Origin of the sequence: Nonomuraea sp. NPDC001636 (assembly GCF_040298265.1) — a bacterium.
GTDB lineage: Bacteria > Actinomycetota > Actinomycetes > Streptosporangiales > Streptosporangiaceae > Nonomuraea.
On sequence record NZ_JBEOZT010000044.1, the window covers coordinates 1 to 56,157 of the forward strand.

At 70.3% G+C, this 56,157-nt stretch carries 41 protein-coding genes and 2 pseudogenes; 25 read left to right on the forward strand and 18 right to left on the reverse strand.

Annotated elements, in window-relative coordinates; translation table 11 throughout:
- Positions 1-643: 643 nt before the first annotated feature.
- Entirely contained in the window at positions 644-871 is a 228-nt protein-coding gene (locus ABT158_RS46770) for a hypothetical protein (RefSeq protein WP_352365189.1), read from the reverse strand.
- Between the two features lie 488 nt (positions 872-1,359).
- On the opposite strand from ABT158_RS46770, the gene ABT158_RS46775 reads away from it, so the two are divergent.
- From ABT158_RS46775 to ABT158_RS46790, 4 genes are read left to right on the forward strand one after another with little or no spacing between them, the layout of a single operon-like run.
- Complete coding sequence (locus ABT158_RS46775; RefSeq protein WP_352365191.1) at positions 1,360-1,518, forward strand: hypothetical protein; 159 nt, start codon at positions 1,360-1,362, stop codon at positions 1,516-1,518.
- 15 nt (positions 1,519-1,533) lie between these two features.
- Positions 1,534-4,002, forward strand: coding sequence for a lantibiotic dehydratase family protein (locus tag ABT158_RS46780; protein WP_352365193.1), 2,469 nt, complete (start codon positions 1,534-1,536; stop codon positions 4,000-4,002).
- The gene (locus ABT158_RS46785) at positions 3,995-4,960 is read left to right on the forward strand and encodes a lantibiotic dehydratase C-terminal domain-containing protein (RefSeq protein ID WP_352365195.1); all 966 of its coding nucleotides are present in this window, start codon (positions 3,995-3,997) and stop codon (positions 4,958-4,960) included. Before ABT158_RS46780 ends, ABT158_RS46785 begins: the two co-directional genes overlap by 8 nt.
- Complete coding sequence (locus ABT158_RS46790) at positions 4,957-6,039, forward strand: thiopeptide maturation pyridine synthase (RefSeq protein WP_352365197.1); 1,083 nt, start codon at positions 4,957-4,959, stop codon at positions 6,037-6,039. Before ABT158_RS46785 ends, ABT158_RS46790 begins: the two co-directional genes overlap by 4 nt.
- A gap of 174 nt (positions 6,040-6,213) precedes the next feature.
- On the opposite strand, the gene ABT158_RS46795 is transcribed toward ABT158_RS46790, so the two are convergent.
- Both ABT158_RS46795 and ABT158_RS46800 read right to left on the reverse strand, forming a co-directional pair.
- Positions 6,214-8,328, reverse strand: coding sequence for a multicopper oxidase family protein (locus tag ABT158_RS46795; RefSeq protein WP_352365199.1), 2,115 nt, complete (start codon positions 8,326-8,328; stop codon positions 6,214-6,216).
- Positions 8,329-8,593: 265 nt separating this feature from the next.
- Positions 8,594-9,346: pseudogene (locus tag ABT158_RS46800) on the reverse strand (ISL3 family transposase); the annotation flags it as partial.
- 439 nt (positions 9,347-9,785) lie between these two features.
- On the opposite strand from ABT158_RS46800, the gene ABT158_RS46805 reads away from it, so the two are divergent.
- The 9 genes and pseudogenes from ABT158_RS46805 (at position 9,786) to ABT158_RS46845 (ending at position 20,705) form a co-directional block, all read left to right on the forward strand.
- Positions 9,786-11,807: a glycosyltransferase gene (locus ABT158_RS46805; protein ID WP_352365201.1), complete on the forward strand. Its 2,022-nt coding sequence runs from the start codon at positions 9,786-9,788 to the stop codon at positions 11,805-11,807.
- Between the two features lie 347 nt (positions 11,808-12,154).
- Entirely contained in the window at positions 12,155-12,322 is a 168-nt protein-coding gene (locus tag ABT158_RS46810; RefSeq protein WP_352365203.1) for a hypothetical protein, read from the forward strand.
- A gap of 195 nt (positions 12,323-12,517) precedes the next feature.
- Positions 12,518-13,366: an MbnB/TglH/ChrH family RiPP precursor modification enzyme gene (locus ABT158_RS46815; protein WP_352365205.1), complete on the forward strand. Its 849-nt coding sequence runs from the start codon at positions 12,518-12,520 to the stop codon at positions 13,364-13,366.
- Positions 13,367-13,377: 11 nt separating this feature from the next.
- Entirely contained in the window at positions 13,378-14,289 is a 912-nt protein-coding gene (locus ABT158_RS46820; RefSeq protein WP_352365207.1) for a hypothetical protein, read from the forward strand.
- 1 nt (position 14,290) lies between these two features.
- Positions 14,291-16,078 (forward strand): asparagine synthase (glutamine-hydrolyzing), encoded by a 1,788-nt coding sequence (asnB, locus tag ABT158_RS46825; RefSeq protein WP_352365209.1) that lies wholly within the window; start codon positions 14,291-14,293, stop codon positions 16,076-16,078.
- Positions 16,068-17,804, forward strand: a complete 1,737-nt coding sequence (locus tag ABT158_RS46830) for an ABC transporter ATP-binding protein (protein WP_352365211.1) — start codon at positions 16,068-16,070, stop codon at positions 17,802-17,804. Before asnB ends, ABT158_RS46830 begins: the two co-directional genes overlap by 11 nt.
- The gene (locus ABT158_RS46835; protein WP_352365213.1) at positions 17,801-19,555 is read left to right on the forward strand and encodes an ABC transporter ATP-binding protein; all 1,755 of its coding nucleotides are present in this window, start codon (positions 17,801-17,803) and stop codon (positions 19,553-19,555) included. Before ABT158_RS46830 ends, ABT158_RS46835 begins: the two co-directional genes overlap by 4 nt.
- Positions 19,556-19,884: 329 nt before the next feature.
- Positions 19,885-20,115: pseudogene (locus tag ABT158_RS46840) on the forward strand (IS3 family transposase); the annotation flags it as partial.
- Entirely contained in the window at positions 20,064-20,705 is a 642-nt protein-coding gene (locus ABT158_RS46845; RefSeq protein ID WP_352365269.1) for an IS3 family transposase, read from the forward strand. The pseudogene ABT158_RS46840 and the gene ABT158_RS46845, both read left to right, overlap by 52 nt.
- Before the next feature lie 417 nt (positions 20,706-21,122).
- On the opposite strand, the gene ABT158_RS46850 is transcribed toward ABT158_RS46845, so the two are convergent.
- Positions 21,123-21,455 carry a site-specific integrase gene (locus tag ABT158_RS46850; protein ID WP_352365215.1) on the reverse strand — a complete coding sequence of 111 codons (333 nt, stop codon included), beginning with the start codon at positions 21,453-21,455 and terminating at the stop codon, positions 21,123-21,125.
- The gene (locus ABT158_RS46855; protein WP_352365217.1) at positions 21,425-21,643 is read right to left on the reverse strand and encodes a site-specific integrase; all 219 of its coding nucleotides are present in this window, start codon (positions 21,641-21,643) and stop codon (positions 21,425-21,427) included. The genes ABT158_RS46850 and ABT158_RS46855 overlap by 31 nt, the downstream gene beginning before the upstream one ends.
- Positions 21,644-21,844: 201 nt before the next feature.
- Between ABT158_RS46855 and arfA the strand changes: the two genes are divergently transcribed.
- On the forward strand, positions 21,845-23,338 hold the full coding sequence (gene arfA, locus ABT158_RS46860; RefSeq protein ID WP_352365219.1) for an arabinosylfuranosidase ArfA: 1,494 nt from the start codon (positions 21,845-21,847) through the stop codon (positions 23,336-23,338).
- A 145-nt stretch (positions 23,339-23,483) separates the two neighbouring features.
- On the opposite strand, the gene ABT158_RS46865 is transcribed toward arfA, so the two are convergent.
- Positions 23,484-24,191: a poly-gamma-glutamate hydrolase family protein gene (locus tag ABT158_RS46865; RefSeq protein ID WP_352365221.1), complete on the reverse strand. Its 708-nt coding sequence runs from the start codon at positions 24,189-24,191 to the stop codon at positions 23,484-23,486.
- 220 nt (positions 24,192-24,411) lie between these two features.
- Here ABT158_RS46865 and ABT158_RS46870 point away from each other — a divergent pair, with 220 nt between their 5' ends.
- Both ABT158_RS46870 and ABT158_RS46875 read left to right on the forward strand, forming a co-directional pair.
- Positions 24,412-25,365 (forward strand): hypothetical protein, encoded by a 954-nt coding sequence (locus ABT158_RS46870; RefSeq protein WP_352365223.1) that lies wholly within the window; start codon positions 24,412-24,414, stop codon positions 25,363-25,365.
- A 117-nt stretch (positions 25,366-25,482) separates the two neighbouring features.
- Positions 25,483-26,550, forward strand: coding sequence for a hypothetical protein (locus ABT158_RS46875; RefSeq protein ID WP_352365225.1), 1,068 nt, complete (start codon positions 25,483-25,485; stop codon positions 26,548-26,550).
- Between the two features lie 81 nt (positions 26,551-26,631).
- Here the strand turns inward: ABT158_RS46875 and ABT158_RS46880 are convergent, their stop codons facing one another.
- Complete coding sequence (locus tag ABT158_RS46880; protein WP_352365227.1) at positions 26,632-28,386, reverse strand: SGNH/GDSL hydrolase family protein; 1,755 nt, start codon at positions 28,384-28,386, stop codon at positions 26,632-26,634.
- 513 nt (positions 28,387-28,899) lie between these two features.
- Entirely contained in the window at positions 28,900-29,571 is a 672-nt protein-coding gene (locus ABT158_RS46885; protein ID WP_352365229.1) for an SAVMC3_10250 family protein, read from the reverse strand.
- A gap of 307 nt (positions 29,572-29,878) precedes the next feature.
- On the opposite strand from ABT158_RS46885, the gene ABT158_RS46890 reads away from it, so the two are divergent.
- Together ABT158_RS46890 and ABT158_RS46895 are read left to right on the forward strand one after the other, a co-directional pair.
- Positions 29,879-30,673 carry a neutral zinc metallopeptidase gene (locus tag ABT158_RS46890; protein ID WP_352365231.1) on the forward strand — a complete coding sequence of 265 codons (795 nt, stop codon included), beginning with the start codon at positions 29,879-29,881 and terminating at the stop codon, positions 30,671-30,673.
- A 189-nt stretch (positions 30,674-30,862) separates the two neighbouring features.
- The gene (locus tag ABT158_RS46895; protein ID WP_352365233.1) at positions 30,863-31,258 is read left to right on the forward strand and encodes a hypothetical protein; all 396 of its coding nucleotides are present in this window, start codon (positions 30,863-30,865) and stop codon (positions 31,256-31,258) included.
- 270 nt (positions 31,259-31,528) lie between these two features.
- On the opposite strand, the gene ABT158_RS46900 is transcribed toward ABT158_RS46895, so the two are convergent.
- The 3 genes from ABT158_RS46900 to ABT158_RS46910 all read right to left on the reverse strand — a co-directional run bounded on the left by ABT158_RS46900 (position 31,529) and on the right by ABT158_RS46910 (position 39,650).
- Positions 31,529-35,467, reverse strand: a complete 3,939-nt coding sequence (locus ABT158_RS46900; protein WP_352365235.1) for a S8 family peptidase — start codon at positions 35,465-35,467, stop codon at positions 31,529-31,531.
- A 210-nt stretch (positions 35,468-35,677) separates the two neighbouring features.
- The gene (locus ABT158_RS46905) at positions 35,678-38,539 is read right to left on the reverse strand and encodes a helix-turn-helix transcriptional regulator (protein WP_352365237.1); all 2,862 of its coding nucleotides are present in this window, start codon (positions 38,537-38,539) and stop codon (positions 35,678-35,680) included.
- A gap of 520 nt (positions 38,540-39,059) precedes the next feature.
- Complete coding sequence (locus ABT158_RS46910; RefSeq protein WP_352365239.1) at positions 39,060-39,650, reverse strand: TetR/AcrR family transcriptional regulator; 591 nt, start codon at positions 39,648-39,650, stop codon at positions 39,060-39,062.
- A gap of 85 nt (positions 39,651-39,735) precedes the next feature.
- Between ABT158_RS46910 and ABT158_RS46915 the strand changes: the two genes are divergently transcribed.
- On the forward strand, positions 39,736-40,656 hold the full coding sequence (locus ABT158_RS46915; protein ID WP_352365241.1) for an NmrA/HSCARG family protein: 921 nt from the start codon (positions 39,736-39,738) through the stop codon (positions 40,654-40,656).
- Positions 40,657-40,791: 135 nt separating this feature from the next.
- Here the strand turns inward: ABT158_RS46915 and ABT158_RS46920 are convergent, their stop codons facing one another.
- Positions 40,792-41,070, reverse strand: coding sequence for a hypothetical protein (locus ABT158_RS46920; RefSeq protein WP_352365243.1), 279 nt, complete (start codon positions 41,068-41,070; stop codon positions 40,792-40,794).
- Between the two features lie 111 nt (positions 41,071-41,181).
- On the opposite strand from ABT158_RS46920, the gene ABT158_RS46925 reads away from it, so the two are divergent.
- A complete protein-coding gene (locus ABT158_RS46925) occupies positions 41,182-41,655 on the forward strand; it encodes a hypothetical protein (RefSeq protein WP_352365245.1) in 474 nt (157 codons plus the stop codon).
- Positions 41,656-41,812: 157 nt separating this feature from the next.
- Here ABT158_RS46925 and ABT158_RS46930 read toward each other — a convergent pair whose 3' ends face one another.
- The 6 genes from ABT158_RS46930 to ABT158_RS46955 form a co-directional block, all read right to left on the reverse strand.
- Entirely contained in the window at positions 41,813-43,759 is a 1,947-nt protein-coding gene (locus ABT158_RS46930) for a sensor histidine kinase (protein WP_352365247.1), read from the reverse strand.
- 349 nt (positions 43,760-44,108) lie between these two features.
- Positions 44,109-45,254: a serine hydrolase domain-containing protein gene (locus ABT158_RS46935; RefSeq protein ID WP_352365249.1), complete on the reverse strand. Its 1,146-nt coding sequence runs from the start codon at positions 45,252-45,254 to the stop codon at positions 44,109-44,111.
- A 263-nt stretch (positions 45,255-45,517) separates the two neighbouring features.
- Complete coding sequence (locus tag ABT158_RS46940; RefSeq protein ID WP_352365251.1) at positions 45,518-47,326, reverse strand: dipeptide ABC transporter ATP-binding protein; 1,809 nt, start codon at positions 47,324-47,326, stop codon at positions 45,518-45,520.
- On the reverse strand, positions 47,323-48,198 hold the full coding sequence (locus ABT158_RS46945; RefSeq protein WP_352365253.1) for an ABC transporter permease: 876 nt from the start codon (positions 48,196-48,198) through the stop codon (positions 47,323-47,325). Before ABT158_RS46945 ends, ABT158_RS46940 begins: the two co-directional genes overlap by 4 nt.
- Positions 48,195-49,142, reverse strand: a complete 948-nt coding sequence (locus ABT158_RS46950; protein WP_352365255.1) for an ABC transporter permease — start codon at positions 49,140-49,142, stop codon at positions 48,195-48,197. Before ABT158_RS46950 ends, ABT158_RS46945 begins: the two co-directional genes overlap by 4 nt.
- Positions 49,139-49,762: a TetR/AcrR family transcriptional regulator gene (locus tag ABT158_RS46955; RefSeq protein WP_352365257.1), complete on the reverse strand. Its 624-nt coding sequence runs from the start codon at positions 49,760-49,762 to the stop codon at positions 49,139-49,141. Before ABT158_RS46955 ends, ABT158_RS46950 begins: the two co-directional genes overlap by 4 nt.
- Before the next feature lie 104 nt (positions 49,763-49,866).
- Between ABT158_RS46955 and ABT158_RS46960 the strand changes: the two genes are divergently transcribed.
- The 5 genes from ABT158_RS46960 (at position 49,867) to ABT158_RS46980 (ending at position 56,072) form a co-directional block, all read left to right on the forward strand.
- Complete coding sequence (locus ABT158_RS46960) at positions 49,867-51,522, forward strand: ABC transporter substrate-binding protein (RefSeq protein WP_352365259.1); 1,656 nt, start codon at positions 49,867-49,869, stop codon at positions 51,520-51,522.
- A gap of 2 nt (positions 51,523-51,524) precedes the next feature.
- Positions 51,525-52,805, forward strand: a complete 1,281-nt coding sequence (locus tag ABT158_RS46965; RefSeq protein ID WP_352365261.1) for a M14 family zinc carboxypeptidase — start codon at positions 51,525-51,527, stop codon at positions 52,803-52,805.
- Between the two features lie 209 nt (positions 52,806-53,014).
- Positions 53,015-53,986: a LysR family transcriptional regulator gene (locus tag ABT158_RS46970; protein WP_352365263.1), complete on the forward strand. Its 972-nt coding sequence runs from the start codon at positions 53,015-53,017 to the stop codon at positions 53,984-53,986.
- A complete protein-coding gene (speB, locus tag ABT158_RS46975; protein ID WP_352365265.1) occupies positions 53,955-54,971 on the forward strand; it encodes an agmatinase in 1,017 nt (338 codons plus the stop codon). Before ABT158_RS46970 ends, speB begins: the two co-directional genes overlap by 32 nt.
- Positions 54,972-55,412: 441 nt before the next feature.
- A complete protein-coding gene (locus ABT158_RS46980) occupies positions 55,413-56,072 on the forward strand; it encodes a Hint domain-containing protein (RefSeq protein ID WP_352365267.1) in 660 nt (219 codons plus the stop codon).
- The last annotated feature ends 85 nt before the right edge of the window (positions 56,073-56,157 follow it).

A 56,157-nucleotide genomic window follows, 5' to 3' on the forward strand; every position in this document is an offset into this window, starting at 1 on the left:
AGCCCTGCCTCGTGATGGCAGCAGCCGTCGAGCGTGACGTTGATCGAGTATCGAAGCGGTCTCATCTCGTTGCTCTCCCTTGATGCGCGCAGCGCGTTTCACCGGACGTGTACTTAGACGACTGTCGGCGCCATTTCTCATCGGCGCCCGATCCCATCTGCTCAACACCGTCGTGATGCGAACCAGACCGCAGACCGAGCGCGCGACCGATTCGGGCGCTGGGGGCGTTCGGGTTCGCAACGGGTCTCGGAGCGCCCCGCGAGACCTACTGCCCCTCCACGACATCCTCGCCAAACAGCCACCGCCCGGCCACCCAGACACAAACGCCTCCCGAAGAACCCAACACGGCCGGCTTCACCGAAGGCAGGGTTCAGGCCATCGTGACCGACCTGCAGCAGGCCGGCTTTCTTACACGTGAGCGCGTTGGTCGGCGCAACCGCGATGAACTCCATCTCGACCAGCACTTTCACGAGGCCGGGCTGCCCGTCGGTCTGCTGATCGCCATCCACGCCAGGGAGGACTTGGGATCGCACTCGGACCGGTCGTCCTCAGCCGAACAGCGGCGTCGGAGTCACCAGGTGGCACATCGCTCGCATGATCAACAGCGACGGCGAGGTTCCGCAACACCCTTTGAGCTTGTTCTTTATCCTCCTGATTGTTGTAGGGCTGCGAGTGCGGGACGCAGGTTCCGAAACCCGCGCCGGCGAGCCATGCGCAGCTGGATGTGCACGATGATGAGCAGCCAGGTCCAGCGGTCGGCGGCCTGGGCGGCGCGCAGCTTGGGCCGGGGCCGGCCAAGGGTCTGTTTCCGGAAGCGGTAGGTGTGCTCCAGGTCGAATCTGCGCAGGAAGGCTTGCCAGCTGCGGTCCATGTCCACGCCGGTGGCGCCGGTCTTGGAGGACCGGAGCCAGATGGGTGGCGCGTCTCGGTCGCCGGGCAGGTGCTCGACCTTCAGCCGGATCAGGGTGCCTTGGAGTCTTGTGTCAGGGCGTGCGGATCAGGGCAGGTCGGCACGGTTCCGTGTGCCGTCGTCCTCCCCAGAGGACTGCAACCATGCGGACCGCGCATCCAGCCTCGGCCGTCCGGCTCGATCAGGTGACGGGGCATGCGTTCCACGCTGAACGCGCCGCCGGAGGCGTCGCCGCTGCTCGACTGGTCGTGCGTGTGCGTAGAACGTCGCCGATGACAGCAAGGGTGCCCCTGCTGCGTGGACGGCTGCTTGCGTCGCACCAGCGGCCCTCTCGGCACGGTACGTTCCGTCATGCCTGATATGTCATGCAGCGTGGACATGTGCCGTTTTGCGTGTTCTCTTGGCAGAAGTGTCGCGGCGCACCTGCGCCCGAACGAAACGGAGGCAGCATGGACATGCACGAAGAAGTCCTCGACCTGGACGCGCTGGACGTCGCCACCGTGGAACTCCCCGGCTCCGAGGTGCTCGTCGAGGCCGTGGCCATGGGGCTGGGCAACACCGAGATCGGCGCTTCGGGCTGTACGTCGGGCAAGAGCTGGCTCATCTAGCGCGGCGGAACCCGCATGGCGATCTGGCGCCGGCGTTCGCCCACCGTGGTGGTCAGAGTCGCCGCCCTGCCCACGGCCGTCCTGGACGATCTGCGGTGCGAACGGACCTGGCGGACCGTCCAGGAGATCCTCAAGGGGCAGGCTCGCCTGTCCGCTGAGGGGCGGGAGCTCGCGCTCGCCCTGGAGCCGTGCATCGCGGACGTCCCTCCGGGGCGGGCGAGGTCCCGCCTGGTCGCACTCCGCCGGGCGCTGTACAACGGACGCCGTCCTGCGGCGTTCGCCGGCTCGGCCGAGCTTCCGGCCGAGCTGGAGCGGCGGCTTCGGCGGTGGCTGGAGGCGTCGCGGGCGAGCGAGCGGCTGCGGGCTTCGCTGCCCGCCGTCCTGGAGGAGGAACGCCAGGACAGGCACCGCAACCTTGGTAAATGGGCTTCGGCCGATGTCTTCACCCATGGCCTGGTCCAGGCGAGCCCGTCGCTGGCCGAGGCGCTGCGGCGCTGGCTCGATGCTCCCGGCGCCGCGCCGTCCCGGCGGCTGGACCTGCGGCTGAGCCGGTATCTCGCGCGGGTGGCGGCCAAGACCAGCCCCCACTCGACATTCACCATGATGGGACTCGGGTGCTGGGCCCCCGGGCCGGAAGCGGTCACCGTGACAGGCGAGGGGAACTGGCGCAGCGCGGCCGAGCCCGACCTGTGGCTGCTGCGCAGGCTGCTCGGTGACCTGGCCGCGACCGACGACGACCTCGCGGCCCGCTTCCTGGTCAGGCCCAACGCCGGCCTGAGCGAGGACGGCGATCGCCTGTGGTGGCTCAGCCGTACCGAGGACGCCTACCGGGGCATCCCGGCCACGCCGCCACTGCGCGCGCTCCTGAGCTCCCTGGCCGGCGCCCCGACGCTCGGCGAGGCGCGGCGGCTTGTCCCGCCGGCCACGCTCGCCCGGCTGATCGAGCTGGAGGTGCTGGAGACGTTCACGCCGGTCGCCGACCAGTCCGGCTCCCATCTGGCCGATCTGGCCCGGGGGCTGGCGCCGCATCCCGCCGCCGACGCGCTCACCGCGTTCGCGCGGGCGCTGGACCGCCACTCCGGCGCGGCGGGACTGAGCGCGCAACTGGCCTTCCAGCAGGAGGTCCGCGGCGCACTGCGCCGACTGGCCCCGTCCGGCACGAAGCTCCCGGACAAGAACCTCTTCCGCGACAACGCCGTCTTCGCCTCGCCCGCCACGCGCCTGGGGGAGGAGGCCTGGCGGGCCGCCCTGGACGATCTTGACCTGCTCCGCGAGCTGTTGGGGGTCTTCCAGCGCGACAACGAGATCCGGCTACTGGCCGCCGACCTCTTCGTACGGGCGTCCGGCGCCGGGGCACAGGTCCCGTTCGTCCGGTTCCACCGTACGCTGGCCGCGCAGCTCGCCACCCCCGAGGGCCGGGCGCTGCACGGTCTGCTCCATCGCGGTGGCGCGGCGGCGGAGAGTGTGAGCACCCTGCCCGCGGCGGTCGAGTTGCGGCGGTTCCGCGACCGTACCCTGAGGATGTTGCACGAGCAGCCGGAGACGCTGGCCGACTGGCTGTCCGGGCGGCCGGGCAGCGCCCGGCCGGTGCGCTCGCTGGCGTGCTACGTGCAGGTGCTGCCGGGGGACGGGCCCGTGCGGCTGGTGCTCAACAGCGTGGCGGTCGGTCATGGCGCCGCGCGCAGCCGCGTCCACCGGCTCCTGACGGTCGCGGGTCTCACGGACGAGCCGAATCCCGCCGAACCCGAGGATGGCGGGATTCCGGTTGAGATGACCGGGTTGTTCGGTCACAACGTCAACCTCCGCTCGGCCACGACCGTCCACGAGCTGAGCTATCCGGGCGCGGTCTCCGACCGGCCGCCCGGCGCGCGCCTCACTCTGGGGGAACTGGCCGTCCGCCACGATCCCGCCGCCGGGGAGCTTGAGCTGGTACGCGCCGCCGACGGCCGCCGCGTCCTGCCCCGCCACACGGGCCTGATCGCCACGCCGTTCCTGCCGCGTACGGCCCGGCTGCTGCTGCACCTGTTCGGCGATCAGCCCAGCGTCGCGGTGCCGACCTGGGCGTTGTTCGCCGAGCCGCCACGTCAGCCGCCTGAAGCGGTCGTGAGCAGGTCCAGGGTGTGGCTGGGCCAGGTCGTCGTGGCCCGCGCCACCTGGTACGCGGCCACGACCGACGTCCCGCGACGCCGGCCCGGCGAGCCCGAGACCGAGCACCTGCTGGCGCTGGCCCGCTGGTTCGCCGCGTCCGGCATCCCGCCCCGCTGCTTCGTCTTCTCCCTGGACCCGGGCACGTGGGGACAGGACCCCATGCGTACGGCACGGCTGGCCAAACCGACCTTCCTGGACCTGGCCGACCCTTCCCTGGTCGCCGCCTTCGAGCGGCAGCTCGGCGACAGCGGCACCTGTACGGCGTTCCAGGAGGTGCTGCCCGAGCCGGGCGACGGCCACGTCACGGAGTACGTGGTGGAGGTGGGCGATGGCTGAGCCGTGGATCTCGCTGCACGCCTTCCACCACGGCGGCACCGACCGGCTGATCGTCCAGGCGGTCGGCGGGCTGGTTCGCGAGCTCGCCGCCGAAGGCCTGCTGACGGGCTGCTTCTTCCTGCGCTACTGGGAGGGCGGGCCGCATCTGCGGCTGCGGCTCCTGCCGTCCGCCCGCCCGGAGGAGGTGGCCGAGCGTGCCACGGCGGCGCTGGAACGGCACCTCGCCGCCCACCCCTCGCCGGCCTCCTGGGACCCCGGCCGGTACGCCGCCACGGCCGAACGGTACGCCAGAGCCGAGCACCTCCTCCACTACGACCGGCGGGTACGCGCCCGCGACGGCGTGGAGGCCATCGCGTACCGCCCCGAGTACGGCACGTACGGCGGGCCGGAGGCGGTCGAGGCCGCCGAGCGGCACTTCCACGACTCCAGCCGCATCGCGCTCGCCCTGCTGGAGGGCGAGCTCGGGCCTGGACGCCGGGCCGGGTTCGCCGCCGCCGCCCTGATGCTCGCCCTGGCCGCCTGGGAACCGGACCCCGCCCGCCTCGCCCGTACGCTCCCCACCACCCGCGACCGTCGCTCCGCCCCTGGAGAACCGTCCGACCAGCCAGGGCCTTCCGACGGGCAGCGGGCCGCGCTCGCCGCGCAGCTCCTGCGCAGCCACCGCATCGCCGGCGGCGAGGAACACCCCCGCGCCGGCGATCCGCTCGGCGCCTGGTGGCGCTCGATCGACACCCTTCGTCATCGCGTCCTGGACCTCCAGGCCACCGGCCGATTCAATCCGGAACCCGCACAGTCCACCTTCGTCCCCTCCGGCGTCACCCGGCCGCGCGGCGACCTGCTGGTCCTCCTCCTGCGCTGCGTCCACCTGCTGTGCAACCGGCTCGGCCTTACGAGCGGGCACGAGTCACACCTGCGTCACCTCGTCGGCACCACCTACCGCGAACTGGAGCACCGGTGAACGACCTCACGACCCCCTGGCACAGCATCCAGGTCCGCTACTACCAGACCGACCAGGACGGCCTGATCCTCGACGCCGTGCGACCGCTGCTGGAGGAACTGGGGGAGCGGGTGCGGCAACCGTACTTCGTACGCCACTGGCGGCGCGGGCCGCACCTGCGACTCAACCTCCAGGCCCCCGACGACGCCTGGGACACGGACATCCTGCCGCTGGCCACCGACCGGCTCGGCCGCTACCTGCGCGACCACCCCTCACGGGCGGTTCTGGACGAGGCCGCACTGGAGCAGGCCCACCATGCGCTCGCCGTCCGGGAGAGCGATCACGGCCCGCTGAGGCCGTGGTATCCGGACAACACGCTTCAGACCGAACCGTACGAGGACCGCCTGCACGTGCTCGGCAGCCGTACCCTGCAGGACCTGCTCGACTCCTACCACGCCGAGAGCACCCGGATGGCGTTCGGGACGCTGGCCGCCATCCGCAGGGGCGAGCTGTCGCTCTTCCAGCTCAGCCTCGACCTGATGATCGCCTTCGCGCACACCAGCGTGCCGCCGATCTCGCGCGGGTACATGTCCTTCCGCTCCCACGCCGACGCCTTCGCCTCCTACTGCGTGGACCGCGACGGCGTGCGCGCCGGCTTCGAGGCCAAGTACCGCGCGCAGGAGCGGCAGCTCCGTGCCCTGGTGCGCCGCCGGGTGGCCGAGGTGGACACGGGCCGCACCCCGCCGCACGTCCGTGAATGGCTCGACTACGTCGAGCGCAGGAAGGCGATCGCCGCACCCCTCATCCGCGACGGGAAGATCGACCTCGACGCCGCCGCGCCCGAACCCGAGATGCGCCAGCTCCACACCATCGACTTCCACGAGATCCTGCTGGCCACCGGACGGTACAAGGACGAGGTGCTCGGCTCCGACTGGTTCCTCGGTCACCGGCTGGCCATCAACATGCTCTACGGCCACCTGGCCAGACTCGGGCTCGCACCGCTCCAGCGCTACCTGTTCTGCCACCTGATCGCGGCAGCGGTCGAGGCCGAGTACGGCGTCTCACCCGTGGAGAAGGCCACGGCCTGGGCGCGAGCCTGACATGGCCGGCGGCTCAGGACGTCGCGAACGTCATCGCGGAGCGGCCGCCCCGGTTCGGGAAGGATGAGGCACAGGCGCTCACGCGGCCATCCCAGGCCCTCCGGACAGGTCGACCGGCGGTAACGCGACAACATCACGGACATTGACGCGCGAACCGCACGCTGAGATCGGCGCTCATGGGCTGATGCGGTAGGGGCGCATCATTTCGTTGTCCTCGTGTTCGAGGATGTGGCAGTGCCAGACGAACAGACCCGGCCGGTCGAAGGTGGCCTTGATCCGGGTGACCTGGCCCGGGTAGGCGATGACGGTGTCCTTGAAGCCGCGCTCCCCTGCCTCCGGTGGCCGGGCGGGGGAGTGGAACGGGCGGCGGTCGACAATCTGGAAGAGGACTTCGTGGATGTGGATCGGATGGGCGTCCATGGTGAAGTTGTGGATCTCCCATGTCTCGGTGGCACCGACGGCGGGGTTCTCGGTGATCGGGTCGGACCACATCTTCGCCGTACCGCCTCGTTCCAGGGTGCCCAGAAGAACGGCCGCCGGTCCCGCGCCCGGCACCACCCTTGAGGCCCGCTCCAGCAGCGCCACCTTGCGGGTGGTGCCGGCTGCGCCGAGCGGGGTGAAGGTGGGCAGGACGAGATCGGCCGGTGGCACACTGCGGTCGGGTTCCGTCAGCGGGCGTACCGTGAATTTCAGGACCTGCCCTGTTGTTGCCGGGTCGGCCGGAGCGGCGGCGTGGCGGCCGTGGAAGGGGCCGTCCGGGGCCTCGTTGATCAGGAACAGTTCCGTCCCCGGGCGGACGCCGGTGAAGTCGACGATCACGTCGGCGCGTTCTGCCGGGGCCAGCAGCACCTCGCCGAGCTGCACGGACGCGGGCAGGAATCCTCCGTCGGATCCGATCTGCCAGAAGGGGAGGGCGGCGGACGCGGGCCGTCGGGCCAGCGGATTCGTGACGATCTTCAGATCGAGGAAGCGACCGTTGCACCCGTTGAGGAGCCGGAACCGGTAGCGGCGCGGCTCCACCGCCAGATGCGGCCAGGTGCGGCCGTTGGCCATCATGGTGGTGCCGTAGAACTCGGGGTTCCAAATGGGCGGGATGTCGCTGCGGGGAATGTACGGTCCGGCGAACCGGTCGAACCGCCTGCGGCTCGCCGGGTAGAACAGCGAGCCGTCGGCGGCGAAAGTCCTGTCCTGGATGACGATCGGGATTTCGTGGACTCCCTGGTGTCCGGTCGCGCCGGAGGCTCCTGCAGGCCCCGGCAGGACGCCCGGCGCGAGGTCGGCGGGACCGCCGCGCAGGAGGTAGAAGCCGGAGAGTCCGGCGTAGACGTTGAGCCGGGTGATGCCGAGGGTGTGGTCGTGGAACCACATGGTCGCGGGCCGCTGGTCGTTGCCGTAGTGGAAGGTCGCCGATCCCGCGCTCCAGGCGATTCCGTGCAGGTCGGCAAAAGCGGCTGCGAAACCGGCGTACTGCGATCCCTCGGTTGCGTACCCTGGCGGGATGTCCCGTGCCGCCGGCAGGAACCACGCTTCAGGATGGCCGTCGCTGTGGTCGGAGCTGTGCCCGCCGTGCAGGTGCGTGACGATCGGGACCGGCCCGAGGTAGCGGCCGGGTGTGTTGGCGAAGGCCGGTCGCGAGTCACGTCCCGCTGGTCCCCCGGGAGGGTTGGCCCAGTGCAGTGTCGGATCCACCGCCAGCGGATGAGCAAGAGTCCTCCCGTGGCCGTCGACCAGCTCGTTCACCCACTTGACCTGTACGGGACGGCCGACTCGGGCCTCCACCGTGAAAGCCGGGCTGTTGAAGCTCCGAGGCACCCCCGCCGCCCCGTAGCCCAGTACCGTCGTGGCCGGGCTGCCAGGTGGCAGGATCTGCAGGCGGAGCCGTCGCACGCCGATCACGTACCGGTCGATCGGGCCGGTTGTCGAGGCCGGTGGCATCACGGGCGGAATCGGCAGCGGGACGACGTACTTGGCGATGGACGCGGGGTTCATCAGGCTGCCGAGGGGGGCCACGGCAAGGTCCGAGCGGGAAACCAGGAGGAAGGCGCCACCCGCTCCGGCCTTCAGGAACCCCCGTCTCGTGATCATCTCCATCTCCCATTCCCGGGCGAGGGCCAAGGACCTTCGCTTCCAGCCTCCGAAGGGCCGCTGAGCCGCTTCCGGAATGCCGACAAAGCGCCTGTTGTGGGTATGTACCCCGCCTGAGCCGTTGACGGCGGCCCTTTGCCGTGATCCAGTCGTTTCCCGACTCTGTGCAGAACCATCTGCGCGCCTGCCAGAAATTGCATCCATGCAGGTCAAGGCGCTTGTGAGTACTCATGGAGGGCGCAGCAGAGCTGCCCGCACGCGTCACACCCCTTGGCCCTCTATGGTCTGGCAGGGGGAGGCGAACGGACTTGCGCCTGGTCCTTCCACCGCAACGGTTCAGCAGGACGCCGCACTCGGGAGCGACGCCATCGCTCCTACGGGCCGGTTCAGCGGGTCCGGTGGGCGCACCCCTCAGCGGAGCGAGTTCATGGGCACCGTCGAGACCGGCGCGCCGGTCAGGACGTTCACGCGGTCCAGGTAGGGCGGGGCGGGTTGACCATGGCCCAGCAGGCGCTGTGGGAGCGAACCTCGGCGAGGGGCTTGCCGCAGAAATTCGCCCACAGATGCCACTGGTTGCCGACCTGCACCGCATCCGGCAGAGCACGTCGAATCGCCTCCCCATAGGCACCTGACCCGTCCCGGCAGACGATCTCGACTCCAGGGTGCGGTCGCAGTCATGCCTCCAGCAGATCGGCACCGCGGCCGGTGCAGGACATCGATCCGCTCGCCGGTCTCGGCGTCAGTGAGGACGGTGGCATATCGATGCCGTCGCTTGAGAGCGAAGTCATCGACACCCAGCACGCGCGGGACCTGCAGCGGTGGCAGCGGCAGCCGCATCAGCAGGCGCAGCGCTGTGGACCTGGAGATCGTGACAGCCAGGACCGCTGACAGTCGAGACCCGGCCGGCCAGCGCCTGAACCACCGCGCCCAACTGGTCGGTGAGCCCATTCGTCCGACGCTGGTCGCGCTCAAGCAGCCCGGGAACCTGCTCCCGGAACGTCTGCCGAGGACATTCCCGCGCTGGGCAGAGCAGACGCCGGACCTGCAGCGACACCATCACCGGCCGCCCGTCGACCGGGACATCCCTGACCGTCCGGCGGCTGGCCTAGCTGTGCACCCGACCGGTCGGCACCCCACATGCCGGGCACGGCATCGGTTCGGTGCGCGTTCGGGCCATCACCTGGATGTGGTTGCCCTCGTCTTCTACGCCCTCGATGACCAGGGCAGACGCGCGAACACGACATCCGTAAGATCGTCGATTTCAGCCCGGCACAGCCTGGCAGGGATCACTCAGCGCCACCACCGATTACGAGCCAGAGCCCCTGAAGTGACAACCTCTCGGCCACCACTTTCCGTCACCACCGAAGGCGGGCCAGAGCCGAAACCCGGACACACCCGTGCGCGACGGACATGGCCGAACCCACTTCCTGTTGCTGCTCTTGCGGCCGCTGTTCCCGATCGGCACTACCCGCGCGGCGGGCCGACCAGACAATGGGCGGGGGCCAGCGCTGTCTTACTCCGACGGGCACGACGCAAGCCGCTACCGGGCGTTGCAGTGATCTCCAAGTGAGCCACCAGAAGCGATTGCGACGATCTTGGCGTCCGAGCCGCCTGGCAGGAGCGGGCGGCGGATTCGCAGGTATGCATCCACTGGGGGGAGCATGACCATCAGCGGGGAGGAGACGCGTCCGGGCACGGGCCCGATGAGCGTCTGCCTGATCGGGAAGTACCCGCCGATCGAGGGCGGGGTCAGCGCGCAGACCTACTGGGCGGCGCGGTTGCTGGCCGAGCGCGGCCACCACGTCTACGTGGTGACCAACGCCGACGAGGTCGAGGAGCAGTTCCGGCTTGGACTCGGGGACGACGACGCCGCCGAGTACCAGCCTTGTTTCCCCGGCGGCGGCTTCGTCCGGGTCTTCCGGCCGGAGCGGTTCGGGCGGCGCATGGACCACATCCCCCAAAGCAACCCGTTCGTCAGCAAGCTGGCGGGGCTGGCCCTGCAGGTGGTGCGCGAGTTCGGTTGCGACGTCGTGGTGGGCTCCTACCTGGAGCCGTATGGCGTGGCCGCGCATTTGGTGAGCAGCTGGACCGGGTTGCCGTTGCTCGTCCAGCACGCCGGCAGCGACCTGGACCGGCTCATGCGCGTCCCCGAGCTCGGGGCCGCGTATCAGGAGGTGTTCCGCGCCGCGCACACCGTCATCACCAAGCCCGGACTGGTCGGCAGGTTCCTCGGCATGGGGGTTGCCCGCGACGCGATCCGCATGTCGCCGCCGTACGCGGTGCCACCGTGCTTCCATCCGGACGCCGTGCCGTTGTCGGCCGAGGAGATCGGCGCCCTGGCACGCTCGCTGCCCGGCGCGCCGCCGATGCCCGCGTACGACTCGTCCCTCCCCACCATCGGCATGTACGGCAAGCCGGGCGAGTTCAAGGGCACCCTCGACCTGATCTCCGCGCTCGGCCGGGTGCGGGCCTCCGGTAGGTCGTTCAACCTGCTGCTGCTGTCAGGCCGTGCCCGTACGGAGATGTTGCGCGAGGCGGTCGCCGTCCACGGCCTGGAAGAGCACGCCTGGCTGCTGCCGTTCGTGCCGCATTGGAAGGTGCCACGTTTCATCCGGGCCTGCACGGCGACGTGTTTCCTCGAACGTGACTTTCCCGTGGTCATCCATGGGCCCGTCGTGCCGCGCGAGGTACTGGCCTCCGGGACGTGCCTGGTGTTGTCCGGCGAGATTCACGACAAGCAGATCTACCGCGAAACGCTCGGCGACGGGGACAACTTCGTGCTGGTGCCCGACCCCAAGGAGCACGACGTCCTGGCCGACCGGCTCCAGGGGCTGATCGACCGGCCGGAGACCGCCGCCGGGATCGGCGCGCGCGGGCGGCTGGTGGCCGCGGACTTCCCCGGTTCCGGCCTGTTCGCCGAGGCGTGGGAGGCGCTGCTGAACGACGCGGCCGGACGTGTGCCGTCCGCCGGCCCGGTCGCCCCGCCTGTGCGGAGGACGTTCGCCGAGTGGGTGGAGGGACGGCTGCCGTGGGCCCGCGACGTCCTCGGTGACGTGCTGGACGAGCTGACCGCCGGCTTCGTCGCGGACCACCCGGTTTCCGACAATTCACCAGCCGCTGACGGGGCCGACAGTGTGGTGCTGGACGCGTACTGCGAGCATTTGGATAAGCGGTATGAGGGCCCGGCGGCCGGCCAGGTCCGCGAGCTGGTCCGCTATCAGCGGGCCCGGTTGTGGGCGCTACGGGTCGGAGAGCCATGTCCCGGCCCCGTCATGCCGCCCGCGCCGGACGCGCTCGCCGGCCAGCCCATCACCCTCGAGTCGGTGGGCACGCTGCATCCGCTGCTGAGGGCTGAGATCCGCCTCGAACGCTTCGGCGGGGAGACCGTACGCCAGTTCTGCCGGACGGGCGGCGCGAACGAGCGGCCCGGCCACGACCGGGTCGTGGTGTGCTTCGCCCGCCTGGCCAACCTCGCCACCACCGAACTGCGCATGAACGAGGCGACCGCCATGCTGCTGGACACCTGTGACGGCAGCGTGCCGACCATCACGCTGGTGGAGCACCTGGCCCGGGGCGGCGGGGCGGAGCCGTCGGAGCTGACGCCCAGGCTGCTTGGCACGCTGGCCAAGCTGTATCGGGCTGGGCTGCTGGTGTTCACCCGCCCGCCCGCGCCGCAGGGCTGATCTGCGGCATCGCACGGGGCCGGGCTCTCGCCCCGCTGATCGAGCCGGGCCGTGCCCCCTTGCCTCGGAACGCGTACGGCGGGGCGCCCGCCCGCGTCCGGCGCGCCCGGCGGAGAGAAAGGAAGAGGCCGATGACCACCACGCAGTCACCCGCGCTCGCGCTGGAGTTCGAGCTGGAGCAGCTCGCCACCCGGTTCGCCGCGGCCGAGCCGGAGGTTTCCTGCGCGGGCTGTTCCGGCTGCAAGTCGTAGCGGCCCGCGCCACTCAGGCTCCGACCGGGACAGCCCGGCCGGATCTCGGACGGGTCTTCCGTCCGGGAGATCCACCTCACGAAGAGGAGAGTCACGATGAGCACGATGACCATGGAGGGCCTGGCCCTTAGCGGGGCTGCGCTGGAGTTCGAGCTCGAGCAGCTCGAGTCGAAGATCGTGATGGCTCAGCCGCAGGTGTCCTGCAGCGGCTGCGGCAGCTGCTCGGGCTGCGCCCACAGCGGCTGCTCGGGCTGCGCCCACTAGCGGCCGGCAAGGCGCCTCGTCATGGCGTCTGCTGAAGGCGCCTGTGACGAGAACTGTTGACGGCATCGTCCGTTGACGGCGCTGGAGATCACCGGGCGCGGCGGATCCCCGCCGCGCCCGGCATGCCGCCCGCTCGGCGTACCGGGTACGCCGAGCGGGCGGCTGTCACATCCCGTCCACCATGAGGAGTCACGCATGTTCGACGATCTACCGGAGCTCGGAGCAGGGCTCGGCTACCGAATGCCGCTGCACGAGCAGACGATGGCCGCCGACGACGAGATCGACTTCCTTGAGATCATTTCCGACCAGTACCTGTACGCGGCCCCCGACAAGATGGACCGCCTGCTCGCGCTGCGCGAACGTTTCCCGCTGATCCCGCACGGCGTCGGCCTGTCGATCGGCACTGATGTGCTTCCCGATCCGAACTACCTGTCCCGGCTGGCCACCCTGGTGGAGCGGACCGGCGCACCCTGGTTCAGCGACCACTTGAGCTTCACCCGGACGCCGGAGACCAACATTGACCAGCTCACCCCACTGTGGTTCACCGAGGAGAGCCTGCGTATCGTCTGCCGCAACGTCAAGGAGGTCACCTCCAGGATCGACGCGTCCTTCCTGCTGGAGAACATCACGTACTACGCCGAGTTGCCCGGCGGGGAGATGAGCGAGGCGGAGTTCACCTCCCGCGTGCTGGAGGAGACCGGTGCCGGCCTGCTGCTGGACGTGAACAACGTTTGGGTCAACTCCGTCAACCTGGGCTTCGACCCGTACGAGTTCCTGGACGCCATCCCGCTGGAGCGGACGGTGCAGATCCACATCGCCGGCGGCAAGGAGATCGGCGGCATGCTCGTCGACACGCACAGCGAGCCGGTGGACGAGGAGGTCTGGAAGCTGCTCGACCACGTGCTCGACCGTGCCCCGGTGAAGGCCGTGCTGCTGGAGTGGGACCAGGGGTGGCCGGAGTTCGGCGAGATCGTGGAGCACGTACGGCGGGCGCGGGACCTGATGCGCCGGGAACGGCCGGTCCGCGGCGGGGCCTGCGCATGAGCATCCTGGACATGCAACGAGCCTTCAGCAGGATGCTGACCGACAAGGCGTTCCAGCGGATGTTCCTGGACGGCGACCCGGCCGCCACCGAGCTGTACCAGCTCAGCGAGGCCGAGACGGCGAGCCTGCGCGGCATGGATCGGGGACGGCTGGCCCTGCAGGCGGAGTTGCTCGCCAACAGCAGACTTGAGCTGGGGCTCGGCGCGCTGCCGCTGACCTCGCTGCTGCTGCACCACCAGTTGCACGATCACGTGGACCGGTTCTGCGCCGAGTTCCCGCCCGTGCCCGGGTCCAACGGCGCGATGATCGTGGAGGCCGAGCGGTTGTGCGAGTTCGCCGTACGGCTCCTGCGGGAGGGCGCGCTGGAGCCGGCCTGGGCCGAGGACGTCGTCGCCTATGAACGGGTGCTGCTCGACCTCAGCACCAGCGGCGAGGCGTGGGAGGGGGCGGCGACGATCGCCCTGGTCAATGACGGTTCCGCCGCGCTCGCCACCGGAGACCTGTTGGGCCTCGTCCCGGTCACTGCGGCCAACACCAGGATCGTCCCGTTCTTCCACGACCTCGCCGAGTTGGTGCCCCGGCTGGAGAACGGCGAGGTCCCCGCCGAGGTGACCCGGTTGGAGTGGCCGCAGCTTCTGCTGTTCATCAAGCGGCCGGCCGCGGTGTTCGTCCGCCGCATGCGGGTGAACGCCGCGACGGCCGCGCTCATGGAGGCCAGCGACGGGCGGCGTACCGTCGCCGAGGTGTGCGCGGCTGTGGCGGGCGCGTCGGGCGCGGGCGCGCTCACCCCGGCGGCGCGGCAGGCCGCCCTGGACATGTTTCTGCTGCTCAGGGAGCACGGCGCGATCGGCCTGCGCCCCCGATCGGACGAGACGCCCACGGTGTACGACGGGGCCGCGGCGACTGACGGAAGGGACGACTGAAGTGTGCGGAATCGTAGCCGTGATCGGCGAGGGTGTGGCCGAAGGGAGCGCCTCCCTGCTGAGGGAGATGACGCGGACGCTGGCCCATCGAGGGCCGGACGACTCGGGCGTACACCTGTCCGGTGACGTCGGGCTGGGTTCACGGCGGCTGAGCGTCATCGACGTCGAGGGTGGCCGTCAGCCCATCGAGTCGACCGACGGGCGGCTGCGCGTGATCGCCAACGGCGAGATCTACAACCACCGCGAGCTGCGCGAGAGCCTCCGGGCACGCGGCCACACCTTCGTCACGGGCTCCGACAGCGAGGTCGTCCTGCACCTGTACGAGGAGTACGGCGACCGGTGCGTGGAGCACCTGCGCGGCATGTACGCCTTCGCGGTCGCGGACGGCGACCGGGTGCTCCTGGCCCGCGACCCGCTGGGCATCAAACCCCTGTACCACGCCCGCCTGGACGACGGAGTGCTGCTGTTCGCCTCGGAGATCAAGGCACTGCTGCGCGTCCCCGGGCTCGACGGCGAGCTGGACCCGCAGGCGTTCGCCGACACCCTGGTACTGGGCCACCCCGCAGGCGACCACACCTATTTCCGACACATCCGCAGCGTGCCACCCGGCCACACGATGACCGTCTCCGCCGCCGGGGCCGGTGCCGCGGTCCCCTTCAGAACTGCCCCGGATCCCGTTGGGAGCGGCGAGGAGGCAGCCCCCGTTTCCTTCGACGAGGCGGTGGACCTGCTGATCGGCCGCCTGGGCGACGCCGTCCGCTCGCATCTGGTGGCCGACGTCGAGGTCGGGCTCACCCTGTCGGGCGGGCTCGACTCCGCCGTGCTGGCCACGTTGATGCGCCGGGAGCGGGGCGGGCCGTTCCGCGTGTACAGCGTCGCCGACTCCGACGGGCACCCCGACCTGGTGCAGGCCCGCGCCCTCGCCACCTCAATGGGGCTGCCGCACCAGGTGAGCGTGCTGGACTTCGACACCTACCTGCAGAGCGTGCCCGCCTACCTGTGGTCGGCCGAGGCGCCCGCAGGCCTGGGCGGGCTGCCGCTTTACCACCTGGCCGGGCTGGTCGCCCGCGACCTGAAGGTGTGCCTGAACGGCGAGGGCGCCGACGAGCTGTTCGGCGGGTACACGGAATACCTCGACCGGGGCCCACGTGCCCGCTACCTCGCTACGCAGTTGCCGAAGTTGCGACGGCTGGCCGCGTTGCCGAGCCCACGGGCCAGGGAGATCCTCGACGGTCTGTCGGGTGAGCGCCCGTACGGCGACTACCTGGAGCGGGTCCTCGCCGACAACATGCGCGATCAGCTCGTCCGGCTGCACCTGGAACCGCTGGACAAGTCGTCGATGGCGGTCGGTCTGGAGATGCGGGTCCCGTTCATGGACGACTCCCTGGTGCGGTTCGTCACCTCGCTGCCGACCACCTACAAGGTGGACGCACGTTTCGGGTTCCAGAAGCACCTGCTGCGGCGGGCCGCCCTGCGGTTGTGCGGCGGCGACGGGCCGCTGGCCGACAGCGTCCTGCGCCGCAAGATTGGCGCGCCGTCGTCGGGAGTGCGGCTGCGCGGCCGGTTGGAACGGCTGTGCGAACGGTCGCTGCCGGACGACTACCGCGAGAGGCACGAGTTCGGCTTCTGCTTCGACAGCAACCTGGAACTGCTGGTGTTCGACCTCTTCACGGAGATATTCGTGACCGGACGGGGCGCCTACCCACACGGCCTGTCGCTGCTGGACTTCATCGCCGAGCGCGCGGGACGGCCGGTCGCCTCGCTCGTCCCCGCAGCCGATGTCGGCTGACCGCCCCGTCGACGGGTCGGCGCGCACGCTGCCGCGGCTGCTCGGGCTGCTGAGGCCGTACTGGGCGCGTACGAGCGTGTCCTTCGGTCTCGGGGTCGTCATGATCGTGGCTTCGGCACTGCTGCCGCTGGCCATCAGGGCGGTGATCGACGACGCGATCGTGCCGGGCAGGCCCGGCCTGGTCGCCACCGGGGTCGCGGTGCTGCTGGCCCTGGCCGTGATCCGCTGGGTCTGCGGCTCGGTGCGGCGCGCAGTCGGCGGCCATGTCGCGCTGGACGTCGAATACGGCCTACGGTCGCGGCTCGCCCGCCGGATCCTGCAGCTCGAACCCGCCTGGCACGACGGCGTCGCGACTGGGCAGGTGCTCTCCAGGCTCGGTTCCGACATGGCCGCGATCCGGTTCTTCCTCTCCTACGGGTTCATCTTCGCAATCCTGAACGCGCTCACCGCCATCGCCGCCCTGACCCAGATGGCCGTCCTGTCCCCCAGGCTCACCGTGGCCGCGGTGGCGATCCTGCCTCTGTTCGCGCCGGCCGCGGTGCGGTACGACAGGACGCTGGGCGTGATGTTCCGCAGCCTGCAGCGCAAGGAGGGTGAACTGTCCGCGGAGGCAGAGGAGAGCGCCGCCGGGGTCCGCGCAATCAAGGCACTCGGCCTGCGGCGGCAGCGCCAGACCCGCTTCGACGACGTCAGCGCGGGCCTGATGGCGGAGAACCTGGCCATGGCCCGCGTACGCGCCCGATACAGCCCGCTGCTCGGCGCCCTGCCCGCCGTGGGCCAGGCGGCGATCCTGTGGTACGGCGGCCGGCTGGTCATCCAGGGCCAACTGACACTGGGCACCCTCGTCTCCTTCACCACCTACCTGCTGCTGCTCACCGGTCCGCTGCAGGCGCTCACCTCCCTGTCGGCCGTCACCCGGCGGGCGATGGCCGCCGCCGAACGCGTCTTCGAGGTGCTGGACCGGCCGCCGGCCATCGCCGACCGAGCCGCCGCCGTACCGCTGCCGGCGCTGCCGCACGGCGCCCAGGTCACGTTCGAGGGCGTGAGCATTTGCCACGAAGGGGCACGACGGCCGGTACTCGAACAGATCGACGTGACCGTGGCACCCGGCGAGCGCGTCACCTTCACCGGCTCCAGCGGGACGGGTAAGTCGACGCTGCTGGCGCTCGTCCCCCGCCTGGCCGCGCCTACCGCGGGACGGGTCCTGCTGGACGGGCACGACCTCGCCGACCTCACACTCGGCTCGCTGCGTTCCCAGGTCGCGCTCGTTACGCAGGAGCCGGTGCTGCTGTCCGGCACGCTCAGGGAGAACGTCGCACTGGGCCGCCCCGGCGCAGGCGACGACGAGATCCGCGCCGCGCTGTACGCCGCCGCGGCGCTCGACCTGGTGGAGACCTTGCCGGGCGGCTTGGACGCGGTGCTGGGCGAGCAGGGGAACAGCCTGTCGGGCGGGCAGCGCCAGCGTGTGGCCATCGCCCGCGCCCTGCTGCTACGCCCGCGGGTCCTGCTCCTGGACGACGCGCTGTCCCAGGTGGACGCGATGACCGAGGCGGCCGTGCTGGAGCGGCTGCCCGCCGCTCTCGGCGGCGCCACCGTGCTGGCCACTGGTGACGGCACGGCGCGCCGCTTCGCCACCCGTGTGATCCGCCTCGGCGACGCCCCGGCCTCCGCCGACGAGGACGCCGGGGACGAACTGAGCATGACTAGCGTGGAAGGTGCACGATGAACGATCCGTCACCAGCGGCATGGCTGCGGCCGATGGTCGTCGTCCACCGGCGAGCACTCGCCGTCGGCTGCGCCGCCGTACTGGCGCGAACGGCCGCCGGGCTGGGCCTGCCGTACCTGGTGAAGGTGGGCATCGACGAAGGGGTGGTGCCCGGCGATCCCGGCGCGCTCACCTGGGCGGTGCTCGGCTGCGCCGCCGTCATCGCGATGCAGGCAGCGGTCGCGCGGATCGAGACGCTGGCGCTGGCACAGGTGGCTCAGCGCGTGCTGCACGCGGTGCGCTCCCGGCTCTTCGCCCACCTGCAGCGATTATCGCTTGACTTCCACGAGCGCGAGCGGGTCGGCGGCGTGGTGGCGCGCCTTACCGGCGACGTCGCCTCGATGCAGCCGCTCGTCGCCGAGGCCCTGGTGAACCTGGTGACCAGCTTGGTGACGATGGCGGGAGTCGCCCTCGTGCTGGTGGTGCTCGACTGGCGGCTGGCGGTGGCGGTGCTGACGATCGCACCCTTCCTGGCGGTGCTGGTCGTCTGGTTCAGACGGCGTTCGGCGGCGGCGTGGCGACGGGTACGTGAGGCGTCGGCCGCCGCATCGGCCGAGGCGCGGGAGAGCGTCGCGGCGGTGGCCGTCCTGCAGGCGTTCCGGCGTGAGGAGGTCACGCTGGAACGCCTGGCCAACCGGTACGGCGCAGAGCGGATCGCCAATCGCCGGCCGATCGACCTGGCCTCGATGTTCTTCCCCACCGTGGAGTTCGGCGGGGCGGTCGCCACCGCCGTCGCCCTGGCCGTAGGTGGTCACCGGGTGATCGACGGCGCTCTGGAGATCGGCACGCTGGCTGCGTTCCTCATCTACCTGCGGTTACTGTTCGACCCGGTGTTCCAGCTAAGCGAACTGCTCGACAGCGTGCAGTCCGGGATGGCGGGGGCCGCGCGGATCACCGGCGTGCTCGCGCAGCAGCCGTCGGTGCAGGACCCGCCCGCACCGGTGCCGCTGCCTGCCGCCGGCGCGGAGCTGCGGATGTCCGGTGTGCGCTTCGCCTATCCCAGGGCGGACGGTGAGCCCGGCCCGGAGGCGCTGTGCGGCGTAGACCTCGTCGTCCCCGCCGGGCACACGCTGGCGCTGGTGGGGGCGACCGGCGCCGGCAAGTCCACCATTGCCAAGCTGCTCACCCGCTGCTACGACCCGGACGCGGGCAAGATCTCCCTCGGTGGCGTCGACCTACGCACGACCAGCGAGGACGAGCTGCTCCGCGTGGTCGCCTACGTCCCGCAGGAGCCGTTCCTGTTCGCCGGCACGGTGCTGGACAACCTGCTGCTCGGCAAGCCCGGCCGTGACAGGGCCCAGGCCGAGGTCGCGCTGGAGGCCATCGGCGCGGAACCGGCCATCCGGCGCCTGGACCGTGGACTTGACACACCGGTCGGCGAACGCGGCGAGCGGCTGTCCATGGGCGAGCGCCAGCTGCTCGCCTTCGCCCGCTTGTGGATCGACGCCCCCCAGGTGCTCGTGCTCGACGAGGCCACCGGCCATCTGGACGAGGAGTCCGAGGAACGGGTCCAGGAGGCGCTGCGCAGGCTGCGGCGCAGCCGTACGGTCCTGGTCATCGCGCACCGGCTCACCACGGTCACCGAGGCCGACCAGGTGGCGGTGATCGACGGTGGCCAGGTGGTGCAGGCGGGCCCGCCCGCCGACTTGCTGGCGTCGGGCGGCCCGTTCGCCGCGCTCTACAGCCGCTGGCTGCGGGCGGCCGGCCGGTGAGCCGTCTCCGCGCGTACGGGTGCGGCCGGCCGCACTACCCTGTCCGGGCAGGCGCGGCGGCACATGACTGACTGAGGCGCCCAGCAGATTCCGGATAGTCGGCTACATAAGCTGACACCGACATCGGATCGTGAGCGCGCAGGAGAAGCGTCGGGCGCTCTCTGGGCCGGAGCGGTCGCAGATCCGGGAGTTGGAGCGGGAGAGCGCCGAGCTGCGCGAGAAGCTGACCTTCTTGAAACAGCGGCCGCCTTCTTCGCCTCCGAGACTTGATGACGCTCGCCAAGTACGAACTCTCCTACGCGGAGAAGGCCTGCCACTCGATCGTGAAGATGTGCTCCTGGCTGAGCGTGACCCGCTCGGGCTACTACGAATGGCGCGAGCGGCCGGCCTCGGCCACCGCGCAACGCCGGACGCTGCTGGCCGCGTCGGTTGCCGAGATCTTCGCCGACTCGCATGAGACCTACGGCTACCGGCGGGTGCACGCCGCTCTGGCCCGCCGCGGTGAGCACTGCTCGGCCGAGTTGGTGCGTGCCCTGATGCGAGAGCAGGGTCTGGTCCCGGCCCGGTACGGGCGTTCCGGGCCGTCACCGCTGTGCAGGGCGATTTCCGCGGCATTCCCGACCTGGTCGGCCGGGACTTCGCCGCCGCCCGTCCGGGCCCCAAGCTGGTCGGCGACATCACCTACGTCACCACCTCGGAGGGCTCCCTCTACCTGGCCGCCGTGATCGACTGTCGCAGCAAGGCGGCGCTGGGCTGGGCGATGGCCGACCACTACCGCACCGAACTGATGAAGGACGCGATCCGGATGGCCGCCAGCACCGGCCTGCTCCAGCGCGGCGCCCTGTTCCATACCGACCGCGGCACGAACACCCCAGATGAGTTCGGCCGCTTCCTGACCGGCCTGGGGATCCGCCGCTCGGTCGGTCGCACCGGCGTCTGCTACGACAACGCGATGGCCGAGTCGTTCTTCTCCGCCCTCAAGAACGAATGGCTGCACCGCTTCCTCTTCACCACCCGAGCCAAGGCAAGACGGCAGGTCATCCGCTACATCGAGGGGTTCTACAACCACCGGCGCCTGCACTCGGCGCTCGGCTACCGACCACCCCTTGAGGTGCTCAACGAGTCCCTTGCAACCCTGGCGGCCGCATAGGCTACGCCCACAAGACGGCTGTCCGGAATCTCCGTGGCCCCTCAATGGCAGCAGGCGACACCATCGAGGAGCTCTTCATCGAACTTGAGCAGTGCCTCGACCTGCTCCCGAACAGGCGGCGGCGCGCCCTACGCATCGCGGCTCTTCGCCTCGGCGAAGCCGGGCTCGTTGCAGAGTGAGCAGTGATGGGTGCCACCGCCAGCGGCTTGCTTGCGGAGTTGCTGGCTGGCCGAGCCGGCCGCCCAGTCACACAGGGCAGTCCAGAATGGGTGGCTCCGGCAGCCGTTCGAGAGCGAGGACCCCTGGCAGGCGTTGCCCGCACAGCATGTGGCTCAAAGTCGATCATGCGCCACGGTACCGATAGGCAGACCAGCGGCCGCCGGTCTCATAGTCCGATGCTGTGCAGGGGTTGTCGTGTCACTTGTCGGCCTGACGGATGTAGCCGGCGACGACGGGGGAGCCGTCGGCCCAGCGTCCATGGCGGATGATCGCGGACATGAAGGCGCCGGCCTTGGCGGCGGAGGTGGCGCCGCCCGCGCGCAGGCCGTGAGGGGTGTAGGCATCGGCGTGGTCGAGGTCGGCGGCTGTCGCAGCCCGTTTGGCGATCAGGTTGATCGACTGCGGGGTCAGCCGTTCACGGCGGTCGCGCCCGGCGACGGGATGAGCGCGGGCGGGGATGCGGCCGTGCCGGTCGATCGGGCGGAACAGCGGCCCGGTCGTCACGCCGGCGTCGCCGGGTCGGCGAGCCATGCGGGGGTCACCCGGACGGGCCAGGTCTGCGGGTGCTGGCCGTAGGGGACGGGGACGATCTCGCCTTGGGCGTCCTGGTCGGTCTTGCTGAAGGGGACGTACAGCTCCAGGCCGTCGGCGGTGAAAGTGAGGTCGTCGATGTCGATGTCGGTGACCTCCGAGCGGCCCATCAGGGCGAAGCCGAGCACCAGGACAGCGCGGTCGCGGCGTCCTGATGGGTGCCGTCCGGCGGGGCGTCGACCATCGCGCGCAGCCGGTCGACGGTGATCGGCGGGGACTTGCGGGGCGGTGGCCCTGCTGGGCGCGCTCGCGGCGGTAGGCGCGCAGGGCCGGCCAGGCCGCACGTTGACAATTGTCGGACCGGCACCCCGAATACTTGGAGTTCACCCGTGCACACGGCACACCTCACGATCGATCCCGCCTTCAAAATCGCTCCGGTCAGCAGGCGCACCTTCGGCACGTTCGTCGAGCACCTGGGCCGGTGCGTCTACACCGGCATCTACGAGCCCGGCCACCCCACCGCCGACGAGGACGGCTTCCGCCGCGACGTGCTACACCTGGCCCGCGAGCTGGGCATCTCCACCGTGCGCTACCCAGGCGGGAACTTCGTCTCCGGCTACCGCTGGGAAGACGGCATCGGCCCGCGCGAACAACGCCCCCGCCGCCTGAACCTGGCCTGGCACAGCACCGAGACCAACGAAGTCGGCGTGGACGAGTTCCTGCGCTGGTGCACCAAGGCCGAAGTCGAGCCCATGATGGCCGTCAACCTCGGCACCCGCGGCATCGAAGCCGCCTTGGACCTGCTGGAATACTGCAACCACCCCTCCGGCACCACCCTGTCCGACCGGCGCGTCGCGGGCGGCGCCAAATCGCCCTACGACATCCGCATGTGGTGCCTGGGCAACGAGATGGACGGCCCCTGGCAGACCGGCCACAAGACCGCCCGCGAATACGGCCGGCTGGCCGCCGAGACCGCCCGCGCCATGCGCGCCCTGGACCCCGGCCTGGAACTCATCGCCTGCGGCAGCTCCAGCTCCTCCATGCCCACCTTCGGCAGCTGGGAGGCCACCGTCCTGCAGGAAACCTACGACCTGGTCGACTACATCTCCTGCCACGCCTACTACGAGGAGAAAGACGGCGACCTGGCCGGTTTCCTGGCCTGCGCGACCGACATGGAGCACTTCATCTCCTCCGTCACCGCCACCGCCGACCACATCGGCGCCACCCTCAAATCCCGCAAGAAGATCAACATCTCCTTCGACGAATGGAACATCTGGTACCTGTCCCGCCACCAGAGCGCCACCCCGCCGCGAGACTGGCCGACCGCCCCCCGCCTGCTGGAAGACCACTATCACCTGGCCGACGCCGTCGCCTTCGGCGGCCTGCTCATCACCCTGCTCCGCCACAGCGACCGCGTCACCGCCGCCTGCCTGGCCCAGCTCGTCAACGTCATCGCCCCGATCATGACCGAACCCGGCGGCCCCTCCTGGCGCCAGACCACCTTCCACCCCTTCGCCCAGACCTCACGACTGGCCGCAGGCGACGTCCTGCGCATCGAGCCGGTCTCTCCGACCTACGAGACCGCCGACCACGGCGACGTCCCCCTCCTGCACGCCGTCGCCACCCACACCGAGGGCGAGGCCACCACCCTGTTCGCGATCAACCGCGCCACCGACGCCCCGCTGTCCCTGCAGATCGACGCCCGCGCACTCGGCGGCGCCCGCATCGTCCAGTGCACCACGCTCACCGATCCGGACGTCTACGCCCGCAACACCGCCGACGCCCCCGACCGGATCGCCCCCCGACTCAACCCCGACATCCAGCACGACCCCCTCACCGTCCTGCTGCCCCCGGTCTCCTGGAACGTGATCCAGTTGGCCTGACACCCGCGCCCCCGGGCGGCGGCCCATGGTCAGCGATAGGGCACCGCCGCCCTTGGCCGGCGGAAGGGGATTCTCATGCCTTCATTGTCCGACAGCGTGATTCCCCAGGTCAGGAGCAGGGTGACTCAGGCCCTGTCCGCGCCGCTCAGCCAAGGGCACGGTTGACGGCCGCGACGTAGCGGTAGAAGGCCTTCGTGCGGTTGGCGGGGTTCTCAACCCAGGCGCGAGTCAGCTTGCCGCCGTCGAAGAACCGCTCCCGCTGGCCCCGGCTGATCTCCAGCTGCACTCCCATGCCTCTGCGGTTCCTGTTGGCGATGTTGCGGGTGCTCGTGCCGCCGATCTCCGTGGGCACGGACGCCGCGACGGGGAACCCGGCGGCGCGCAGCTCGGCCTTCACCTTCTTGATCAACGCGGTGTCTCGTCCACCGACGTAAGTGGTGGCGCCGGCGCCTGCGGCGGCGTGCCAGGAGATGGTGTAGTCGACGCCCGCCACCACCGCGAGCGCCTTGGGTTCGTCGAAGTGCGTGGCGGTGATGTGCAGGGCGCTGTTGCCGGAGGCCTTGATGCCCTCGAACGAGTAGTAGGCGTGCCTGCGGCCTGCGGCCTGGTCGGCGAGCTGCGACGTGGGCGCCTCGATGGCGCCGCCGTGGATGGCGATGTGCGCCACCCGCGCTCCGCGGGGGACACGCTGGACGCGGCGGTAGTCCCTGCCCTCGGTCTCCTGGGCGGAGAGCTGGGCGTAGCCGGCGTAGACATCGCGCGCGCTCACCTGCGCCGTGGACACGGCGTGCGCGGCAGGGGCAAGGCCGATCACCAGCAGACCCGCGACGGCGATGGACAGCGTCTTCTTCACGTCAAACCCTCCGACGATCTTCCTGAGCCGCCATCATGCCAGGCACGCGTGACCATTTGGACTCGCGGGATCGCCCCGGCCCCCAACCCGGCCGGCGCGGAGCCGTCCCGGACCAGGCCGGCCGGAGGCCTGGGATCCAGACGACGGCCCCGCGTGGGTGCAAGCCCACCAGATAGCCTTCGGGCGTTTTGTCGGACCGGAAGACCGACCCACGCCACTGTTGGATCCGGTTGATGCAGCGTTCAACCGCACCCGGTTCGGCTGGGCCACCTTCACCAGCGACGCCACGTTCGACGAGGGGTCTGGGCTGGAGACGGCAGGGTTGTCGACGCGGGCTTGTGCCGTCGGCCGGGCACTTCCCGGCCGGGTGGAGGAGACAGTGGCCGCCGAGCGCGCCGCGCGTACCCGCGCCGCCGGCCGCCGGGCCTGCCGGTACTCAGGCGGCGCCCTGCCGCCGGGCAAGCGTGCCAACGCGCTGGACTGCAGCCCCGACCACCGCACCCGCTACCACCGCGAGCGCGTCCCGGCCGAGACCGCCGCCGCCCGCGACAGCGGGCAGGTGCGTCTGGAGCAGGCCCAGGCCGTCCTCGGGCCGCTGGCCGACCAGATCGCCGCCGTGGCGGCCGGGCTGCGCACCGATCTGGAGCAAGCCGTGGCCGACACGATCGAGCAGGCCCGCGCCGCTGCCCATGACGGCATCGGCCGGGTGGGCGCGGCCCGCGCTCTGCTGTTCGGCGAGCTGTTCGACAACGCGGCGAACTTTGTGGCGTTGGTCAGGCCGGCCGTGTTCTCGCCCGTGCTGCTCGGGTCACCGGCCTGCGGAAGGGGAGCGCGATCACGGTGCCAGGGGGCGACCGGCCTGCCCGAAGAGTCGAGCACCACCTTGCTGGGTTGGTTCATGCGCGCCGTCGAGTACGCCGGCCAAGTACCCGCCCGGCGTGGCCGTGCGGTGCGGACAATTCGTGCAGCCCGCACTCCGCCCGGGGGTTGCGCGCCGGAGGCGTTACCTCGATCGCGCGCCGGGCGGCTGGGGGTGCCGCTGCGTTGGGGCTCCCCGACCCAGCGCGCCGGGGAGGGCTCCAGCGCCGGAGCACGTTTCCGTGAGCGTCAGTGTCCCGGTTCGGACCTCGGCCGCACCGGCGTGCTCAGGTCCGCCGCCAGCGTCTGCGGCTGACGCCTTCCGAGATCGCCTGCGGACGGATGGTGACGTTCCCCTTCATGCCTTGGCGGCCGGCGTTGCCGCCCGTATCTTGGTGATCGTTTTGCCGGCTCTTCGGACAGTGGGGTGACCATGAGATCCACGCGCACGAGCCTGACCATTCTGGCGAGCATCCTCCTCATGGCCGTGCAGGCGGCGGGCGCCGGCCCGGCCGCGGCGGACGGCTGCCCAGCGACCACCGACCAGTGGGAGGTCACCGACCTCGGCGTCACCGGGTACGCACTCGACATCAACGACCTGGGACAGATCGCCGGCTCCAGCGTCAGCGCGACCGGCGAGCAGCGGGCGACCGTCTGGGACGGCACGCGGGTGGTCGATCTCGGCAGCCTCGGGGGCGGTCACGCCTACGCCGGCGCCCTCGACGAGGACGGCAACGTCGTCGGCAACAGCTACACAGCGACGGAGAAGGGGCACGCCTTCCACTGGCGTGCCGGGACGATGACCGACCTCGGCACCTTTGGCAGCATCCCCACCCTGGTCCGCGACGTCAGCGCGGGCGTGGTCGTGGGCGAATATCGGTACCTGCTGCCCAACGGCACGGCCCGCTACCAGGCGTTCCGCATCCAGGACGGCGTCAGGACCGACCTCGCCGCCGTCTCCGGCAGCCATGCGGCGGCCGTCAACCCGGCGGGGCAGATCGCCGGCACCCAGCGCCGCCTGGAACCGCCCGGCCCGGCGAGCCAGCGGACCCACCGGGCCTTCCTCTGGGAGGACGGCGTCATCACCGAACTCGGCACGCTCGGCGGCCAGTGGAGCCAGGCCGAGGGGATCAACGGCGACGGTCACATCGTCGGCCAGGCGGCGCTCGGCGCGGACGGCGTGCTCGCGGGCGGCTACATCTGGAGTGCCGACGAGGGCATGCGGCGCCTGCCCGACGCGGGCGGCCTGGCCGCGCCCAAGGCCGTCAACGACGACGACGTGATCGTCGGCACGCACACCTGCACGGGGGCGGGCACCGCCGCCCACGCGGCGGTCTGGGCCGCCCCCGACGTGGCGCCGGCCCTGCTGCCCGAACCGGCGACCGGCACCGCCACGATGGCCAATGCCGTCAACGCGCAGGGCGAGATCACCGGGTGGGCCGAGGCTCCCGACGGCTCGCGGCGCGCCCTCGTGTGGCGGCCCGCGCCCGGGAGCTCCTGAGCCCCCGCCGACCGGCGCGGCCGAGCTCAGGGAGCTCTCGGGATCGGCTTCAGCGGGCGCGGATCCCGTCGGTGGCGATCGTCACCGCAGGAGCTGGGCGGCGTTGATCTTCACCTCGAAGACGTCGCGGTACGGGCTCGATCCGCCGCCCACGGGCCACAGGTAGGGGAGCGGCTGGGTCAGGTCGAAGGAGATGGTCGGGTTGGTCGGCTGGACGGTGTCGACCGGATAGATGGTCCACCGCGGCGTCTGGTCCGGCGTCCCCGTGCCCGGGGTGGGCTGAGTGCTGGGCTGTGAGCTGGGCTGTGAGCTGGGCTGGGGCGCCGGGTGGAAGGGCGGCGGGTCGATGTTGACGTAGGTCATGGTCGAGCGCGGGCCCACGTTGGGGGTGCTGGTGCCGCCTCCGCCGCCGCCGGTCGACCCTCCGCTCTGGGTGGCCTTGGCGGGAAGGTAGTGACGGTCGCTGTGGTCGGGGTCGCACGGCTGCGCCGCCCTGGCTGGTGGAGGCGCCCCGTCGGACGCCTTGAGCCGCAGCCCGAGCTCACCCGCGATCATCAAGGCGTAGTGGCCCGCCAGTGCCTTCTGCCCCTCCTGGTTGGGATGTCCTGTCTGCTGCTTCTGGTTAAGGTCGTCCCCAGCCGCGGCCAGTCTCCAGTTGACGTTGCGGATGTAGGGGGTCTTGGTCCCCAGCTCGTGGCCGGCGAAGGCGTTCTCGAGGTCCAGTACGTCGGCGGCGATCCCGTGGTCGGCCAGGACCTGCTGCGCCTTCTTGACGGAGGCGGTCAGCTGGGGAGCCAGCTTCGCGGCGTTGGTCCAGGCATAAGGCCACATGTTCGTCAGCCAGCCCATGAGGCCGCCTGGGTGCAGGCCGACCTTGACGGGTTGCGGATAGTTGACCATCATCACCCTGGTCTTGCCGTTGGAGGCGGCGTGCATCGCCCGAACCAGCTGCACCAGCCTGGCCGACAAGGTGGCGGGCTGCGTCAGCGGGCGGACGAACGGGGGGCGCGGCGGCTGGGAGTCGTCCCATTCCTGCTGCGAGGTGCGGGTGGTGTCGAGCAGTGGCCGGATGCGCGCCTCGATGTTGTCGATGTCGACGGGATCGTCGAGCACGGCGTTCAGCATGGGGCCGAACTCGACGTCGTTGCCGCCGAAGCCGGAGATCACCAGGTCGGTGGCCTCGTCCACTCCCTGGTTCTGGGGCGGGTTGACGCGGGAGTGATCGTTTTGGCCCACGAAGAAGTGCTCGCTGGCGGCGCCGGAGGAGGCGTTGAACCGCACGTCGAAGAAGACCTCCGGGTTGGCCCGGCGCAGCAGGTCGATGGCCTGCAGAACCGCCGCGTTCGCCGAACGGTGACGGAAGTCCTCGGTGTAGTCGTCCTCGGTGTGCCCTGCCGCCGGGTAGGTCTCCCCTCCCAGCCCTCCCGGGATGCGGGGTTCGGGAAGGAAGCCGCGCCTGTTGAAGTAGTCTCCCGCCCCCTCGCCTGACATGTACGAGTCGCCCATGATGACGATCTTCACGATCCTCTGCCCCGGCCGGGGGACGCCCTGGCGGAACTGGACGGGCTTGTCGTCCCCCCAGAACAGCGGCCCGCCCGGCCCGATGCCCACCGGCGGGCAGGTGTCGGTCGGCGCGTACCGTTGGGCCAGGTACTCCAGACCGCCGACGGTGGGGAGGTTCGCGAGCGATTCGGCGTCGTAGTCGTCGAGCAGCGGGACGTCGGTGATGGGAGCGGCGTTCGCGGGCGTGAAGCCGGAGCTCGCGACCAGGGCGATGGCGAGGGCTCCCGCGGTGAGGGCGCGGGGGAGGGGCCGCCGTAAGGATCTGCGCGTCATGCCGTCAACTATGAGCAACCCTCAGGTGGCCTGCCTCCTGCTGCGGAACGAGCCCGCTTCTCCGCCAACTGGCCGCCCACCCTCCTGCGAAAGGCCGCCGCCCACATCTCGTGGGAATACCGGCAAAATGCCTGCAGCACGGGACCATACGTCTGCTCGCTGAGCAGGCGACAGAAAGAAGCGGTCGCGCTGCGCGCCCTTCGGTGAAAGGCGGAGCGACGCCGGCAACAAGGTGACCGACCGGCTGGCAGACGGTGCGGACGCAGGAGGCCGTGGCGCTGCTACACCTCCTGGGCTGGACCTGATCTGGGTCCCTAGGATGAGCGTCAGGCAAGCCGCGCACGCCGCCGGGTTGTCGATGAGGCCCCACGCCTTCGCCGACACCGATCCCCGGTTCAAGGGCTTTCGAGTCCCGCGCCAGTCGATGCTGCCCGGAGTCGGACAAGACGATCCGGTGGTCGGCGTGGGGACGGCCGAAGAGTTGAGCCCTCTGCCTCTTCCGTCACCCTCAGATCAGGCGGCAGCATGTTCAACGTAAAGAGGGCTGGCCACCACGGCCCGCACTGTTGCCGAACGCCCGCCCACGGAGAATGGCACCTGCAGCCCAAACGTCACTCTCGCGTAGCCGGTGCAAAGACCAGCAGCATGAGGCGGGAGACGTCGTCCATCGAGCTGGTGCAGCAGGGCGCCGAGTGCCCCACCCGGATCCTCACCGTTGCGGGGCCGATTGCCGTACAGCAGATTTATGAAGCCGGGGGAATAGCTGCGGGACACAGACAGATCCGTGGGCTCGGGGGGCGGGGCTGCCAGACCCAGAAGATGCTCAGGGGAACCATGAAGCACGAGTCGTGGCTTGGCGCCGGACCAGGGTTCCAGCCGCGTGTGAGGCTCCCAGAACACGACAGCCGCCGGTCCGACGGGATGTTCGATGGGTTCGCCGTTGTCGCCCCAATTGTCGGTTGTAGGCCGTACAAGCTGATAGTTCATGCGCGTCTTGAACTTCACCCACTGGCCAGCCTCGGGTGTCCCCTCGGAATACTCAGCAGGCTTCGGGGTCAAGGATTCGAGGTGCCGAAGCACTCGTTCCAGGTTCGGATGGCCCTGCGGGGCATCGGCCAGTGTGAACTGCAGTTCCCGAACCCAAGGGGAGCAGTAGCGCCTAGTTCGCTGACGCGTCGTTTCCAAAGGCGGCGGCGGGGGCTTCCGTTCTCACGGAACTGAGTGAGTTTGCGCTCGGACAAATAGATCAGCTCACGCATGTGTTGAGACGATACCCACGAGCAGCAAGGTCGTACTGGCCATTCATCCATTCCGTTGGGGGCGGAAACGGTCGATCTCGCCTCCAGGTGCAGATCCAATCGGTCTGCCCACCGACCTGCCGGAACAGGCCGCCGATCCAAACGAAACCGACAGGCCCCGCCCGGCTCGCCCGGGGAAGGCGAAGAGCACCTGACGCCCGCGTCCCTGTTTCCCCCTCCTTAAGATGGCGATCATGCGTTTCGTCACCCTTGTTGCCACCACCACGCTCGCCGTCCTGCTGTTATCCGGCACCCCGTTATTCGGCACCGCACACGCGACATCCGCCTTTCCCATCCGGGCCCGGGTTCTGACCGCGAACAAGCTGTACCGTACGGGCGAACTCCGGGCGAGCCAGTGCCCGGAGCGCGAAGTCGGGCCGAAGACCGTCGCCTCCGCCAAGCGGTACCTGACCGCAGTGCTGAACTGTCTCAACCGGTCATGGGGCGCCCACTTCAAGAGGGCGGGCCTGCCCTTCGCCAAGGCCAAAATCGGATTCATCACCAAACCACGCAAATACTGCGGCGAGCCCTGGGGCTCCGCCGCAGCCACCTACTGCAAGGCGGAACGGCGTTTCGTCGTCCTTCTGGACGACAACATGCTCGACGATTCCACCGACCTGTTCCTGTTCCAGACGGCCGCCCACGAGTACGGCCACCACGTGCAGAACCTCACCGGAATCAGCCGCAGCTACTACCGATATCCGTACCGGAACAAGAGTGAACTGAACGAGCAGATCCGCCGCAAGGAGTTGCAGGCGGAGTGCCTTGGCGGAGTGTTCACCGGCAGCGTCTGGGACTCCTTGACGGAACGCAGCGAGGAAGACTGGGAGATCTTGCTCCAGATAACGCGCGACAGCGGGGACGAGCAGTATAAGAACCGCGACCACGGCAAGGGCCGCAACATCGCCATCTGGCTCGACAAGGGCTTCCGCGCCAGATCCCCGCAGGCGTGCAACACCTGGACGGTCTCCTCGTCCATGGTTTCCTGACCGCAGAGAGCCCTTGTCTGCCGGATCACCTCGCCGGCCGGGACGTTGAGCTCCTGGGCACGCTTCGCGCAGGCCGGGCCGCGCCACCCGCGACGCCACGTTCGACGAGGCGTCTGGGCTGGAGACGGCAGGGTTGTCGACGGGGCTCGTGCCGTCGGCCGGGTACTGCCCGGCCGGCCGGAGGAGACAGTGGCCGCCGAGCGCGCTGCGCGTACCCGCGCCGCCGGCCGCCGGGCCTGCCGGTACTGCGGCGGCGCCCTGCCGTCGGGCAAGCGTGCCGACGCGCTGGACTGCAGCCCCGACCGCCGCACCCGCTACCACCGCGAGCGCCTCGCCGACCAGGTGCGGGAGCTACGTGACCGGCTGGCCGCCGTGCAGGCCGCGGCCGGGCTGGCGCTGCCCGACCTGGCAGACCTCGGAGAAGGCATGCACGGCGGGACGTTGCCCGTCGCCTGGCAGCCGGACGGCGCCGTGGTGCTGCATCACCAAGACCCGCAGATCCGGCTGGGCGACGGCGAGCACGCTCCGGCCCACTGCCGAGCCCTGGCCGCCGCGTTGCCGGCCCTCGCCTCACCACGATCCTGAGCTCAAGGCCATCGCCCTGCGGCAGATGGCCGACGATGGGCCAGGGGCGATCTTGCTGGGCCGGGACACGTGGCCAAGCTGCGGTGGAATTCCGAAGAAGAGTGGCTACGGTCGGAAAACCCGGCATGACCGGCGATCGTCATGAGGACGGACTACATGCTGGCCAGGCACGACACAAAGCAGGCACGCGTCATCGGCTGCGTATGACCTCTTCGTCAGTCGGACGAGGAGCACCGCCCGGACCCCGGTCCGGGCGGTGCTCGTTGTTCGTCAGCGCAGACCGAACGCCTTCAGCGTCGTCTGCTCCACCCGGTTGCCGTCGGTGTCCCAGGCTTCCGCCTTGAGACTGACGGTGCCCGTGGTGTTGTCACGGGACGGGTAGGTCGCGGTCGCGGTGTAGGAGCCGCCCTTCTCCTTCGAGAGCTGGACCGGGTTCCACGTCTTGCCGTCGTCCGTGCTGGCCCACACCTTCAGCCCGGCGATCTTCGGCATCGCCTCCAGCGAAGGACCGTGCCCCGCGTTGACGGTGAAGCGGTGGCGCCCGGTGGCCACGGTGTTCCGCAGGTCGAGCGTGTCATCCAGGTCGAAGCCGACGGTGACCATCGGCTCGGGACGGCACGGATCGGCGGACACGACGGCGCAGATGTGCCCGGGCTTCACCGTGTCCTTCTCCGCACGGAACGAGGTGAACGTCCAGACTGCGTTGATCGTCTTGCTCGTCGCCGAAAGCCGGTACGTGGCCTTCTCCGGGGGCAGCCTGAACAGGGGGATGCGGTTGATGTTGGTCAACGGCACGTCGGTCCCGTCCTGCTTGGTGAGACGGTAGGTGTAGCTGAAGATCCCGCCCATGTCGTCGTGCTGCTGGAGCCCGCCGTTCACCCTCATCGTGTGGAAGACGGGGAAGAGCAGGTCGCCGCGCCTGCACAGGTCGCACGGGGTGTTCAGGCCCAGGGTCGCCGGGTACGGCCTGGCGGGGTCGGGCACCCGGTACACCTGGTCCGGAGCCGTGTAGCCGCCGGGCGTGCGCGGTCCTGCGAACATCCGCTGCTGGGTGCGGACCGCCTTGTCGTAGACGTCCAGAGCGTCGCTCGTCTCGACGGTGTTGTCCGACGGCCTCGCCACGCTGATGTTCAGCTGCATCACGTCCGCCGCCAGTGGACCGACGTAGTCACGCCGGGTGTGCGGACCGACGGCCGACCAGGCGCCGAGTTCGACGGCCTGCGCGACGAGGAGGCGTTCGTCCTGCTTCCAGGCCAGGCGGTGGTCGGAGAACTTGGTGGCCGGGTCCGGGGCCACGTGCACCACGTCGACCTGGGCGAGCTGGTTGCGCTTGTAGGTGTGGTTCAGCGATTCGGGAATCCTGCCCTCCTGGTACTCCTTCAGCGCGTACGTGAAGGGGGTGTCCGGCGTTCCCGTCACCCGGATCGTGACCGGGCCCTTGGCCAGCCGGTCGCGTACCGCCGCGCCGTCACGGGCGGACAGGGACACGTTGGCGATGCCCAGCTCCTTGAGCTCGCCGGTGAACGGCGTCTGCGAGATCGGCAACGGCAGGGAGCATCGGGGCATCGTCTCCGACGGCGTACTCGGGAACGCCACCACACCGGCGGCCCCGGCCGCGCGCAGGTTCTGCACCACCTCGATCGGCACGCCGCAGGCCGTGCCGAAGATGTTCGCCTGCAAGCCGGTCTCCAGCAGCGCCAGCTTGCCCTTGAGGTCGAGCCCGGCCAGTTCCTCCGGGGTGCCCGTTCCCACGTTCACCACCGGGAGATCCCGGGTTCCGGTGAACGGGACCCAGCCGGGATGGCCGTTCTGGCTCTCGACCCCCTCGAACTCGTCATGCATCCCCGGGACGGCCTGGATGCCGGGCATGCCCTTGCCGAGGAGGGACATGCTCACCTCCGACTGGCCGAGAATCGCCTGCTGGGCGAAGCGGAACGTGCCCTTGGTGACGCGCTTGGTCGGGGTGGCCCAGACCAGGTCCCAGGGGCTGTGGTCGAGCACGCCCGCGTACCGCGCGCCGTTCTCCGTCGTGCGCTGGTACATCTCGATCACGGTGTTGTTCAGCGGACCGGCGGGAGTGGGCGTGCCGAACCGCACCTGGCTGGCCTTGCGCAGGTCGAGCGTGATCGTGGTGTCCTCGGCGACGTTCACCTCCGGATCACTCAGCCAGGCGTAGTTGGTGCGCGAGTCGTCATCGATCCAGCTGGCCAGCTCCATCACGCTGTAGGTGCTCGGAGGCACCCGGATCGTCACCACGCCCGGTTCCGGGACGGCGACGCCGTCGGGCTCCTCGTCCGAGTCCGTCACGCTGATGACGTCGAGTCCCGCGGGGGTCAGCGGGGCGCCGTCCCGGCCGATCGTCTTGACGGTGAGCGTGACCCTCGGTCCCGCGATGAAGAGGCCGACCGGGGTGCTGAGCCGTACGTCGCCCGCCTCGGCGGTGATGGCGCCGCCGTACGCGCCGAAGCCGAGGTCGGCCGCGTCGAGCGTGACCGTCGCGGACGCGGTGCCGCCGGCGGGGACCGTGAGGGTCTTGTCGGCGCTCAGCGCGCCCTCGACCGGCTTGCGCTTGCTGTCGGACAGCGTCGGGGTCAGCGTGAGCGTGACCGGCTGGTCCGTCAGGTTCGCGTAGGTGACCTGCTTCGTGGCGGTCTTGCCGTCGCCGAAGTCCAGGTTCGCGGTGGCGGCGACGACCTGCTGGGAGGCCGCCCTGGCCACGTCGACCCGGCCGGCGCCCCCTTCGTAGACGGTCAGCCCGACCTGCTTGCTGGTGCTCATCAGCGCGGCCTTGTACTGCGCCGCCGTCCAGTCGGGGTGGCGCTGGGCCAGGATCGCCACGGCGCCCGCCACGTGCGGGGTCGCCATCGAGGTGCCGTTGGCGGAGGTGTAGTAGTCGTCCACCGGCGTGCCCATCGCGGTGCCCGCGGCCCGCGCGGCGACGATGGCGAAGCCCGGGGCGGCGATGTCCGGCTTGAGGGCCCCGTCCAGGCGGGGGCCGCGGCTGGAGAAGCCGGCCAGCTCGTCGGTCTTCGTCGTGGCCGCCACCGTCAGGGCGGCCTCTGAGGTCCCCGGTGTGTTGACGGTCCGTGCTCCGGGCCCGTTGTTGCCCGCGGCGATCACGAACAGCGTGCCGGTGCTCGCCGTCAGCTCGTCGACGGCCTGCGACATCGGGTCGGACCCGTCGCTGACGCCGCCGCCGATGCTCATGCTGACGACCTTGGCGCCGCTGCTCGCGGCCCACTCCATGCCGTCGATGAGCCAGGACGACTCGCCCTGGCCGGCGTTGTCGAGCACCTTGCCGATCAGCAGCTTGGCGCCTGGGGCGACGCCCTTGTTCTTCCCGTCGGACGCACTGCCCGAGCCCGCGATCGTGGAGGCCACGTGGGTCCCGTGGCCGTGGCCGTCGGTCACGTCCTGGCCGGGGACGAACGAGTGCGTTTCCGCGAGCACGCCCGCCAGGTCGGGATGCTTGGTGTCGACGCCGGTGTCGAGGACGGCGACCTTCACCCCGGTGCCGTCGAACCCGGCGGCCCAGGCCTGGGGCGCGCCGATCAGCGGAACGCTCTCGGCCAGGTTGACCTGCACCTTCCGGTCCAGCCAGAGCTTGGCGACGCCCTGCTTGAGGGTGCGCGCGGCCGTACCGCCGTCGCGGACGGCGCTCCAGAAGTCGCCGGCCGCGGCCTTGTCGACCTGCAGTCCGGCGCCGCTGATGCTGGTCAGGTCGGTGGCGGTGGTGGTGGCCGGCAGCGCGTCCGCCGCCGCCTTCACCCCGCGCCGTCCCTTCGGGTACTGGACGATGACCGGCAGCTGCTTGGTCTCGGCGTCGGTGTAGCCGTTCTCGGCCAGGTACTCGACGTTGAACAGTTCCTTGTCGACGTTGCCCGCGTTCACGGCGGCCATGGCGTCGGTCGGGAAGACGTACACGCCCTTGGGCGTCGCCCTGGTCAGGAAGGCGGGCGTCGGGCCGCCCGGACGGGCGGCGGGGTCCACGTCGACCTGGTGAGCGCCGCCCCGGTCCGACAGGGTGACGGTGTCGCCGGTGATGAGCGTGATCTTGTGCGTGCCCGCCGGCAGCCGGTCCAGATCGGGCTGCGCGGCCGGCACGGCCAGCGCACCCGGAGTGGAGACGGCGGACAGCGAGCCGGCGAGGGTCACCGCGGTGACGACGACGGCGGATCCGCGCCGTAACAGGCGCGAGAAACTAGGCATGGGGCTCCTCGGGAGGTAGGTCAGGCAGGCGGGCGGTCAGACGTCGACCCATCCGTCATCGGGCACTAGGGCAGCGGGGTCCTCGGCGGGCTCCTGGTCGCCCTCTTCGGGCTCCTCCGGGTGCTCAAGGTCACGCTGCGGATCGGTTCCGGACATGACGCCCATGGTCTGCGGCGCGCCCCCTACCTACCTATGGGTAAGAATCCCCATTTATGCCCCGCCGTCCAGCTTTCGGGCGAGCGCGGCCCGCGAACGCAGCCCGAGCTTGCGCAGCGCCGCGCTGAGATGCTTGTCGACCGTCTTCGTCGACAGGAAGAGCTCCGTGGCGATCTCTCTGTTCGTCAGCCCGGTCGCCGCCAGCGTCGCGACCTCCCGCTCCCGGGGTGACAGGTCGCCGCCGTAGCCGCTCGGCCCGCCCCGGTGCCGGGCCGGCGAGGGGACGCCGCGCCGCCTGGCCAGGTGGGAGGCACGGTCGAGGTCCCAGCGGGCACCGAGCGCGGCGTACCCGGCCAGGGCCGCGTTCAGCAGCTCGGCGGCGCGCTCGTCGGCGAGCGCGAACAGGCTGGCGGCGGCCAGCTCGCGCGCCTGGGCGGCCTCGTACGGGCAGCCGAGCCGGTCGTAGTCGTCAACCGCGGCCAGGAACTCGGCGGATGCGGTGGCCGGGTCCGACGCGCCGGCGGCCAGCAGGCCGCGGGCGTGGGCCAGCGACGGTGGCGCGAGCGGCGCGTCCAGCGTGGCGAGCTCACGGCCGAGCCGGTCGGTCAGCGCCTCCGCCTCGTCCTGGCGCCCGGCCGTGACCAGCGCGTCGACCAGCGGCGGCAGCACCCGCACGGCCACCGGCCAGAGCCGTTTGGTGTCCCACACCGCGATGGCCGCCGCGAGCCCGGCGGGCGGTTCGCCGCCCTGCCTGAGCAGCGCGCCCATCGCGATCGGCAGCACGTCGATCGCGCCCATCCGCGTCGCCCGCTCCACCACGTCAAGCAGCCCGAGCCTGGCCTCCTCCACCTCGCCGGAGGCGAGCGTCAGGCAGGCCCTGAGAATGTCCAGGACGGCGAGTTGGCGCGGGTGCCCGGCCAGCCGTTCGGACAGGAATTCGACCTCCTCCCGCAGGCCCGCCCACGCACCGCGCGCGTAGGCGAGGGCTGCGTACGACGCCCGGCATTCGAACTCCATCCACCGGGTCACGTCGCAGCCCGGAGCCCCGAGCAGCGCGGCCGAGAGCATCCGGTCGGCGACCTCGTACCGCCCGGCGTAGCCCGCGTCCTCGCCGAGAGAGCAGAACGCCCCCACCTCCCTGCGGTTCACCGGCCTGCCGCCCGTCTGCGCCAGCAGCCGGTCCGACAGCTCCGCCCAGCGGGGATCGCCCACCGCCGTGAGCACCATGGCGACCTTGCCCAGCACGAACGCGCGCAGGGGCGCGTCATCGATCGCGGGCAACTGCTCCAGCGCCCGTTCCAGCCAGCCGACGTGCTCGGCCAGCGGCACGTCCGGAGTCGTCGGCAGGCCGAGCCCCACCATCGCCTGTGCCAGCAGGTCGGGGCGCCCGTCCAGCGACTCCACCGCGTCGGTGAAGGCGCGCCACTGCAGCGGGGGCTCCGCCGCCGTCCGGTCCAGGCCCAGCGCGTACAGGAAGCGCAGCTCCCCGCGCAGCGGCTGTGGCGGGTCGTGCGCGAGCGCCGCTGACAGCGCGTCGAGCTCGGCGACGACCTTCAGCGTCCTGGTGCTCGCCCAGCCGAGCTTGACCGCGAGTTCCGCCCGCCGTACCGGGTCGAGCGGGGCCTCACGCAGCACCGCCTTCAGCAGGTGTGCCGCCTCGTCGTCGTCACCGAGCGCGGTCGCCTGGTCGGCGGCCTGCTCGGCCGCCGACACCCAGGCGTCCAGTTGCCCGGAGTGGCGCAGGTGGTGCGCGAGCTGCCCGAGCGGTACCGGGCTGAGCCGCGCCACCGCCGCACCCGCCCGCACGTGCAGGTCGCGCCGCCGCGACAGCGGCACGCTGCCGTACACGGCCTGTACGGCCAGCAGATGCCTGAACCCGACCAGCCCTGACCGCTCGATCAGCAGGCCGCGTTCGAGGGCCTCGTCCAGTCCGGTTTCCGCCTCGCCCGCCGGGATCCGGCAGGTGGCCAGCAGCGTGCCGATCGGGACGTGCGCCTCCAGCACCGCGCTCGCCTCGACCACTGCGCGGGCGGCTGGAGACAGGCGGCTGACCCGTTCGAGCACCGAGTCGCGCACCCCGGCGGGGACGTCGAGCTCGTCGATCGTCTTGCGCGCCCAGCCGCCGTCGCGCCGTACGAGGGTGCCGCGGGCGCGCAGCAGCGCCAGCAGCTCCTGGATCGCGAACGGCAGGCCCGACGTGCGGTCCCGCAGGTAGAGCGCGAAGTCCTCGGACACGCGCGGGGCGCCGAGGATCGAGGCGGCCAGCTCCTGCGTCTCCGCCGTGCTGAACGGGACCAGCGCCACCCGGGTCCTGGCCACGGCCGTGGGCAGCCGGGAGGTCAGCGCCCGCACGCCGACTCCCACTTCCTCGCCGCGGTAGGTGAGGACCACGCTCAGGTCCGGCGGGGGATCCGACAGCAGGTAACCGAGGAACTCGACGGTCTGCTCGTCGGCCCAGTGCATGTCCTCCAGCACCAGGACCACCGCGCCGAGGGTGGTCAGCAGCTCGGCCAGCCCGCGGAACACGCGGTGCCGCTCGCCGACCCGATCGTCCAGCGGCTCAGGGACGAGCGGGAGGACGTGCGCGAGCTCGGGCAGCAGCGGCCGCAACGCCCCCGCCACCGGTGACAGGGAGACGGCCGCCAGCAGTTCGCCGGTGCCGCGCAGCGCTTCGAGCACCGGGCCGAGCGGGAACGGCTCGCGGATGTGCCCGCAGCCGCCGGTCAGCACCAGCGTTCCGGCCAGCTCGGTGGCCAGCTCCCTGACGAGCCGGGTCTTGCCGATCCCCGCCTCGCCCTCGACGACCGCGACTGCCGGGGGGCTGCCGAGCGTGGACAACAGCGCGGACAGCTCTGTCGCCCGGGCGACCAGTTTCGGCGAGACGATCTGTGCGCTGCTGGCGCTTCGGGGGGTCACGTCACCGGCCTCGTTCGAGATCAGAACGAGGTTCAGCCTACTAGCTAGTAGTTCAGCTCGATTTCATGATGGAGAAGCCACCGTCCCCGAGAGCGGCCGGCTCGGGCGCGGGTCTGGCGGTGGCGCCGACGTTGGGGCCAGGCCGGCGCGTACGTGAGCGGCCGGGTGGCCGTGGCGGTGCCAAGGTGTGGGTGACTTCGGCGACCCCTATGCACAGGCCACGGAGCTGGATCGATGTTCCAGCAACCCTCCATCACCTCGTCCGGTAGTGCTTCGCGCAGGAACATGAAGTCGGGGCCGTCAGCGGCGCGATTGCACCAAGATCTACCCACCTGTGGGTGTTCTCCTTGTCGAGGTCCAGCAGGTTCACCGCCCGATGCCGCCGCGCCGCCCGGGGCGGACACGCACCCGGGCGCGGGCATGACAAGACCGGCCAGTGAACGACGGTCCCTGAAACACCAACCCCCCTCATCACGGCGAGCGGGTGCCCAGGGCAGGCCCGCCGAGTCCAGGTGCGCGATCACTCGCGATCAGTGGCCGAGGTCCGGAATCCATCCAGTCCGAAGGTCAGGAGCCGCTCTCCCTGGGGTGGGGAGCTCTGCTCGCCTGCCCATGCCGCCGCGTTGATCAGCGCGTACAGGTCCGGGGCGGTGACATCCGGCCGTACTTCACCGGCCGTTCGCGCCCGGGCCAGCAACTCCTCTCCGGCAGTGAGCACCGCCTTGCACGCCGCGTGCAGTTCGGAGGTTTCATCCTCGACGGCCTGCATAAGCGTGACGCCGAGCCCTCGGTAGATCGTCGTGTGCACCATGGCCGCCCGCGCCCAGGTGGCCAGGCCATCGAAGGGTGAGCGCGCGGTGAGCAGTTCAGCGCCGGTCGCAGCCAGGGCCTGCATCCGATCACCCATCAGCGCCTCCAGCAGGGCCCGGCGGGTGGGGAAGTGGCCGTAGAGCGTGCCGTTGGCCACCCCGGCCCGGCGCGCGATCGCCTCCAGGGAGAAGTCCGCGCCGTGCTCGGCGAACGCGGCCGCCGCCTCGGTCAGCAGCCGTTCGTAGTTGCGCTGTGCGTCGGCCCGCATGCGACGACGGGGTGGCGGTGTGCCGGCGTTCATGAGCAGAACCCTCGCTTGAAAACTTGAGACTATCTCGATATTTTCTCGGGACAGTCTCAACTTTACCGTTTCCGGAGGACCTCACATGACCACACCCGTGGAGCATTCGCTCTCCACCACCACCGCCGCGAGCAGGGCCGGCAAGCCTGTCCTGGTCACCGGCGCCACCGGCCGGCAGGGCGGAGCCACCGCCGCACGCCTGCTGGCCGACGGCTGGCCGGTGCGCGTTCTGGTCCGGGATCCCGTCGCCACGGCCGCCCGCGGACTGGCCGCAGCGGGCGCCGAGCTGCTGATGGGTGACCTGGACGATCCCAGCAGTCTCAAGTCGGCCATGGCCGACGCCTACGGCGTCTTCGCCGTCACCCCCGACGATGCGGACAGCGAACGGGAGATCCGGCGCGGCCGTCACCTGGCGGAGGCTGCGGCTGCGGCCGGCGTCGCCCACCTGGTCTTTGCCTCCGTCGGGGGTGCCGAGCGAGGCACCGGCATCTCCTACTGGGAGAGCAAGTGGGCCATCGAGCAGCACATCGCCGCCCTCGGACTGCCGGCCACCATCCTGCGACCGGTGCGCTTCATGGAGAACCACGCCATCCCCGGGCTTGAGCTGGGCGGCATCTCCACCGACGGAGTCCTGCGCCACCTGTTCGCCCCCGATGTGCCCGTGCAACTCGTCGCCGTGAGCGACATCGGCGCCTTTGCCGCCCTCGCCTTCGCCGACCCCACCGCCTATCTCGGCCAGGCCCTGGAGCTGGCAGGCGACGAACTGACCCCCGAGGCCACCGTGCGCCTGATCAGCCGGCAACTCGGGCGCCAGATCACCTACCAGCAGGTCGCTGGCGAGGAGCTGAACCTGAGCGAGGACGCCACTCGGGCCTTCACCGCCCAACGCGGACTATGGCGCGCCGACATCCCCGCCCTACGCCACCGCCACCCGGGCCTGCTGGACTTCCCAAGCTGGCTGAACCAAGGCGGCGCCGAAGCCATCGCCACACTCCTCAAAGGCTGACTCGTCCGACTCGCCAGGAACCGGTGCGGCCGCTGCGATTGCTCCTCGAACCCTGGGCCACAGGATCGGAGGGGACGGCCGGGGCGGCTCTCGCGTGCATTAGCCGGCAACATCGTCGACTCTGCGTGACCACGATCAAGAGACCTCGCCGTACGAGTGGTCGGAGCGGAGGGCCAGCACGCCGGCGATTCCGTCGCGGGACAGCTCGGGGACATCCCCGCGGGCGAGCCGTCCGATCCTGGTCCCGCGGCGGAGGGCGAGGACGGGGGAGTGGTGCCGGCGCCGCTGCCCGGCCGGGTGGAGGAAACGGTCGCTGCCGAGCGCGCCGGGCGCACCCGCGCGGCCGGCCGGCGGGCCGTTGGTCAGGCCGGCCGTGTTCTCGCCCGTGCTGCTCGGGTCACCGGCCAACGGCATGTCGACGATCGCCGGCCGAAGTGGACGCCAGGCGCACCGGCGCTGGTGTCTCAGCGCAGGTCGGAGAGAATGGCTGTCGTGCTTTCTCCCCGTGCGTCCGTGCTTCGCCGAATGAAGACTCTGGCAGTTCTGGAGTCCGTCAACATTCCGCTGATCGCCGGGGTGCTGATCGGCATACTGGGCATGCCCTTGACCGTAGCCAACTCGGCAGGGCTTGTGCTGGTCCTGCTCGTCTTGGCCGAGGGCGGCGTGTACTGGTGGTTGAAGAGCACCCAGCTCTCTTCGCGAGCTCCCGTTCCGGCAGGGATGGCGATGTATCGCATAATCTCTCGGATCAACGTCGGCCTGCTGGTGGCGGGCGCCGTCGTGGTGGTTGCCGGCCTGGTCATGGGCGCGTCCGGCACGCAGGTCTGGCCGGGGGCGGCGCTGTGGGTGTTCGCGCTGTTGGAGCACGTGAACTACTTCCATCTGCAGCTCATGCATGACACCCGCGCCGATCTGGGTCGCTTGATGAGAACTGGCCGCCTGCGCCGCTCACATTTGGCTCTCGATATGGCTCGCGTTTCCGGGGGCCACGGGTTGTAAGCCTTCGAGGGTGCAAGTCATCCCGGCCCCCGCTGCCAACAACCCTCGTGGTCAATACAGCTGGTCCGTCATCCCGCGCTTTGTCGCCACCGGCGCCGAGACCACCCGGATCGCTGCCGAAGTGTTCCTCGGCGCCGACAGCGTGGCTAGGCGTGATTCAGGCGGGGACCCAGGAGCGCGTCGGCACCGTCGCGGCCAGTTCGAACCACTCGCCGTCCCGGGACAGGTCCAGCCGCCCGTCCAGCTCGGCCAGGCGCGTGGTCAGGTTGCCCATCCCGGCCGAGCCGCGGCGGATCGGCTTGGCCTGCGCGCCGTCGTTCCGTACGGCCAGGCGTACTTCGCCGTCGCGTTCGTTCGTGCTGATCGCGCAGTGGCGGGCGGAGCTGTGCCGCAGCACGTTGGTGACCGCCTCGCGCAGCACGGCGCCGAGCGTGGTCTCCACCGCGGTGCCGAGCGTGCCGTGACCGAGTTCCAGCGTGACCTCGATGCCCGCGGCCGCCAGCACCGAACGGACTGAGTCGGCCTCGCCCGCCAGCGACAGGCTCCCCCGCTCGCCGGAGACGGTGCGCAGGTCGCTCACGGCCCGCTCGGTCATGGCCAGCACGTCGTCCAGCTCTGCGCGGGCGCGTTCGGGTTCCAGCCGCCTGGCCAGCTCGCTCTTGAGCAGGATCGCCGCCAGCGTGTGTCCGAGCAGGTCGTGCAGGTCACGCGCGGCCCGCAGCCGCTCCTCCACCACCACCGACCTGGCCAGCCCGTCTCTGGCCGCGCTCAGCTCCCGGTCGAGCCGTGCCAGCGTGAACAGGCCGTAGATGACCAGTCCCGTCACGAGGGTGCTGACCGTGTAGTTCACCACCAGCGGGTACGGCAGGCCGATCGCCAGCCCGGCGACGCCCACCACCGCCATGACGGCGGCCACCAGCGGCACCGCCGCCCTGAGCCGGAGGGCCAGCAGCAGCGGCCCGGTCAGGAACCCCGTCGTCACCAGCCAGGCCTGCTCGAACACCGGGATCGGGGCGAGCGTCAGCACGCCCATGACGATCAGTGCGATCGGATGCCTGCCCTCGATCGAGCGCAGGTGGATGACAATGATGACGGCCAGCAGCGGAAGGGGCCACCACGAACCGGCCAGCAGCAACGCCTTGGCCGAGAACCCGACCAGCACCGCCGCGAGCACCGCCGTCGACAGCTTGCTGGACAGGGCGGGCGGGTCAGGCAGCGTGGTGCCGGGCAGCGCCACCTCCACCAGGACCTGAGCGTTGTCGTCGACGCCGGTGGTGAGCGTGCCACCGGCCGCCGCGACCTGGGCGGGGAGATCGGCCAGGAAGTCGTCCGTGGCGCTGGGGGCGCCGTCGTGGGCGATGCTCAGCCGTACGGTGTTGTCTTCTGTGGCTGACTCGATCACGCAGCGGGAGGCGGCGCGGCGCCGGACGATCTCGGTCACGGCCTCGCGCAGGACAGTGGCCAGCAGTGCGCCGGCCGGGCCGAGCGGTTCCGCGTGCCGTATCCGCACCTCGGTGGCGATTCCCGCGGCGATCAGCATGCCCTTGGCGGTGGTGAGTTCGGGGGCCAGCGACATCGCGCGGTAGCCGACGGCGGCGGCTCTGGCCTCGCTCAGCGAGTGCCGGGCCGATTCCACGTCAGGCGTGCCCTTCCGGGCGCTGGCCGCGATCGTGTCGAGCGCGGCGCCCAGGCTCTGGTTGAGTTCCGCCGCGATGCGGAGCTGTTCCTCGGCCGCCGCGGTCATCGCCAGCGACAGGCGAGCGGCGGTCACTTCCTGGATCCGGTCCAGCATCGTGGCCAGGCCGTACACGATCAGGGCGATCAGCACCATGCTGATCACCGGGTCTGCCGGTCCCAGCAGCAGCGCGCTGCCCGTCACCACGAGGGCGAGCGGCCAGGACGTGGTCAGCAGCAGTGAACCGGCGACGAAGCCGAGGATGCCGACCGAGGTGTCGAAGGCGAACACGGAACCGTAGGCGGCGGCGGCCTGCAGCGCGATCAACCACCAGGACCGGCGCCGGGTGAAGAGCACCTGTAAGCCGAGGACTGCCAGGGCCAGGGGTGAGCCGGCTATCGCGTAGACGCCTGCTAACCCGGCCAGCACCAGAAGGACAGTCCATTTTGCCCATGTTTGCACCCGCGTAGCCTACGAGTGCCGCAGGACCGCCACTATGGCAAGGGGCCCACTGAGGGCGGGCAGGGGCGTCCCATCTGGGGTGTCGGCGCCTGTTCGCGCACCGCTCCTGCCAGATCAGCAGCGCGATTCCGACATCGTCGACGTCAGCCCTCACAGAGTCATGGCCTGGGCCGATGCGCATGCCGGCAGGCGCACAACTGACACCACCCCCGAATGGGCAGATCCTATTTTCGAGCCTCGCAGGCTGAAGGCCGCCCCGGCCAGAGCGAAACGAGGGTACGGCCGGCGTCAGCGCGAGCCGTACCCTCTTCGTGCGTCAGGAGGTTGCCGACGCGTAGGCCTTCGCCAGGTCGGTCCAGATCGTCCTGGCAGCTCCCTTGCCTTCCTGGTTGGTCACGACCATGAGGGTGACCCCTCTCGTCATGTCGGTGCCGCCCAGGGAGGTGAAACCGCCGTACAGCCCTGAGTGCCCCTGCCAGCTACGTCCGGAGACGCTCGTCGCCAAGGTGCCCATCCCGTAGGGCTCGCCGGCCTGGACCGACTGGGGTGTCACCTTGATCATCTGCGTGACTGTGGCAGGCAGCAGGAGCTGTTTCCTGGCATACAGCGCGTCGAGGAGCTTGGCGGCGCCGAGCGCGGTCCCGGCGAACATCCCGTCGCCGAACGGCATACCGTACACATCGGTGGGGATGCCGGTGGCCCCGTAGCGGGTGAAGTAGTCGATGGTCTTGCCGTTGTAGACCGTGTACCCGTGGGCGAAGCGCAGGAACGCGCTGTCGGATCGCTCAGCGGTCAACTCCGTGCTGGTCGCCCCCGTCTGCTGGACGAACGCGCGGATGCCGCTTGCCAGTGCGGCGTCTCCGCCGGAGACCCTGCTGAGCAGGTGGGCGATGATGATGAATCCGGTGTTGGAGTACTCCCACTTCGTGCCCGGCGCCACTGGCGCGTGGATTCCCGGTGCCAGCATGGACCACGTGTAGGGCCGGTTCGGGTCGTACTGGTCGCCGGGCAGGAACAGGTCGGCGGTCTCGGGGGCGCCGTAGATGTCCGGGTAGCCCGCGGTGTGCTGGAGCAGCATTCGCAGGGTGACCGTGTTGGAGCCGGGGACGTCGTTGCCGAGGTAGGTCGAGATCGGGCTGTCCAGGGACAGCGTGCCGGTTTCGACCTGGTGCAGAGCGTAGGTGGCCAGCACCAGCTTGCTGAAGCTGGCGTACGCGAACATCGTCGAGCTGGTGACGGGCGTTGTCGGGCTGTTGATCGCCTTGCCGGAGACGGTCGACCAGACAGGGGTGCCGTTGCGCAGCAGGACTGCTTGGACGCCGGGGTTGCCGACCTTCGAGGAGGCCCTGGCGAACGCGGTGTCCAGTGCGGCCGATACCGGGTCGGCGATCTTGGCCTTCGCCCCGGCGGCCGGGGCGAAGGCGACCAAGAGGCTGAAGGCCAGGACGAGTGCTCGTATCATTGCACGCCCTTCTCTGGGGGATACGCGTCATTGTGGAGGCGGGTTTCCCGGCTGCTGTTGGCCGGAGCGCCAAGGTTTCTTCCATGCGGATGACGTGAGAGACAACGGTGGCGCAGTGCAGTGGGCCTGGCCCGCGTCCCTCTGCCCCGTTGCCTGTAATGCCGGGAGAGGGAGTGTTCAGCCGGCGTGCGGTGAGCCGCGTGCGTGGTGCGCCTGAGCAAAGCGAGTACGCGGCAACGGGCGCACCGAGGTACTGCTACTACTCAGGCGCTCGCGTTCGTAGGACGGCGAGTCGGCTTCCAGCCCGGCGTGGGGACGCTGGTGCGCAGGGCTTGCGTGTACGGATGTTGGGGTTCGTCCAGCACGTCAGCTGTGAGCCCGCTTTCGACGATGCGGCCCTGGCGCATGACGACGCAGGTCTCGGTGAGCTGCCGGACGACAGCCAGGTCATGGCTGATGAGGATGTAGCTGACCCCGGTAGCGTGCCGGATGTCGTCGAGCAGGTTGAGGATCTGCGCCTGGATCGACACGTCCAACGCCGAGACGGATTCGTCGAGTATCAGCACCTTGGGTTCCACCGCCAGCGCTCGGGCGATGGAGATCCGCTGTCGCTGTCCCCCGGACAGCCGGCGGGGGAAGGCCTGCTGTTGCCGCTCGTCGATCCCCACCATGTCGGCGAGTTCACGGATCCTTGCCGCACGTGCGCGCCGATCCAGTTCGGGCCGGTGGAGGCGCAGCACCTCGTCGAGGCACGCTTGCGCGGATTGGCGCGGGTCGAGCGTGGAGTAGGGGTCCTGGAACACGATTTGCAGTTCCCGAGCGCGATCCCGGCGTTCGCGGAGCCGTGCAGCCGGTGAGGAGCGGTCGCGGCCGCAGACCGCGATCGTTCCGGCGGTGGGCGTGGTCAGCCCGACCAGCATCCGGGCCACCGTCGTCTTCCCTGATCCGGATTCGCCGACGATCCCGAGCGAACCGCCGGAGGTGAGTGAGAAGGAGACGTCGTCGACGGCTCGGTGGCCGTGGAAGTCCTTCGACAGTCCGGTGACTCGGAGCACGGTTTCGCCGGAGGCGGCCGGTCGTTCCCGGGCACCGGCGCTCAGTGTGGGCGTGAGCGTGATCTCGCCGCTTCTCAGGCATCGTGCGGGTGTTCCGGAAGTCACGTCAAGCGTCGGATGCTCGTGGGTGCACCGGTCGATCGCGAAGTCACACCGGTCGGAGAAGGCACAACCTGGCGGAGCCTCGAAAGCCGCCAGCGGTCGTCCCGGTACGGCGCGCAAGCGGGGAAGCACGCGCTCGAGGTCGGGGCGAGCGCCCAGCAGACCGGCAGAGTAGGGGTGCTTCGGCGCGTTCAGCAGCCGATCGCTGGCGCCGACCTCGACGATCTCGCCGGCGTACATCACCGCGACGCGATCGCTGATGGCGGCTGCGAGTTCGAGGTCGTGGGTGATGAACAACATCGCCATGCCGCGATCCCGGCGCAGATCGTCCAGGAGCGCCGTCACCTCGGACTGGGTCGACACGTCCAGCGCCGTGGTCGGCTCGTCGGCGAGCACGAGGTGTGGATCTCCGGCGAGCGCCACGGCGATCATGATGCGTTGCAGCAGTCCGCCCGAAAGCTCGTGAGGATACTGGCGCAGTCGTCTGCGGCCGTCGGAAATGCCGACCTCGTCGAGGAGCTTGACCATCTTGGACTCGGCGGCGGCACGGCGAAACCCTCCGGTGGTGGTCAGGCCCTCCACCAGGAAGTCCCCGACGGTCCGCACGGGGTTCATGTGGACGCGCGGGTCCTGGTGGATCATCGCGATCTTCGTGGCGCGGTAGCGGCGCAGGGCCGCCTCGTCCAGGCGCAGCACGTCCTGGCCGTCGACCGTGATCGTGCCCGACACCGTTGCCTGGCGAGGGAGCAGCCGGGCGATCGACCGGGCGGTCATCGACTTGCCGGAGCCGGACTCCCCGACGAGGGCCACCGTCTCGCCCGCGGCCACCTCGATGCTGAGGTCGCGCAGGACGGGGCGCCGCCGTCCACCGACGGTGAGACTGACGTTCAGGTCGTGGATCGTCAACAGGGTCATGCGGCCAACTCCTCGGCTCGGCGCAGCAGACGATTTCCCACCAGGGAGAAGGAACAGATCGCGGCGATCAGGCAGACCCCGGACGCGATCGACTCGCCGGGATATCCGGCCAGGACGCCGGCCTGCCCCGTCGACACCATGACCCCCCAGTCGGCCGAGGGCGGCTGCACGCCGAGCCCGAGGTAGGACACCCCGGCCAGGTCGACGGTCGCCCAGGCCAGGGTGAGCGCGGCCTGGCCCATGACCATCGGCAGGACGTTGGGGACGACATGACCCGCGCAGATCGCCATCCCGGAGAATCCCTGCGTGGTGAGCGCGTCGACGTAGTCCTTGCCGATCTCGGTCAGTGCGGCCGATCGCACGACGCGGGCGACGTAGGGCACATAAGCCAGCGCCAGGGCGATCACCAGGGCGAGCGGGCCGGTTCCGAGCACGGCGGCGGCGAGGACGGCGAGCAGCAGCCCGGGGAAGGACATGGTGGCGTCCAGGACGCCGGCCAGCACAGTGTCGACCCATCCGCCCCGCCAGGCCGCGACCACCGCTACGGCCATTCCCAGGGTGGTGGCGAGGGCGACGATGGACAGCGGGCCGAGGAAGCTGGATCGAGCGCCGACGAGGAGCCGGGAGACGATGTCGCGGCCCTGTCCGTCGTACCCGAGCCAGTGACTCGCGTCCGGACCCCAGTACGCCTGCGACAGTTCGACCGCGTTGGGGTCGTGCGGGGCGAGCAGTGGCCCGAAGAGCGCCAGGACGGCGAACAGGACGACGCCCGCGAGGGCGATGTGGCCAGGCAGGTCCAGTCCGGCGATGCGCGGAACACGCCGCCGCGTGCCCGACATGTCCGGGTGCGTGAGCTGATTGAGCAAGGTCATGACGGACTCCACTTGGAGCGGACGCGCGGGTCGAGGAAGGCCGCGAGCAGATCGACGAGCAGGTTGGTGAGCGCGAACATCACCAGCAGGACCATCGCGATGGCCTGCGCGACGGGGAAGTCCTTCTGCGTCACCGAACTGATCAGCAGCCCGCCGAGGCCGTTGAGCTGGAACGCCGTCTCGACGATGGCGGTGCCGACGACCATGCCGGCCAGGGACAGCCCTGCCGCGGTCACGATCGGAACCAGGGAGTTGCGAAGGACGTGCCTGCGGAACACGTGCCGGCGTGGAAGGCCGCGGCCGAACGCCGTTTCGACGTGCTCCCGTCCCATCTCCTCGCGGATCGACGTCTGGACGACCGAGCCGACCACGGGCCACCAACTGACCGACAGCGCGATGGCCGGCAGCGCGAGATGATGGAGGCGATCACCCCATCCCGTGCCCTGGCCGAAGACGGGGAACCAGCCGAACCCCACGGCGAACACCGAGGTCAGAACGGTGGCGGCGACGAACGCCGGGGTGGCGATGCTGACGCTCATCAGGGCCGAGACGCCGTCGTCGACCAGCCGGGAGCGGCGCTTGGCCAGTCCGCCGAGCAGCAACCCCACCGCCACCACGATGAGGAAGGTCATCAGCGCCAGCAGCGCCGTCGTCGGAGCTGCGGCGCGCAGCAGTTCCGAGACCGGTGCGTGCTGCTGAATGGACTCGCCGAGGTCGCCGCTGAGCAGTCCGCGAAGCCAGGAGACGTAGCGCTCGGCGAAGGGCTGGGCGAGGTGGTACTGCTCAGCCAGGGCGGCGCGCTGCGGCGGTGTGGACGGTCGGTTGCCCAGGAGGAAGTCGACGGGGTCGCCGGGCGCCAGCAGGATGCTGGCGAACACGGCCAGGCTCGCCGCGAAGAGCGTGGCCACGAAGATGCCGATGCGCGACAGGACGAATCTGGTCATGAGCCGGCCTGTCGCCGATCGGATTCCCGCACCCTGAGTCCGTCGAACAGGCGGGTCAGGCCCGCCCGCGTCGCGCTCTCCAGGTAGTGAGCGTTCGGCGATATGACGGCGGACAGAAACAGGCCGTCGAGGATGGACGACAGGAACAGGGCCAGGTCGAGATCCGGCTCGCCGCCCAGCGCCCGGACCGTGGCGTCGCACAGCGCGAACCCGCTCGCCTCCCATGCTTCGAAGGCACTTCGGTCGAAGTGTTGTCCGGCCAGTTCGAGGGTCAGCGCGAGGGTGGCGGTCGCGGCCACCTTCCGTTCGCCCGCGCGGCTCATGACCTCGGCGACGAACAGTTCCACCAGTGCGGCCGGGTCGTCGCCCGTCTCCTCCACCTGGGCGCGCAGCCGTGCGAACGCCGCGGCCTCCTGAGTGGCGACATCGGCCAAGGCGCCCGCGATCAGCGCGTCGGTGCTGGAGAAGTAGTAGGTGATCAGCCCAGGTGCCGCTGCTGCCTGCCTGGCCACGCTGCGATGGGTGACGGCACGGACGCCCGCGTCCGCGATCACCTGCAAAGTCGCGTCGAGGATGCGGCGACGGGTCTGCTCCCCCTTGGGGTGCGAGTGGGTCGGCATGGCGGACATTCAACCCAAAGTTGTACTTGTGTTCAAGACTTTCTTGTGCAAATGTTCAACACCTTCGTCGGTCCTTCCCCTGCTTCGTCCTCAGGAGGCACACGATGTCCCATCCGCTTCGTCGACGCCGACCGGCCGGACCGGTCGCAGCCGTCGTCGGCGCCGTCCTGGTTCTCGCCAGTTGCGGGCGCGCACACGACGACAGGCCGACAACCGCGCCACAAGACCATCCGGCCGCCGCGCCCGCGGCCACCGAACGAGTCGAGTCGGTCACGTGGAACCTCCCCGGCGAGCCCGCCAGCCTCGACCCCACGAAGGTCTTCAGCGGAGCCGACCTGTGGGTGAGCTCCAACGTGTGCGAATCGCTGCTGGCCTTCACACCCGATGGCTCCGTGGAGCCGGGACTGGCGACGTCGATCAGCACACCGGACCCCACCACTTACGTCGTGCACCTGCGGCCGGGGGTCTCCTTCAGCGACGGACATCCCCTGACCGCCGAGGACGTCGCCTTCAGCCTCAAGCGGGTGACGGACCCCGCCTCCGGGGCCTACTGGAGCCAGTTCGCCGCCCGCCTTGAGAAGGTCACCGTCACCGACGCCCGCACGGTCACGATCACCCTGAAGCAGCCGGACACCATCTTCACCGGGATGCTCGCCACTCCGATGGGGCAGATCGTCAGGAAGGCGGCCGTCGAGAAGGCCGGAACAGCGTTCGGCAGCGCCCGGGGCGGCATCGTGTGCACCGGTCCGTACACGGTGGAGTCATGGAAGAAGGGCGACAGCATCACGCTGGCCGCCAACGACCGCTGGTGGGGCGCGGGCCGGCGACCGCTCCTGGCCCGGCAGGTGAAGTTCACCTTCATCGCCGACGACAGCACCGTCGCCTCCGCTCTCGCCAACGGCGACGTGGACGGGACCTTCTCCGTCCCGGGCGGCGCCGCCCTGTTCAAGCTGATGAACACGGCCGGCGGGAAGATGTACCTCGGGCCTTCGACCGCTCAGACCGCTGTGGTGCCCACCCGGCTCACCGGCACCGGTCCGTTGGCGAACCCCCTGGTGCGCGAGGCGTTGTCGTACTCCATCGACTACCCCGGCATCATCTCCACGATCTTCGGCCCCACCGCGAAGCCCCTGCGCGCCATCGTGCCCCCCGGCGCGTTCGGCTACGCCAGCGCCACCTTCCAGCAGGCATACGACGCGCTCCCCGAACCCCGGCGGGACATCGCCACCGCCCAACGACTCCTCGCCCAGGCGGGGACTCCCCACCCGGCCATCACGATCGCCGTCCCGTCCGGATCGGCCGACCTCGTGCGCGTCGGCGAAGCCATCCAGAGCAACTCCAAGCAGGCGGGCTTCGACATCACGATCAAGTCGATGCCCGACGCGGACTTCTACCCGCTCTTCTCCAGCGCCGACGCCCGCGCCAAGGTCGACGCGTTCATCACCGACTGGTTCGCCGACATCCCGGACCCCCTTGAGCTCTACCAGCAGATCGGAACGCCGGGATCGGCCGCCGACTTCGGCCGGTACGACAACCCGAAGGTCGCCGCGCTTCTCGACCAAGCCAGGTCGACCCCCGACGCCGAGCAGCGCGCTCAGCTCGTCGTCCAGGCTCAGCAGGCCATCACGCGCGACAAGGTGTGGATTCCCATCGCCTACGGCCTCGGCACCATGTTCCTCAACAACCGCCTCGGCGGCGTGACTTCCGCCAGCCCCTACAGCCTCTACTCGCCCTGGCTCACGACGCTCGGAGGACGCTGACCATGGAACGACTCAAGCGATACCTCGAACGGGTTCCGGACGCCTCCCACTTCCCGACCCTGCCCGAGATCGAAGATCGGCTGCGGCGGATCCACGCGCGACACCCGAAGACGACGGCACTCGAGGTCATCGGCACCTCTCGCGCCGGGCTGCCGCTCACCATGCTGTCCGTGGGAGCAGAGGCCGCGGGCGGTGACCGGCACGCCGTGGTCACCGGCATGCCCCACCCCAACGAGCCCACCGGCACGCTGGGAGCCCTGGCCCTCGGCGAGCTTCTTGCCGAGGATCCGTCGCTGGCAAGGGAACTGGGCCTGGTCTGGCATCTCGTGCCGTGTGTGGACCCCGACGGCGCCGCTCTCAACTACGGCTGGTACGCCGGCCCCTACACCCGCCGCCACTACGCCGAGCACATCTACCGCCCCCCGTTCCCCGAGCAGTACGAGTGGACGTTCTCCCGGCCCGACCTCGACCCGCCCGGCCTGGACCCGATCCCCGAGTCGGCGGCGGTCGCCGCCGTCATCGACGACTTGCGGCCGACGTTGCTGATCACCATGCACAACGGCGAGGCCGGCGGTCTCTTCGCGTATGTCACCCAGGATCTGCCCGGCCTGGTCGAAGGGCTTGGGGAGACCGGTGAGGCGACGGGGTTGCCCATTCACGGGGGCCGTCCCGAACTCGACGTCCACGTCCTTGGCCGAGGGCTCTTCCAGATCTCGGATCCAGCGGGCGGCATGCTGTCGAGCACCGAGTACGCCCTGGCATACGGCACCGTGGGCGTCGTCCAGGAGCCACCGATGTGGGTCCATGCCGCCATGGCCGACGACGCTCTCAGCGATCAAACCCTCCGCCAGGTCCACGACGCCGCCCAGGCAGCCAGAGCCGGCCTGGCCGTGCGCATGGCCGGCTGGGTCGCCGCCGTTCGGGCCCGCCACGACCTCGACACCCCTCGCGGCCGGGGGGTGCTGGAGCAACTGCGTGCCCTGAACGCCGGTCCCGAGCCCTGCCTGGAGGCGGCCGACCAGCCGTGCACCCTGGCCTACGCACGATCAGTGGCCGAGGACGTGCTGCTCGACACCCTGCGCTGCACGGGACATCTGACGGCGTTTCTCCGAGACGAGTCGAAGAGGTCGCCGTTGACTCCCGGGGTCGCCGGCGTCCTGGCCGAAGTGTCGAACACCCTGGCCGCATCGGCTGAGCAGGAGAGCGAACTCACCTTCGTCGGACTCGGACCCGCCGTCCGGGCGCACGTCGGCATGGCGCTGACCACTGCGAGCCTGTTGTGAGCGATCGTCCGCATCGCTCCAGGTGAACCGCCGGACGAGCGCCCTTCGATGGTGTTCGTCGCACAGCCGCCCCCGTGGGCCGCCATGTGGCCCGCACCATCGTCGTGATGCACCGCATCCGATCGTGGAGACTGGACCGACTGCGGAACTGATCCGTGCGCCTCGTCATCGCTCAGGGCGCACCCTGCTTGAGGCGGTGCCCCGACCGTATGATCGACCTGCGTCAGCTCCAGGTGCTGCGCGCCATCGCGGTGAACGGCTCCCTGGCGGGGGCGGCCCGGCAGCTCCGGTTCGGCCAGCCCACGATCAGCTACCACCTGGAGGCCCTGGAATCCCACCTCGGTGCGCGGCTGGTCGAACGGAGCCCTGCCGGTGCCGTCCTGACCGACATCGGCGCGATGGTGCTGGAGCACGCGGCCGGGGTGCTCGACCGGATCGCTGTGGTGGAGTCGGATGTGCAGGCCCGTCTGGCCCACGGCCTGGCCACTCTGCGTGTCGGCGCCTTCACCACGGCCGCCACGAAACTCCTCCCACGCCCGCTGCGGCGAGCGACCGAGGGCAGCGGGGTTCGGGTCGAACTGACCGAGGCCGAGCCCCTTGAGCTGCTCACGCGGGTCAGGTCCAGGTCGCTGCACTGCGCGCTGATCTACGACGTCGCGGGTGTCACACCGCGCTACGGATCGGATCTGCACGTGGAGAAGCTGTTCGACGATCCCTTCCGCCTGCTGCTGCCCGTAGGGTACGCCCCCGCCGGGCCTGTCGATCTCGGGCAGTTCGCCGAGGAGGGCTGGATCATCTCCGCCGGCGGCTACGACCCGAGCGACCAAACACTCTTCGCCACCTGCCAACTGCTCGGCTTCCGCCCCCGCATCGTGCTTCGTACGGACAACTACAGCGTGATCCACGGATTCGTGGCCGCCGGTGGCACGGTCGCGTTGGTGCCCGAGCTCGCGCTGGAGCAGGGACACGACGTCGTCGCCCGGGAGACGGCGCAGGACATCGGCGCGCGCAGCGTTCTGTTCGTCACCCCTGCCGGCCCGCAGCCGCCCCTCGTCGAACGGCTTCGTACGCAGCTCCATAGCCACTATGGAGCCGCTGCCGAGAACCGGGGCATTCCGACCGTGTCGCCTGACTGCCACGATGGGCGACATGACCCGTTACGGCGCCATGTACGGCCCTGACCTCACGTTCCTCGGCGTGCCTGCCTGTGATCTCGACGAGCCAGAAACCTGGAGCGATGCCCAGGTCGTCATCCTGGGCGCCCCATACGACGGCGGCACCTCCTACCGGGCAGGCGCCCGATTCGGTCCCGGCGCCATCCGCCAGGCCTGCTACCTCGGGCACGACGGCACCCGACCCTCTCTGGCCCTGGGCGTGGACGGCCTGCTCGACCTCAAGGTCAAGGACGCCGGAGACGTGGAGATGTTCAGCGGTGACGCGCACGGTGCCCACGCGGCCTTGGAGCGGGCCGTGAACATCGTCTCGGCGGCCGGGAAGATTCCACTCGTCCTGGGCGGTGATCACTCCATCGCCCTGCCGAACGTCACGGGCGTCGCCCGCGCAGTCGGCTGGGGCCGGGTCTCGATCATGCATTTCGACGCCCATGCCGACACCGGAGACAGTTCCTTCGGCTCGCTCATCGGCCACGGGCAGCCGATGCGCCGCCTCATCGAGTCCGGTGCCGCCAGGGGTGACAGATTTCTGCAGATCGGGCTGCGCGGCTACTGGCCCGGGCCCGAGACGCTCACCTGGATGGCCGAACAGCGGATGCGCTCCTACGAGATGACCGAGGTCGTCGAGCGTGGCCTGAACACCTGCCTCGACGAGGCCTCGCAGATTGCCGTCGACGGTTGTGAGGGCGTGTATCTGTCGATCGACGTCGACGTGGTCGATCCTGGAATGGCCCCGGGCACCGGAACCCCCGAGCCCGGCGGACTGACCTCACGCGAACTGCTGGACGCCGTACGACGGCTTGCCTACGAGTTGCCCATCGTCGGTGTCGAGGTGGTCGAGGTCGCTCCTGGCCACGATCAATCCGACATCACCGCCATGCTCGGCAGCCGGATCGTGCTGGAAGCGCTGTCCGGTCTCGCCCGCCAGCAGGCAGAGAAGAACGGCGGGCTCGAGCCATGGGATCGCAGCCAGCCGTTGCTCGACAGCTACTGAAGCACGAAGGCGCCCGGCAGGCCGAGCGCTCCGACAGCAGAGCGCGATCAAATGCCTGGCCGTCATAACCGCCGCCAGGATGTCCGGCACTGGATCCACGCCGGTGCCCCGACTGGCCGGCACGGTGAAGCGGGGCCGCGCAACGTCGGCCACAGGGTCGATTCCGGCCTTGCCATGCCAGGGCCCACATGGTCCTGCTGTCCCGGCACCCCACCCCTGGCGCCCGGCCAGCACGCACAACAACATCGCGAGACCCGGACAAAAGGCAAGCTGAGCACCGTCTACGACGACGTCGGCCGGTGCTGTCGACCACTGACGGCCGCGGCCGCACCTACGCCTACGACGCTCTCGATCGCAAGACATCTGCCAGCGAAGGCGACGTCAAGCTGGCCGAATGGACCTACGACACCCTGGCCAAAGGCCAGCTCACCTCCTCCCCCGGTGGGCCGGCGGCAGCGCCTACACCACCACCGTCACCGGCTACGACGCCACCTACCGCTCACTCGGCACCAAATCACCATCCCAGCGACCGAGGGCGCGCTCGCAGGCACCTACCAGTTCGCCACCGGCTACAAGACCGACGGCAGCGTCGCCACCACCACCATGCCCGCCGCAGGAGGTCTGCCCTCCGAAATGCTGCTCGACGCCCTCGTCGAAGGCGGCATCGGCGCCCTGACCGGCGGCCTCATGTCTGTTGGCGGAGCAGCCCTCAAGGCCGGCGCCGCGGCGCTGAAGGAAGGAGTCAAAGAAGCCGGCCAGGCCGCGATGAAGGCAGCCACCCAGGAAATAGCGGACATCTTCACCGGAAAGATCACTTCCGGACTCATGAGCAACGCCAGTAAGAGCGCCGCCGCCTGCCTGGCCAATAGCTTCACACCCGGCAAAGCGGTACTCATGGCTAACGGCTCCACCAAAGCTATCGCTGGGATCAAGCCCGGTGACAAGGTCAAGGCCACCGACCCGGAGACCGGCAAGACAGGCCCGCGCCGCGTGATCGCCACGATCAGCGGGCAAGGTGAGAAGAACCTCCTCGAGATCACGGTCGCCGTCGGCGGGCACACAGGTAACAAAGCCAGTCACGTGGTTGCGACGGGACTGTAAGAACAACGGTGTAACTCCTGATCATGGAGGACACCCCTGATGAGTACTGTGATCCAGGCATCGACGGAGATCGACCTGGAGGACG

Excerpts from the sequence above, each read along its gene's own strand:
- ABT158_RS46770 (WP_352365189.1), bottom strand. The coding sequence starts at position 871 with ATGGACCGCAGCTGGCAAGCCTTCCTGCGCAGATTCGACCTGGAGCAC.
- ABT158_RS46775 (WP_352365191.1), top strand. The coding sequence starts at position 1,360 with ATGGACATGCACGAAGAAGTCCTCGACCTGGACGCGCTGGACGTCGCC.
- ABT158_RS46780 (WP_352365193.1), top strand. The coding sequence starts at position 1,534 with ATGGCGATCTGGCGCCGGCGTTCGCCCACCGTGGTGGTCAGAGTCGCC.
- ABT158_RS46785 (WP_352365195.1), top strand. The coding sequence starts at position 3,995 with ATGGCTGAGCCGTGGATCTCGCTGCACGCCTTCCACCACGGCGGCACC.
- ABT158_RS46795 (WP_352365199.1), bottom strand. The coding sequence starts at position 8,328 with ATGGATGCAATTTCTGGCAGGCGCGCAGATGGTTCTGCACAGAGTCGG.
- ABT158_RS46805 (WP_352365201.1), top strand. The coding sequence starts at position 9,786 with ATGACCATCAGCGGGGAGGAGACGCGTCCGGGCACGGGCCCGATGAGC.
- ABT158_RS46810 (WP_352365203.1), top strand. The coding sequence starts at position 12,155 with ATGAGCACGATGACCATGGAGGGCCTGGCCCTTAGCGGGGCTGCGCTG.
- ABT158_RS46815 (WP_352365205.1), top strand. The coding sequence starts at position 12,518 with ATGTTCGACGATCTACCGGAGCTCGGAGCAGGGCTCGGCTACCGAATG.
- ABT158_RS46820 (WP_352365207.1), top strand. The coding sequence starts at position 13,378 with ATGCAACGAGCCTTCAGCAGGATGCTGACCGACAAGGCGTTCCAGCGG.
- ABT158_RS46830 (WP_352365211.1), top strand. The coding sequence starts at position 16,068 with ATGTCGGCTGACCGCCCCGTCGACGGGTCGGCGCGCACGCTGCCGCGG.
- ABT158_RS46835 (WP_352365213.1), top strand. The coding sequence starts at position 17,801 with ATGAACGATCCGTCACCAGCGGCATGGCTGCGGCCGATGGTCGTCGTC.
- ABT158_RS46850 (WP_352365215.1), bottom strand. The coding sequence starts at position 21,455 with ATGGCTCGCCGACCCGGCGACGCCGGCGTGACGACCGGGCCGCTGTTC.
- ABT158_RS46875 (WP_352365225.1), top strand. The coding sequence starts at position 25,483 with ATGAGATCCACGCGCACGAGCCTGACCATTCTGGCGAGCATCCTCCTC.
- ABT158_RS46880 (WP_352365227.1), bottom strand. The coding sequence starts at position 28,386 with ATGACGCGCAGATCCTTACGGCGGCCCCTCCCCCGCGCCCTCACCGCG.
- ABT158_RS46890 (WP_352365231.1), top strand. The coding sequence starts at position 29,879 with ATGCGTTTCGTCACCCTTGTTGCCACCACCACGCTCGCCGTCCTGCTG.
- ABT158_RS46900 (WP_352365235.1), bottom strand. The coding sequence starts at position 35,467 with ATGCCTAGTTTCTCGCGCCTGTTACGGCGCGGATCCGCCGTCGTCGTC.
- ABT158_RS46910 (WP_352365239.1), bottom strand. The coding sequence starts at position 39,650 with ATGAACGCCGGCACACCGCCACCCCGTCGTCGCATGCGGGCCGACGCA.
- ABT158_RS46915 (WP_352365241.1), top strand. The coding sequence starts at position 39,736 with ATGACCACACCCGTGGAGCATTCGCTCTCCACCACCACCGCCGCGAGC.
- ABT158_RS46920 (WP_352365243.1), bottom strand. The coding sequence starts at position 41,070 with ATGCCGTTGGCCGGTGACCCGAGCAGCACGGGCGAGAACACGGCCGGC.
- ABT158_RS46925 (WP_352365245.1), top strand. The coding sequence starts at position 41,182 with ATGAAGACTCTGGCAGTTCTGGAGTCCGTCAACATTCCGCTGATCGCC.
- ABT158_RS46935 (WP_352365249.1), bottom strand. The coding sequence starts at position 45,254 with ATGATACGAGCACTCGTCCTGGCCTTCAGCCTCTTGGTCGCCTTCGCC.
- ABT158_RS46940 (WP_352365251.1), bottom strand. The coding sequence starts at position 47,326 with ATGACCCTGTTGACGATCCACGACCTGAACGTCAGTCTCACCGTCGGT.
- ABT158_RS46945 (WP_352365253.1), bottom strand. The coding sequence starts at position 48,198 with ATGACCTTGCTCAATCAGCTCACGCACCCGGACATGTCGGGCACGCGG.
- ABT158_RS46950 (WP_352365255.1), bottom strand. The coding sequence starts at position 49,142 with ATGACCAGATTCGTCCTGTCGCGCATCGGCATCTTCGTGGCCACGCTC.
- ABT158_RS46955 (WP_352365257.1), bottom strand. The coding sequence starts at position 49,762 with ATGCCGACCCACTCGCACCCCAAGGGGGAGCAGACCCGTCGCCGCATC.
- ABT158_RS46960 (WP_352365259.1), top strand. The coding sequence starts at position 49,867 with ATGTCCCATCCGCTTCGTCGACGCCGACCGGCCGGACCGGTCGCAGCC.
- ABT158_RS46965 (WP_352365261.1), top strand. The coding sequence starts at position 51,525 with ATGGAACGACTCAAGCGATACCTCGAACGGGTTCCGGACGCCTCCCAC.
- ABT158_RS46970 (WP_352365263.1), top strand. The coding sequence starts at position 53,015 with ATGATCGACCTGCGTCAGCTCCAGGTGCTGCGCGCCATCGCGGTGAAC.
- speB (WP_352365265.1), top strand. The coding sequence starts at position 53,955 with ATGACCCGTTACGGCGCCATGTACGGCCCTGACCTCACGTTCCTCGGC.